The following is a 45,912-nucleotide window of genomic DNA, read 5'->3' as shown; positions in this document are numbered from 1 at the left end:
GGGGCATCAAAACGCGAGAACCACAGACGGACCCGCTTTTAGGAGGCGGCACGGGGCATCAAAACGCGAGAACCACAGACGGACCCGCTTTTAGGAGGCGGCACGGGGCATCAAAACGCGAGAACCACAGACGGACCCGCTTTTAGGGGCGCGGGGAACTGCGCGACCAGCCCCCACCGACCCGCAGCCTCAACACAACCCTCCCCCGCGAACCACTCAACCGACGGGCCCGACCCTCAGGGACCGCACGGGGCGCCAACAACGCCAGAGCCACAGCCGCGCCCGGCTTTCAGGGGCGCGGGGAACTGCGCGACCAACCCCCACCGGCCCGCAGCCTCAACACAACCCTCCCCCGCGGAGCACTCAACCGACGTACACCCGCAACTCCCCGCCCCCCACGCTCTCAACCCGCACCCCACTCAGATCCGCCACCACCACATCAGGCCGGTGAAAGTGGGCCCGAGGCCCAACCCCCACCACCCGCATCCCCGCGGAGCGCCCCGCCGAGATCCCGGCCCCAGAGTCCTCGAACACCAAACAATCCGCAGGGTCGACCCCCAACTCGGCCGCCCCCTTCAAAAACCCCTCAGGATCCGGCTTGCTCGCACCGACGGACTCGGCGGTCACCCGGACATCCGGCAGCGCCAACCCCGCCGCAGCCATCCGCGCGGTCGACAGCGCCACGTCGGCAGAGGTCACCAGAGCATGCGGAAGCCCCCGCAGAGACTCCAGCAACGCACCAGCGCCCGGTATCGCCACGACACCGTCCAGATCCGCGGTCTCCTCCGCGAGCATGCGCGCGTTGTCCGCGTAGTTCTGCTCCATGGGCCGATCGGGCAGCAGCACGGCCATCGAGGCGTACCCCTGCCGCCCGTGCACCACCTTCATGACCTCGTCGCCGTCCAGCCCGTGCCGATCGGCCCAGCGCCGCCAGATGCGTTCGACGACGGCGTCCGAGTTGACGAGGGTGCCGTCCATGTCGAGGAGAAGGGCACGGGCGGTGAGCACGGCGGGGACCGTCATCGGCAGACTCCAAGGCACGGCACAGGACAGCACAGATACGGGACCAAGGCGGCCCCGCCCGCCGGTCAGGGAAAACGGGCGGGAGCCACTTTGTTCCCACACGGTACAAAAGAAAGGGTGCCGCCCGCTACCGCCTTCGGCAACAGTTCACCAACAGGCCACCTACGAAGCGCCCCCACCCACAACCCGCAACCCCTCCCTACCCAGCCACCGCCTCCCAAAGACTCCACACCCCGAGCGCCAGCATCAGCACGGCCGCGATCTTGGTGATCAGCTCCAGCGGCACCCGCTTCATCAGGGCCCGCCCACCCACGATCCCGAGCCCGGCCACCGCCCACAGCGCGAGCACCGCACCGAGCCCCACGGAGAGCGGGTCGTCGTAGCGGGCGGCGAGGTTGGCCGTCATGATCTGCGTGAGATCGCCGAACTCGGCGACGAGGATGAGCATGAAGCCGGCCCCGGACACCTTCCAGAAGGACTGGTCCTCGGGCCGCCGCACCTCCGCCTCGTCCTCCCCCTTCTTCATGAGCAGCACGGCCGCCCCGCCCAGGAAGAGCACGCCGGTCAGCGCGTGGACGAGCTGCTGCGGAAGCAGGGTGAGCACGCTGCCCGCCGCGACTGCGAGCACGACATGCAGCGCGAACGCGGCGGCGACGCCGGCGAAGACGTACGAGGCGCGATAACGGGTGCCGAGGACGAGCCCGGCGAGGGCGGTCTTGTCCGGCAGTTCGGCGAGGAAGACGACGCCGAAGACAAGCGCCGTCACGGTGAAGCTGATCAAGGTTCCTCAATCGGTCGGGGCCGCCCCACCGAGAGTGTTACCGCTGAACGACACCTCGGCACGGCAGCACACAGTCAGTGCACTACTGGCCGAAGGTCTCGCTGGCGGGCCACACATGGCCTGCCTCCGGGCGCCGGCTCAGACGAGCTGAGCAGTATGTCGACGGTCCGGCGAAGAGCTACTCCCCTTCTGCGCCGTCCATCGTACGCGACGGGTCAGGGCAGCGAGTAGTCGTCACCGTCAGGGGAGCAGCCGGCGATCATGATGTCCTCTTCCGGGCTGAAGGCAACCGGCGACGCGGCGTCCTGGAGAGGGCTGGTGGTCGGTCGCTTCGGACGGGCAGGGGCGGAGAGGTCCCACAGGTGCACGGCCAGTGACGACTTCCCGGCGCCCAAGGGCGCGACCACGGCCACCGGACCGCCGGTGCGCAGCCGTTCGTCCAGCCGGAGGAGGAGTTCGGCGGTGGCCGTGTCACGACCGAAGAACCATGCGGACTGCTCGGGGCCGAAGGCGGAGAGCCCCGGGTACGGACAGTCGTCGAGGCGTGCGCCCGCGGTGGCCCGGCGGGCCGCCCGCACCCTGTCCGTGTAGTGGACGTGCAGATCCCGCTGGGCGGCGTAGAGGTCCCGCGCCGCCTGGAACACCCGTGCGCTGCCAGACACTTGGGCCTGGAACTCGACGCACGGCTCCTGCTCCTGCTCCTGCTCCCGCCCCTGCTGTCGCGGCGTCTGGAACCACACGCGCGGATCGTCCCCCGGCGACGATGCCGGCCGGCCCTCCGACCCGTTCACCGCTCCGTGATGTGCTGGTCCCGGCCCGCCTGGTACACCCGCCCGGAACCGGACGCCTGGGCCTTCATCACCACCGTGCCGCCCCGGGTGCCGTCCTCCTCGGGCAGCAGCGGGGTCAGTTCGGCGTCCAGGACGCGCCGCAACTCCCCGGCGAGGTCCGGGTGTTCACGCAGCAGCAGATGCAGCCGGAACTGCCAGTCCGTCTCCAGCGCGGACACCACGGGCGAGGGAGCGCCTTGGACGGCCCCGCCCTCCAGCGCCGCCAGCAACCGCGTACGCGCCTGCCCGAACTCCGCGCCCACCGTGTCGGCTTCCGCCTCCGGCCGCACCCGGCGCCACAGTGCGACGAGCGCCCGTTTCGCCTGCTGCCAGGAGTCGGTGGCCATCGCCCCGACAAGTGCCGTTCCCACCGCTACCGCCAGCGGATCCATCGCAGCCCCCAGCGGATCCCGCGCGCCCCCGTGACCGCGGGTCCTGGATTTCACGGTAGCCCTCACGGCCGGGCCGGGTGTCCGAAACGGCGCTACTTTCCGCATCATCCAGGCCTGTTACGGAATCAGTGGAATCAGCGGAACCAACCGCACCATTCGTCCCGGCCGGCCGGCGCCCGAGAAAATCAGCAGCCCAAAACCTTGCCTTGACATGTGCACGTCACTAACTTCTTACCCAACGCTCATTCCCCGGCAACACTGCGACGCGACCATTCACTCGCTCGCGTTCAACACCCCCATCCCCCGAGGGAGTTCGCATGCCGAAGTTCTACGCGCGTCGACGGCTCAGCATACTCGCCGCTCTTACCGGACTCATAGCCTCGGTCGGACTTTTCAACGGTCCGACCGCCTCCGCCGCTCTCCCCACCCCGGTCAGCGCCGCCACCGCCCGCACCTACCTCGCCTCGCTCACCGTGGCGACCGAGGACCGCACCGGCTACGACCGCGACCTGTTCAACCACTGGATCACCATCTCCGGCACCTGCAACACCCGTGAGACGGTCCTGAAGCGGGACGGTACGAACGTCGTCACCAGCTCCGCCTGTGCCGCCACCAGCGGCTCCTGGTACTCCGTGTACGACGGCGCCACCTGGACCGCCGCCTCCGACCTCGACATCGACCACCTGGTCCCGCTGGCCGAGGCCTGGGACTCCGGCGCCGACTCCTGGAGCAGCGCCACCCGCCAGGCGTTCGCCAACGACCTGACCCGTCCGCAGCTCATCGCCGTCACGGACAACGTGAACCAGTCGAAGAGCGACCAGGACCCGGCCGAGTGGATGCCCTCCCGCACCGCGTACACCTGCACGTACGTCCGCGCCTGGGTCCAGGTGAAGTACTACTACGACCTCTCGGTCGACTCGGCCGAGAAGAGCGCCCTCACGAGCTACCTCGCCAGCTGCTGATCAACTCCTGAGCGGCGGGCGGCCGTTCGGCCACTGAACAGGCCACCGACCGACCCGCCAACCAAATGCACCATGCACGGAACCTCCCCGCCCTCCCCCGTCGTCCGTACCGTACGGTGCGACGGAGGAGGGTGATCACGTGGCGACACTTCGCCTGGGACCGCTGCTGAGGTATGCCGACGACTCGGCTGCGACCATCTGGGTCGAGGCAAGCCGCCCGTGCGTCGCCGAGGCGCGCTGTACAGAGGGCGCCGGCGGCGGCACCGCCCGCACCTTCCAGGTCGCGGGCCACCACTACGCGCTGATCCCGGTGACCGGCCTCGCGCCGGGCACGACGACACCGTACGAGGTGTTCCTGGACGGCGTCCGCGTGTGGCCGCTGCCCGACTCGCCCTTCCCGCCCTCCGTCATCCGCACCGCCGAGGACGGAGCGGGCGAGGGGGAGGGCGACGGGTTCCGGGTCGCCTTCGGCTCCTGCCGCTGGGCCGCGCCGCCCGTCGACGACAAGGACCCGGTCGGCGCGGACGCCCTGGACACCCTGGCCGCGCGCATGGCCGCCGACCCCATGGGCGAGCGCCCGGACGTACTCCTCCTGCTGGGCGACCAGGTGTACGCCGACGAGGTGTCCGACGCCACCCGCCGCTGGCTGGCCGCCCGCCGCGACCTGTCGGAACCGCCGGGCGCGCAGGTCGCGGACTACGAGGAGTACACCCACCTCTACTACGAGTCCTGGCTCGACCCCGAGGTCCGCTGGCTGCTGTCCACCGTCCCCACCTGCATGATCTTCGACGATCACGACGTCATCGACGACTGGAACACCAGCGCGGCCTGGCTGGCCGACATGCGGGAGACCCCGTGGTGGCGCGAGCGGCTGCTGAGCGGCCTGATGTCGTACTGGGTGCACCAGCACCTGGGCAACCTCACCCCGGCCGAACTCGCCACCGACCCGCTGTACGCGGCCGTACGCGAGAGCCCCGACGGTACGGACGTCCTGCGCGCCTTCGCCGCCAAGGCGGACGCCGACGCCGCCTCGGTCCGCTGGAGCTACCGGCGCGACCTCGGCCGCGTACGCCTGCTGATGGTGGACAGCAGGGCGGCCCGGGTGCTCGACGAGAACAGCCGCGCGATGCTGGACCCGGGCGAGGCGGAATGGGTGCGGGAGCAGGCGCTGGACGCCCCCGGCTCGTACGACCATCTCCTCATCGGCACCTCGCTGCCCTGGCTGCTCCCCCACCTCGTGCACGACGCCGAGGCCTGGGACGAGGCCCTGTGCCGGGGCGAACGGGGCGAACGCTGGGCCCGGTTCGGGGAGAAGCTGCGCCGCGCGGCCGACCTCGAACACTGGGCGGCGTTCACCACCTCGTTCGCCGACCTGGCCGCTCTGATCGCGGAGGCCGGCTCGGGCCCCGAGGCCCCGGCGACGGTGCTGGTCCTGTCGGGAGACGTCCACCACGCGTACGCGGCCGAGCCCACCTGGCCCGAGGCCGACCGCCCGGACGCCCGCGTCCTGCAGCTGACCTGCTCCCCCGTCCACAACGCCATCCCTCTCCACATAAGGGTCGGCTTCCGCCTGGGCTGGAGCGGTCTGGGCCGCGCCCTGGGCCGCCGTTTCGCCCGGCACGGCCGGGTCCCGCACCCACCGGTCAAGTGGCGCCGGACGGGCGGCCCCTGGTTCGGCAACATGCTGATGACCCTGACCCTGCACGGCCGTTCGGCCCGACTGCGGCTGGACCGGGTCCGCGAGCAGAAGGGCGGCCGCCCACAGTTGGAGACGGTCACGGAGTCACAGCTGAGCGGGTGAGACTTCCGCAGTGAGGCATCCCACACCGGCGGCGATCCCCGTCCCCGGTGCTCGGCTCTCTCAGCTCCCGGCGGCATGATGAGGCGGACCGTCCGCTTCCAGTGGACGGTCTGCTGCCATCGCGCCCCACACGCCCGGGAGTACCCCCCTTGTCTCCAGCGCCCGTCGAGCCGCCGTCCAGGACCGCCCCGGAGGCCACGCCCCGGCCCCCCTCCGTGTCCGTCGCCCTGGTCGGTGCCGGGCCGCGCGGCACCAGCGTGCTGGAGCGTCTCTGCGCCTCCGCGCCGGAACTCCTGGCGCCCGGGGCCCGGTTGACCGTCCATGTCGTCGACCCGGCACCGCCGGGCGCGGGCCAGGTCTGGCGCACCTCGCAGTCGCCCCGGCTGCTGATGAACACGGTGGCCTGCCAGGTGACCCTCTTCACCGACGACAGCGTGGACTGCTCGGGCCCGGTCCGCCCGGGCCCCAGCCTGTACGAGTGGGCACGCGACGAACAGGGCGTGGACGCGGGCGAGTTGGGGCCGGACGACTACCCGACCCGCGCCCACTACGGGCGTTACCTGGAGTGGGTGTTCGCGAAGACCGTGCGCGAGGCGCCGCCCGCCGTACACGTCGAGACCCACACGAGCCGCGCGATCCGCCTCGACGACGCCCCCGACGGCAGCCAGACCCTCACCCTCGCCAACGGCCGTACCCTGTCCGCCCTTTCGGCCGTCGTCCTCGCCCAGGGCCACCTCCCCCTCCTCCCGGACGAGGAACAGCAGCGCCTCACCTCGTACGCCACCGGGCACGGCCTCTGCCACGTCCCGCCCGCCAACCCGGCCGACGTCGACCTCTCCCCGCTCGCCCCCGGCGAACCGGTCCTGCTGCGCGGCCTGGGCCTCAACTTCTTCGACCACCTCACCCTCCTGACGACGGGCCGAGGCGGCCGTTTCACGCACAGCCCCGAGGGCGGACTGCGCTACGTTCCCTCCGGACGCGAACCACGCCTCTACGCCGGTTCGCGGCGCGGCATCCCGTACCAGGCGCGCGGCGACAACGCGAAGGGCCCGTACGGCAGGCACACCCCGCTCGTCCTCACCGACGAGGCGACAGCCGGCTTCCGCAAACGCGCCGTCTCCGGCGAGGCACCCGACTTCCGCACCGAGATATGGCCCCTGGTGGCGAAGGAGGTCGAGACGGTCTACTACGAAACCCTGCTGCGCACACGGGAGTCGACCGCCCAGTCGCTCGGATCGCCCGACTTGCTCGACGACTTCCAAGGCCGCTTCCTCGCCGCCCCGCACGGCACCTCCCAAGAGGCGGCCGTACTCGACGAGTTCGGCGTTCCGGAGGCCGACCGCTGGTCCTGGGAGCGGATTTCGCGGCCGTACGCCGGACAGGTCTTCCCCGATGCCACCGCCTGGCGGAGCTGGCTGCTGACCCATCTGCGCGAGGACGCCGCCCAGGCCGCGCTGGGCAACGTCGACGGGCCTGTGAAGGCCGCCCAGGACGTACTGCGCGACCTGCGCAACGAGTTGCGGCTGATCGTCGACCACGGCGGACTGCCGGGCGACTCGCGCCGGGACGACCTGGACCGCTGGTACACCCCGCTCAACGCCTTCCTGTCCATCGGACCGCCCCGGCGACGCGTCGAGGAGCTGACGGCCCTGGTGGCGGCGGGCGTGGTGGAGATACTCGGACCCCGCCTCGACGTGCGGGCCGAGGACGGGGCCTGGGTGGCGCACTCCCCCGACGTGCCGGGCTCGGCCGTACGCGTGACCTCGCTCATAGAGGCACGGCTGCCGGAGCCCGACCTGCGCCGCACGGCCGACCCCCTCCTCGCCCAACTCCTGGGGACGGGCAGAGCGAGGCCCCATGTCATAGACGGCTACGAGACCGGCGGACTGGACGTGACCCTGCGTCCATACCTCCTGATGGACCGTCAAGGTCGGCCCCAGGCACGGAGGTTGGCGTTCGGGGTGCCCACAGAGGGCGTGCACTGGGTGACCGCGGCCGGGGCCCGCCCAGGCGTGGATTCGGTCACACTCTCGGACGCGGACGCGGTGGCACGGGCAGTGCTGCGCATGACCTCACAGGCATTCCCACCTGCGAAAATCGGCACACCGGAGGGGGAGTCGGAGGCCCGTCCGAAGGCAAAGCGGTGGCCAAATGTTGAACTTGCAAGCATTGATTAGGCCCCCCTACGGTGGACTACCCGCTCGGTTCATCCCCCAGGAACGCCCCGTCCCCCGGACGGAGCGATTCAGACCGAAGGAGACATCCCCCACATGTCCGCTCGCCTCAACAACGCTCAGCCCTACGCCATCGGCCTCTTCCGGATCGTGGTCGGCCTGCTCTTCGCCTGCCACGGCGCCCGTTCGCTCTTCGGCGTCCTCGGCGGCGAGGAGACCGTCGCGGCCGGCACCTGGCCCGGCTGGTACGCGGCCGTGATCGAACTGGTCGGCGGCAGCCTGGTCCTGCTGGGCCTCGGCACCCGCGTCGCCGCGTTCATCGCCTCGGGCGCGATGGCGTACGCGTACTTCGACGTCCACCAGCCCAACGCCCTCATGCCGATCCAGAACCAGGGCGAACTGGCCGCCGCCTTCTGCTGGGCGTTCTTCCTGCTGGTCTTCACCGGCTCCGGCGCCTTCGGCGTGGACCGGCTGTTCGCGAAGCGCTCCTCGTCCGCGACGAAGACGTCCCGGGACAAGACGCCGGTAGCGGCCTGACACAACCCGATCCACACTCCGGTGCCCATCCCCGCATCCAGGGGGTGGGCACCGCGTGCGTCGGAGTGAACATGGTGTGGCGAACACATGAGCCCCCGGTGGATCTCCTGTCCGCCCCCAGGCGTACGCTGTATGGCTGTCACACGCCGCCCGCCGCTCCCCCGCGAGGTAGCGGCACGAGATCGGGCGAACGGGGGAGTCACGGGGAGTCTGCGGTGCTTGAGAGTGTGGGGTCACTGACCGGGACCCCTTGGATCTACGCCCTGGTGGGCGCGTCCGTCCTGTTCGACGTCCTCGTACCGGTACTGCCGAGCGGCGTCCTGGTCATCACGGCCGCCACGGCTGCCGCCGCCGGTTCGGGCGCGGCCACCGGACAGGTACCGCAGGAGGTCCCCGACATCCTGGCGCTCACCCTGTGCGCGGCCACGGCATCGGTCCTCGGCGACCTGGTGGCGTACCGGCTGGCCTGGCACGGCGGGGCCCGACTGGACCGCGCGATCGCCCGCTCCCGACGCCTGACCAGCGCGCAGGAACGTCTCGGCCAGGCCCTCGCCCACAGCGGCGGCATCCTGGTGGTCGTCGCCCGCTTCGCCCCGGCAGGCCGCTCGGTGGTCTCCCTCGGCGCCGGCGCCGCCCACCGCCGGGTAGGCGAGTTCCTCCCCTGGTCCATCGTGGCCGGCCTCGCCTGGGCCGCCTACAGCGTCGCCCTCGGCTACTTCGGCGGCCAATGGCTGGGCGCAACCTGGCTGGCAACAGGCGTCTCGGTGGCAGCCTTGTTCGGCGCGGGCGCGGGAGCAGCATTCCTGATGCGCCGCCCACGAGTATCGGGCGGGCAAGGGGCTCCTGTTTAACGGGCGTTGAGGAGACGCGCCCTTCAGGGGCGCGGGGAACTGCGCGACAAGCCACATCGGACCCGCACCCGCCTCACAACAGAACCCCCCACCCCTTTAGGCACCCCAAGCCCCGCCCGAATTCCCCCGGTTGGGAAAACCCCTTCTGTCACAACCGTTGACTTCACCCTCCCCTCGCTCTAATTTCAGCGCGCCCCCCTCGTTCGGTTCGCCGATCGCAGTTCGAAATACCGACCAAACCCCTCGGGAGCCGCATGTACCCCCCGCCGCGCTCATCCCTCTTCAGACGCACAGCGATCCGCGCCCTGGCCCTGGCAACAGCGGCAGCCGCAGCCCTCGTCTTCGCCCAGCCGCAGGCCGGAGAAGCCCCCACCCTCGACAACACCACCCCCGTCGCCGCCTCCACCCGCCAGATCCCGGTCCCCACCGCCCCCATGGGCTGGGCCTCCTGGAACAGCTTCGCGGCGGTCATCGACTACAACGTGATCAAGGGCCAGGTCGACGCGTTCGTCGCGGCAGGCCTCCCCGCGGCCGGCTACAACTACATCAACATCGACGAGGGCTGGTGGCAGGGCACTCGGGACAGTGCCGGCAACATCACCATCGACGAGTCCGAGTGGCCCGGCGGTATGAGCGCCATCGCCGACTACATCCACAGCAAGGGCCTCAAGGCCGGCATCTACACGGACGCCGGCAAGGACGGCTGCGGCTACTACTACCCGACGGGCCGCCCCGCCGCCCCGGGCAGCGGCAGCGAGGGCCACTACGAGCAGGACATGCTCCAGTTCTCCAAGTGGGGCTTCGACTACGTCAAGGTCGACTGGTGCGGCGGTGACGCCGAAGGACTCGACGCGGCGACCACGTACAAGGCGATCAGCGACGCGGTGGCCACCGCGTCCGCCACCACCGGACGCCCGCTCACCCTCTCCATCTGCAACTGGGGCTACCAGAACACCTGGAACTGGGCCCCGGGCCTCGCCCCCCTGTACCGGACCAGCACCGACATCATCTTCTGGGGCAACAGCCCCTCGATGTCGAACATGCTGTCCAACTACGACCAGGGCCTGCACCCCACCGCCCAGCACACCGGCTACTACAACGACCCGGACATGCTGATGGTCGGCATGACGGGCCTCACCGCCGCCCAGAACCGCACCCACATGGCGCTGTGGGCCATCTCCGGCGCCCCGCTGCTGGCCGGCAACAACCTCTCGACGATGACCGCCGAGTCCGCCGCGATCCTCAAGAACCCCGAGGTCATCGCCGTCGACCAGGACGCGCGCGGCCTCCAGGGCGTCAAGGTCGCCGAGGACGTCACAGGCGCACAGGTGTACGGGAAGACGCTGTCCGGCACCGGCAAGCGTGCCGCCGTGCTCCTCAACCGCACCTCCTCCACCCAGAACATCACCGTCCGCTGGGCCGACCTGGGCCTGACGAGCGCGTCCGCGACCGTCCGTGACCTGTGGAGCCGGACGAACATCGGCTCGTACGCCACCGGCTACACCGCCAGTGTCCCGGCCGGCGGCTCGGTCATGCTCTCGATCACCGGCGGCACGGAGGCGGCGACCAGCGCGTACGAGCCCAACTCCGCCGGCAGTTACACCGCCGTGAACGCGGCGAACACCGGTCTCGCGGTCGCCGACTTCACGTACACGAACAACACGAGCACGGCCCGTACGGCGACCCTCAAGGTCAACGGCCAGACCTCGACCACGGTGTCCTTCCCGCCGACCGGCTCGACCCCGGGCACGATCTCCGTCCAGGTCTCCCTCTCGAAGGGCGCCGCCAACACGCTCGCCGTCACGAACGGCCCGACCCTGGGCACGCTGACCGTCCAGCCGGTGCCCGGTACGAACGGCAACCTGGTCGTCGGCACCCAGTCGAGCCGCTGCCTGGACATCTACAACAACACGATCACCAACGGCACCCAGGCCGAGCTGTGGGACTGCAACGGCGGCCGCAACCAGGCCTGGACGTACACCTCACGCAAGGAACTCGTGGTGTACGGCAACAAGTGCCTGGACGCCTACGACAACGGCACGACCAACGGCACCAAGGTCGTCATCTGGGACTGCCACGGCGGCAACAACCAGAAGTGGAACGTCAACAGCAACGGCACGATCACCAACGTCAACGCGGGCCTGTGCCTGGACGCGTACGGTGCGGGCACGGCCAACGGTACGCAGATGGTGCTGTGGGCCTGTGGCACTGGGGACAACCAGAAGTGGACGGTGAGTTAGCGCTCCCCCGATTGTGCGGTCGTGCGGTCGTTCTTTGACCACCGGCCGGTGGGGGCTGGTCGCGCAGTTCCCCGCGCCCCTTAAAAGCGGCAGCTCGGCGCGCGTCCTAGGACACGCGCCGAGCTGCTGTCGCACCACCCCCACCACGGACCTCGATCCCCGCAAGGAGTTCGGCCGTGGCCGCCGCGATCGCATCGACGGCGTGTTCGAAGACCTCGCGGTTGTGGGCGGCCGGGGTGCGGAAGCCGGAGACCTTGCGGACGTACTGGAGGGCGGCGGCCCTGATCTCGTCCTCGGTGGCCTCTTCGGGGATGACGGGCGGGCGAAGGGTCTTGATACTGCGGCACATGCCTCCAGTCTCGCCCACCCGAGTCCACATGCTGGAGCGGCACTGGAATACGGCAGATCACCGCCCCGATTGTGGGGGACATGACCTCCAGCGACCACACACCGAACCAGCCCCTCGCCGTCGCCGTCCTGGGCCCCGGAGGCGTCGGCGGCCTCCTCGCCGCCCTGCTCTCCCGGGCCGGCCACCGCGTGCTCTGCCTGTCCGGCGAGGACACCGCGCGCACGCTCCGCGAGGACGGAATCCGCGTCCGCAGCGGCCGGTTCGGCGAGTTCACGGCGAAGGTGGACGCGGCGACCGGGCTGACGGAGGCGTCCGGCCCCGTCGACGCCGTCCTCGTCACGGTCAAGCACACCCACCTCGACGCCGCCCTGGAACGCGTCCCGGCGAAGGCACTGGGCGACGCCCTGGTCGTACCGTTCCTCAACGGCATCGAACACCCGGCCGACCTGCGCGCCCGCTACGGCGCCGACCGTGTCGCCCCGGCCGTGATCCGCGTCGAGTCGACCCGTACGGCACCCGGCGTGATCGAACACGCGAGCCCCTTCGTCGAGATCGACCTGGCCGGCGACCCGGTACCGCGCGAGCGCCTCGACACGCTGGCCGCCGCCTTCACGGCCGCCGGACCGGTCACCCGCGTCCTGCCCGACGAGACGGCGGCACTGTGGGCGAAGATGTCGTTCCTCGCTCCCTTCGCCCTGCTGACCACCCGGTACGGGCTCCCCCTGGGCGACGTCCGCACCCGCCACCGCGACGAACTGACCGCACTGGTCGAGGAGACGGCGGCAGTGAGCCTGGCCTCCGGCGGCCCCTCGGACCCCGCCCAGGCCCTGGCCCGCTACGACAATTTCGCCCCGGCCACCAGGTCGTCGATGCAGCGCGACGCCGAGGCGGGCCGCCCGCTGGAACTGGACGCGATCGGCGGAGCCCTGCTGCGCGCGGCCGAACGGCACGGCGTGGACGTACCGGTGGCGACGCGGGTGGTGCGGGAGCTGACGGCCGGGACCCGCTGACCGACCGCCGTTCGCGGGAAACCGAACCCGTCCGAGTGAAGGAGAGGAGGAAGTCCCCGAAGGAACTCGCATCCCAAAATCGAACAGGCGTACCATTGCCGCGTGGCGACGACCTATGACTTCCCGAGTGACCTCCTGGCGGGCCAGGAGGAGCTGCATCAGGTCCGGGCCGAGCTGTCGACCCTGCTGAAGCGGCTCCCCTGGTCGGTCGAGCCGCTGGACGGTTTCAGTGACACCGGCGGCTGGCGCAAGGTGGAGCGCCCCGCGTCACCGGGCTGGACGGCCGACGAACAGGCCGAGGTGGAGAAACTCCGGCGCCGGGAACACGAGCTGGCGGTGTTCGTGAGCGGCCACCGCTTCTGGGCCGAGGTCACGGGACCGGACCGGGTGGACGCCCGCACGCGGCTCAAGCACGCGCACGAAGAGAGGGAGGACCGCGAAGAGCGCGGTGAGTGACCCTCAGGAGGTGAGTGCTCCTCAGGAGGTGGTGCGGAAACCTTCCCGCACCCGGTCGAAGACCGGCCGGTAGGTGTCCCACTGCTTCTCGGGCGCGGAGACGTAGATGTCGTACTCCCGGCCGCCCTCCTGCCCGAAGCCGAGGTTGATGGCGTGGAAGACGCGCTCCCGGCCCCGGAAGGTGAACTCCCAGATGGCGCCCTTCTGGCCCCGGTACGTCGTGCGCTGCATGTAGAGCTTGCGGTACTTGCCCCCGGGATAGTTGATCTTCGTGTTCGCCTCGATGTCCTTGAAGTGCGCCAGGGCGTCGCCCGCGGGGTCGACTATGCCGATGGTGAGGCCGACCAGCCGGGTCTCGTCGATGTAGACGACGTCGCCGGACGTCCGCTTGCTCAGCGTCCAGCCGTCCGGCACCGGGAAGGCGACGCCGAGCGCCTTCTCCGTGACCAGGTGATAGCCGTCGGGGACGGGCGAGGGCGCGTACGTCGGGGTGGGGCTCGTCGCCGAACCCGCGCTCCGCGTGCCGTCGTCGCCGGGTGAGTTCAGGTAGTGGAGGCCGCCCGCCGTGGCCCCGGCGACCAGGATCACGGCGACCGCGCTCCAGAGGACGGTGCGGCGACCGCGCCCCTTGCGGGGCGGTACGGGGGCCGCCTTTCCGGTGCCGGTCCGCCTCCGGGTGCCGCCGGTACGGTCGGGATCCGGGCCCCCTCCCGGTATCGACATCGGACCGGATGCCGTCCACGCGCGCGGCTCCGTGTCCTCGGTGACCGCCCGCAGCGCCAGTTCCGTCTCCTCCGCCGAGGGCCGCTCGGCCGGGTCCTTGGCCAGCAGGGCCGTGATCAGCGGCTCCAGCGGTCCGGCCTGCTTCATCGGCTCCACGGGGGCGGTGACGATGGAGTACGCCGTCTCGACCGGCGTCAGCCTGCGGAACGGCGGCTGTCCCTCCACCGCCTGGTAGAGGGTCGCGCCGAGCGCCCAGAGATCGGAGGCGGGACCGGGGGTGTCGCCCTGGATGCGCTCCGGTGCCATGTAGTCGATGGAGCCGACGATCTCGCCGGTCCGGGTGAGGGTGCTGGTCCCGGTCGCGGTGGCGATGCCGAAGTCGGTGAGGACGACCCGGCCGCCCTCGGTGAGCAGGACGTTGCCCGGCTTGACGTCACGGTGCAGTACGCCTGCCTCGTGAGCGGCCCGCAGCGCGCCGACCATGCCCCGGCCGACCCTGGCGGCCTCCTCGGGCGAAACGGTTCCGCCGCTCTTGAGCAGGGCGCCCAGGGTGGTGGAAGGGACGTACTCCATCACGATGCAGGGCAGCCCGTCGTCCTCGACGACGTCATGGACGACGACCACGTTCGGGTGCGCGATCCGGGCCGCGCTCTGCGCCTCTCGGCGGGTGCGCTCGTACATCAGGGCCAGCTCGTCGTCGGCGAACCGCGAGTCCTCGTGCAGCCGCTTGAGCGCGACCCGGCGGTTGAGCATCTCGTCGGCGGCCAGCCAGACCGTGCCCATGCCGCCACGGCCGATCTGCTCGGTCAGCCGGTACCGCCCGGCGATGAGCCGTCCCTCGTCCGACACGTGCGACACGGCAACCCCTCTGATCCCACCGGCACTGCCGCTCACGATAACCGGCGGGTGCGAGGGGCCGATCCGAAGGTCGCGTTCACCACACCCGCCACACCCGCCACACGAAGAGGCCCCCCGGCGGAACCGCCGGGGGGCCTCTCACTTTGATCCTGGTGGGCGCGGACGGTTTCGAACCGCCGACATCCGCCTTGTAAGGGCGGCGCTCTACCACTGAGCTACGCGCCCAGGACGAGTCGTCAGCCTACATTGCCCGGGGCACTGCCTCGCAAACCCGTAACCGACCCTGAGATCCCGGGGCTCGGATTCGGGGGTTTTCCCCCGCATGGATCGGGGAGCGTCCCGGATGCCCCGGTGGGCGCCCGCTCCGTACGGTCGAAGGGTGTCGTAGGGCCGGCTCCACCGATCGCCGATCACCGGCCCCGCGTCCGTCTCAGGGGGAGAAGGACCATGGCCCGATCAGCAGTTCAGCGCACCCGTGCCATCGCCGTCACCGGCGTCGTCGCCGCGCTCGTCGTCACCGCTTCGGCCTGTGCCTCCGCGGGAGACGACAAGGATCCGGAGCAGCGTTCCTTCGCCCTGCAGGGGCGCACGCTCACCGTCGACTCGAACGACTCCGCGCTCGACATCGTCACCGCCGACGCGAACAAGTCGGGCCGGATAGAGGTCACCCGTTGGTTCCAGGGCTCCGTGGCCCTCGGCAAGGATCCCAAGGTGTCCTGGTCCATGAAGGACGACCGGCTGAAGCTGCGGGTGAAGTGCTCGGGCGTGGTCGCCGACTGCTCCGCCAAGCACCGGATCGAGGTCCCGCGCGGGGTCTCCGTGGTCGTGCGGAACGGGGACGGGAAGGTCACCGCGCGCGGCTTCGACCAGGCCCTGGACATCCGCTCCGAGGACGGCTCCGTCACCGTCGAGGACTCCACCGGGCCGCTGAAGCTGTACACCGACGACGGTTCGATCCGCGCCCTCGATGTGCGCTCCCGGCAGGTGCGGGCGCACTCGGAGGACGGCTCGGTGCGACTCGAACTGGCCTCCGTACCGGACCTGGTCGAGTCGAGCAGCGACGACGGCTCGCTCACGATCGAGCTGCCCCGGGAGACGTACCGCGTGACGGCGGACTCCGACGACGGCTCCGTGAAGGTGTCCGTACCACGCGACGAGCGCAGTACGCATGTGGTGTCCGCGAAGACGCAGGACGGGAGCATACGGGTGCGGGCCGCAGGCGAGTAGGCCTCGCGGTGGCCCGGTGCGCACCCCGGTGTACGACCGGGTACGCGCAGCGCGAACCGACCGGGCCGTGTGTTCGTCCTCAACCGGTGGGAGAATGAACCGGGCAGGGCAGATCACAGCACGGGAGAGGGATGTGACGGCGACCACTTCTGAGCCGTACACGCCGATTGCGCCGCTTGCGTCACGCGCGCACCAGTCGCCCCACCCGCCCCACCCGCCGGAGAACGCCGCACCGCACCGCTCGCCCGAGGCCCGCCGCTCCGGCGTGCGCGCCGCCGCCCGGGACGCGCTGACGCTCGTACTGCTGCCGTTGCCGCTGCTGCTCGCCGTGCCCGCCGCCTTCGCCGGGGGTGGTACTCGGCGGTGGTTCGGCGGGCGGGCCGAGAGCCAGCGGGCCGAGGCGCAGGCCGCGAAGGACGCCGCTGCCGCTGCCTTCTACGAACTGGACACCGCCCAGCGGGATCTGCGGATCTCGATAGAGACCATCAAGGCCGTCGACGCCACCCCCGCCGCCCGGCGTGCCGTCGCCGACTTCGAGGGGCTCGGGCGGCGGATCGACGAGGCCAGCGGGCAGTACATCACCGCCATCGACGCACACGATCTCGACCGCGACGACCTGGAGGCCTCGGCCGCCACCCACGCCCGTGCCGAGCTGACCCGGGCCAAGGAGGAGCTGGGGCGGGTCAAGCAGGACCTGGACCGCTTCGCGGACGGGCTCGGGCCGCTGCTCGGCAAGGCCGAGACCCAGCTGGCCCGGCTCGCGCCCTCCGTGGAGCGCGCCCGCCAGTCCCTGCTGGCCGCGTCGAACGCCCTGGACGCGGTACGGGGATCGGGGCTGCGGGCGGACGATCTGGCCGCCCGGCTCGCCGCCCTCGGGCCCGAGCTGACGCGGCTGAACCAGGGCGCGGGGCAGCACGGCGTACCGGACACGCTGGAGCGGGCCGACCGGGTCGCGCGTGAGGCGGAGGCGGTGCGGGCGGAGGCGGAGCGGCTGCCGGAGCGGGCGGCCGAGATCGATCACCGGCTGGTGTCGCTGCGTACCCGGGCCGAGGCGCTGACCACCCGGTCGGGGCAGGTGCAGCCGGTGCTCAGTGAGCTGCGGCGGCGGTTCTCGGCGGCGTGCTGGCAGGACCTCCAGCTCGTGCCGGAGCAGGCCACGGACCATGTGCGGCAGGCCGAGGCGAAGCTGAAGGAGGCGCAGGCGGCGCGGGACGCCCAGCGCTGGCCGGACGCGACGGCGCTGCTGTCGACGGTGCGGGCGCTGCTGAACACCACCGACGAGGCGGTGTCGGCGGCCGGGGAGCGGCTGCGGCGGCTGAACGCCGTACAGAAGGACCCGCAGGGCGAGATCGACCGTACGCGCTTCGCGATCCGGGACGCCCAGCGGCTGGCCATGTCGGGGCGCAACACGCCGGATCCCCGGGACGCCCGCCCGCTGGACGAGTCGGTGGCCCGGCTGGAGCGGGCGATCGCCTCGCTGGAGGGGCGGCATCCCGACTACTGGCACTTCCTGACGGAGACGGAGGCCGTGCGGCAGGCGGTGGCCGGTGTGGTGACCCGGATCCGGGAGGAACGCGGGACCACCGCCCACTGAGTGCGTATGCAAAGGCAGGGAGGCCCGCCGCCCCGGACCGGTGAAGGGCCGGAGCGGCGGGACCGGGTCTGTCAGGTGCGGTAGGCGTAGTACCAGGCGTTCGGTTCCGAGGCGATGATGCTCGTCAGCGACCTGCGGTAGGTGTTGGCCGAGTGGTAGGTCAGGTACGGCACGCCCTGGGCGTCGCGGTACGTGACGATCATCGTGTGGTCCTTGGAGCCGTCCCGCTCGAAGTCCATCTGGAGGACGTCACCGACGTCCATCTGGAAGACGTTCGCAAGGCTCGTGGTCCGCTTGGAGTTCTGGGCGAACCAGGACCACTCGTTGACGCCGACGAACGAGTCCGACTGGATCTCGGCGTTGCCGAACCACTTGGTGTAGTCGTAGACGTAGCCGGGGGCGTGCTTCCAGCCGCCTGCCTTCAGGGACTGGCTGACGAAGTTGGTGCAGTCGCCGCCGGCGCCGTGCCCGTTGAAGTTCGGGTAGTCGGGGTTGTAGGTGCTCCAGTACTTCTCGGCGTAGGTGGCCATCGCCTTGTAGTCGAAGGTGCCACCGGTGAGGGTCTTGGGCTTGGCCGGGGCCGGGCGGGTGGTGGCCGCGCGGGGGGCGTTGGGCATGGTGTCGTCGGCGGCGGCCACCGTGGCGACGGTGGCGGCGACCGACGGCTGGTTCACTGCCGCACCGGCGGCCACATCCGTGCCCCGGATGCCCGTGAGCTGCCAGTCGCCGCGCGTGTCGGCGGTGAACGTCAGCCGGTGGTGTGCCTGGAAGCCGGTGGTCGCCGGTTCGTCGCCGCGGACCTTCTCGTAGGTCAGGGTCGTGGTCTCGGTGACCTCGACCTCGGCCTTGCCGCCCTGGAGGCGGGTGCTGTCCAGGGTGACGGCGATGTCGGCCTTGCTGTACCTCTCGCCGAGTGCGGCGAGACGGTCCTTGCGCACCTCCAGCGAGGACAGTGCGGCACCCTCGCTGCGGGCCAGTGCGGCGGACAGCCGGACGTCACCGGAGAAGCCGTTGGTCAGCGGCTCCTTTCGGTCACCCTGCGCGCCGTCGACCAGCGCGTCCGTACGGTCGGTGAGGACCGCGTCGGCCAGACGCTGGAAGGTGGCCCTGGTCTGCTGGTCCACCTGCTGGTCCGCCGCGCTCGCGCTTCCGGCCGGCAGCAGTGCCGCTCCCACGGCGGCCGAGGCAGCCGCCGCGACGACTATCGCGGCGCGACCGCGCGTACGGCCCATGTTCCTTGACTTCACGAATGTTTCCCCTCTTGCCCGGCAATGGGGGATGCCGGGTCGTGGAATTTTTGCATGCCCTGTGAAGGTCCCGTGAACGGGGATACCCTTTACCCGTAAGGGAATTGACGGACCGTCACTTGACAACCGTCGACCAGTCCGGCGACTGCGCCGGGTCCAGGCCGCGCAGCCGCTCCAGGGTCGCCGGGGTCTGTACGTCGAGCCAGTCGGCGAGTTCCTTGAAGGAGACGCACTTGACGTCCGCCTTCGTGCACATGGTCGCCATGACCTCGTCGACGGCCTTCATGTAGATCCCGCCGTTCCACTCCTCGAAGTGGTTGCCGATGAAAAGCGGGGCGCGGCTGCCGTAGTACACGCGGTCGAAGCCGGCCATGTAGGCGTCGACGGTCTCCTGCTGCCACTGCGGATAGTTGGCCGGGGCGCCGTCGGTCTCGCCGTCGGACTGGTTGTAGAGGAAGTTGAAGTCCATGGACAGGCCCTGGTAGTTGCCTCCCTCGTACGGGAGCATCTGCAGCGGGAAGTCCCAGATGCCGTTCTTCTTCGCCGGCCAGATCTGGAAGTCACCGGCGGAACTGGCGTCGTAGCGCCAGCCGTAGCTCTCGGCGGCCTTCAGCAGGTTCGCCTGGCCCTCCAGACAGGGCGCGCGCCCGCCGGTGACCTCCTCCTTGACGTCGAACGGCAGCGGGTCGAGGTCGGTGTAGCCGGTGTTGGTCTTCCAGTTCTCCACGAAGGAGAAGAACTGGTCGATCTCGCTCTTCCACTCGGTGACGCTCCAGTCGCCGCCGCCCTTCTCACCGCAGAAGTGGCCGTTGAAGTGGGTGCCGATCTCGTTGCCCGCCTGCCACGCCCTGCCGAGCTTGTCGAGGGTGGTGCGGATGTGGTCGTCGGTGGGGAAGCTGATCGCCGCCGAGCCCTCGGGGTGCTGCGGGGGCCGGTAGAGGTCGGCCTTGCTCTTGGGCAGCAGGTAGATGCCCGTGAGGAAGTACGTCATATGGGCGTCGTACTTCTCGGACAACTCCAGGTAGTGGGCGAAGAGTTCGTCGTCGCCCGCCAGCGCGCCGTCCCAGGAGAAGACGACGAACTGGGGTGGTTTCTCACCGGGCTTGAGCGGTACCGGCTTCAACCGGCCCTGCTGCGGCCCGGTGTACGAGGTGGAACCGTCCCCCAGGACCTTGGTCCTGCCGTCCCACTTCGGTTCTTCGGTCGCCTTCGCGGAGGCTTTCACGGTTCCCCCGTGCCCCACGGTGGCGGTCGGTGCGGTGCGGTCGGTGCGGCCCAGCGTCAGATACGCGGCGGTCAGTGACGCGAGCGTCAGGGACGCGACGGTCAGGAACGCCGCGATCCGCGGGCGGCTGGTGGTGGGGGTGGGGGGAGGCGTTGCCGGGGCCTTGCGACGGCGGCCCGACGGTTGTCTCATGTGCTGCTCATTTCGAGGGGGGTGGGGGCCCCGCCGGTGGTCAGCCGAGCGGGCCCATGGCACCTGACCAGATGTCGTACGGAACGCTGTCGTCGGCGGTGCCTGCGAGGCCCTTCAACGGCAGCGGTTCGAGGCTCTTGGCCAGGTCGATGCGGTAGACGACGACGGCCGTGGACACGAACTTGTGCGTGCCGACGTACCAGGAGGCGGTGTCGTCCGGTGTGGTGCCCGCCTTCCCGGCCACCTTCGCGTCGGTGGACGCGGCGGCGGTGGGGTGGGCGGTGCGGAAGGCGTCGGTGAGCGCCGAGGTGACCTCCGCGGCCACGTCGGCGCCGATCGCGCGGGTCGGGGTGGGGGTGTCCAGGGGGACGCCGATGCCGTTTCGGGTGACCTTGCGGACCGAGTAAGGCTCGGTGCGCAAGCCTCCGGCGACGAAGGTCGTGTAGCCGCCGGCCATCCGGATCGCGCTGGGCGTGGAGGTGCCCATCGACAGCGCGGGCACCTGCGCCCCGATGCTGGAGGGCAACAGACCGGCAGCTTCGGCGGTCACGCGGACGTTGTCCAGGCCGGTGTCCATGCCGAGCTGCATGAACGGCGTGTTCACGGACAGCTCCAGCGCCCTGTGCAGGGAGATCTGGCCGTAGGACAGGTCACCGTCGTTGCTGGCGGCCACCTTCTTGCCGCTGCGGTCCCAGTAGGGGCCCTCGGGGGTGGTCACCGGCACGTCGTCGTTCCCGTCGTACAGGGACTCCCCGGTGACACGTGTCGCTTCGTCGTCCCGGCTCTTGGTGACACCGTGCTCCAGGCCGGCGGCGTACACGAACGGCAGGAAGGCCGAACCGGCGGGCACGGTGGTCGAGTTGGACTCGTTGTAGCCCTGCGTACGGTGGTCGGGGCCGCCGTAGACCGCGAGGATCCGCCCGTCGGCGGTGACCGAGGCGGCCCCGTAGTGCGCGGTCTGCGCGGCGTCCGGGTCGTCCTTGACGGCCTGCGCGCGGGCCTTGGTCACGGCGTCGGCGAGCTTGCGCTCCCGGGTGCGGTCGAAGGTCGTGTAGACCTGAAAGCCTCCGAGGTCGAAGTCCTTGTCGGAGATCCCCCCGGCCTTCTTGGCGTACTGCGAGGCCACTTCCACCAGGTAGTCGGTCTGCTCACCGGTGTCGTACAGCGGGTTGCTCTTCAGCGGCTCCGGGAACTTCGTGTACGTGGCCCGCTCGGCCTTCGTCAGCCTGCCGATGTCGACCATCCGGTCGAGGGTCCAGGACCAGCGCTCGACTGCTCGGGCCCGGTTGGCGCTGCTCAGGGTCGGGTCGTAGAGTCCGGCGCCCTTGAGCAGGGAGGCGAGGAACGCGCCCTCGCCGGCGTCGAGTTCGCTGACGTCCTTGCCGTAGTAGGCCTGGGCGGCGCGCTGGATGCCGTAGCAACCACGGCCGAACCAGCTGGTGTTGAGGTAGCCCTCCAGGATGTCGTCCTTGCTCATCCGGTTGTCGAGCTTGAGGGCGATCATCGCCTCGGTGAACTTCCGGCTGACCGTCTGGTCCTGGCTGAGGTAGACGTTCTTGACGTACTGCTGGGTGATCGTGGATCCGCCCTGGGTGTCACCCTGGCCGACGGTACGGAAAAGGGCACGACTGATGCCCTTGACGGAAATGCCGGAATCACTGTAAAAACTCGCGTTCTCGGCAGCGAGCACCGCCCAGCGGACGTCCTCGGGTATTTCGTTCAACGGCATCGCCTGCCGCTGCACGAAGCCGGTACGGGCCATAGGAGTCCCGTCGGCCCAGAAGTACACATTGTCCTGCTGGGTGGCGTACGAGTTGAGGTTGTCGGGAATGTCAGTGGCCGCGTAGGCGATACCCAGGAGCAGCACGCTCAGCCCCACGGACGCGACCGCGCCGCCCAGCCACTGCCGCCAGGACGGAATCCAGCGCCGCCAGCCGGTACGGCCGGGCCGCGGATAGTTCGGCGAAGGAAGAGAAAACCTGCGGACCGCTTTACGAGCCAATCGGGCTTTACGTCTGCTTCCCGGGACGGATATCCGCAATTGCAGAGTGGCGTCCGATTCACCCGATTCCTGAGTCACCGCACACCTCTCGACACTCCCCGAAAACCCCGAATTCCCCGGCCTCACGGCTCATCGCGGCGCACACAAATTATCAGCGATCTTCGCAGGTTCTCCACATGGGGAATGAACAAAAAGGATCACGATCGGGACCACCGGGCTCCGCACGGCGAGCAATTGGGGACTAACCTGTCCGCATGCCTCGCTACGAGTACCGCTGCCGCACCTGCGGCGACACCTTCGAACTCAGCCGCCCGATGGCCGAGTCGGCCGCCCCCGCGGACTGCCCCTCCGGCCACGACGACACGGTGAAGCTCCTGTCGACGGTGGCAGTCGGCGGCTCGGCCTCCGCACCGGCACCGCGCGCGAGCGGCGGAGGCGGCGGCGGTTGCTGCGGCGGAGGCTGCTGCAGCTGAAACCCGGCCCCCTAGGGAGCCAGCCCTCCAGGGACCTTCAGGGTCCCTTCAGGTCGGGTTCCCTAGCGTGGCCGCATGACGACAGCCACGCCGGGCGCACCCCAATGGGTCGCCGATCTGATGGACACGCTGGGCGCCCCCGGCGCGGGCCTCGCCATCGCGCTGGAGAACCTCTTCCCGCCGCTGCCCAGCGAGGTCATCCTGCCGCTGGCCGGTTTCGCGGCGAGCACGGGACAGATGAGCCTGCTCGCCGCGCTGCTCTGGACCACGGCCGGCTCGGTCGTCGGCGCGCTCGCGCTCTACGGGGTCGGCGCGCTGCTCGGCCGCGACCGCACCGTCGCCCTCGCCGCCCGGCTGCCGCTGGTCAAGGTGACGGACATCGAGAAGACCGAGGCGTGGTTCCTGCGACACGGCACGAAGGCGGTGTTCTTCGGCCGGATGATCCCGGTCTTCCGCAGCCTGATCTCCGTACCGGCCGGCGTGGAACGCATGCCCCTGCCCACCTTCCTCACGCTCACCACCCTGGGCAGCGCTCTGTGGAACACCGCCTTCGTCTGCGCGGGCTACCTACTGGGCGACAACTGGACAGAGGTGACGGTGCTCGTCTCGGCATACTCGAAGGCGGTGCTGGCAGGGGCGGCGGTGGCGCTGGCCACCTTCATGGCCGTACGAATAAAACGCCGTGCACAGGGGCGCCCCCTAGGGGCGCGGGGAACTGCGCGACCAGCCACGACGGCGCCGCACCAACCCAACAACCCCTCGCGGCACCCCCGGCGGAGCGCTACCGCACCTCGCGCAGAAACTCCCGAAGAATCCGCTCCCCCGCAGCAACCCCTCGCTCGGGAAGCGCGATGACCGTATCGGCGTTCCACTCGGTCTCCGCCAACTCACCATGCCCCGGCCGCCAGCCCTGATCGGCAGCAAGGAGCAAGTCGGCGTCAAGGAGAGAGTCCCCGGCAGCAAGGGAACGCAGCGCCCCAGAACGACGCGCGACCTCGCGCATAGCCGCGCTCTTCGTGAGCGGCTTCGGCACGGCGTAAATCTTGCGGCCCTGCAAGGAGACCGTCCAGCCACGCACCTCCGCCCACACCGCCAGCTCCTTCACCCACTCCTCGGGCAGCAGCTCACGCTCGACGACAAGGTAGGCGAAGAAGTCCTCCGCGACGCGGTGCTTACGCACCCAGAGCGGATCGGCGGTGGCGGCGAGATGGTCCCGGACCTCGTCCAGGGACGCGCACTCGTCCGCGAGCCGTGCCTGCACCTGGGCATGCCACTCCTCGTCGGCGACACCGTCGACAAGGATGTGCCCGCCGTTGGCACAGATCGCGTACTTCGGTGCCGGGCCCGGCAGGTTGATCCGCTGGTACTGCTTACGGGTCCGCGTGGTCGTCGGCACGAAGACGGCCGCGTCGCCGAGTTCGGTGAGCAGTGCGGCGGCCGTCTCCGTCATGTACGACAGCGGCCGGGCCTCGTGCACCTCGACGCAGAGCAGCCGGGGCGCGCGAGCGTCCGGCATGGTCAGCGCGAGGGCCGCGGCGGAGTAGATGAGCGTACGGTCGAGATCGCTGGCGACCAGGACGGGACTCATACCGACACCGCCCTGCCGTTGGCACCGGTCGCGCCGCGCGTGTACTTGGGGTGGATCAACCCCACGCAGGTGTACGGGAGTTCGGCCACCTCCTCGACCGGTACGCCCCGCTGCTCGGCGAGCAGGCGCACATGGTCGAGGTCGGCGCCCGCCCCGGCCCGGGCCAGGATCTTCCAGGGGACGCGGCGCAGCAGCACCCGGGTGGTCTCGCCGACTCCGGGCTTGACGAGGTTCACGTCGTGGATCTCGTACTCCTCGCTGATCCGCTCAACTGCCGCCCAGCCCTCCCAGGTTGGGGTGCGGTCCGAGTCGAGGAGTTTCTTCGTTAGGGCGAGGACCTCCAGGGCGGCCACGGGGAAGCGGGCCTCGATGGCGTCCAGGAAGTCCACCGACACGTCGGCACCGGCGAGTTCGCGGTAGAACTTGGCGCCGTGGAAGTCGTTCGGGCCGACCAGGTCCGCGCGCAGCACGGTCCGTGAAATCAGGCCCGACACCGTCGAGTTGAGGCACGCGGAGGGGATGAGGAAGTCCTCCCGGGTGCCGTACGTCCGTACGCAGGAGCCCGGGTCGGCGAGCACGGCGATCTCCGGGTCGAAGCCGGTCGCGCCGCCGTTCGCCTCGAACTCCTTGATGGCGTCGGCGAGTTCGCGGGTGATGGCGCCCTTGCCGGTCCAGCCGTCGACGAACACGACGTCGGCCGGGTCGTGGTGGGCGGCGAGCCAGCGCAGCGCGTTGGCGTCGATGCCCCGGCCCCGGACGATGGAGACGGCGTAGTGGGGCAGTTCGAGCCCGTGCCGGTACTTGGCCCAGCGGCGCATGAGCACGCCGACCGGGGTGCCCGCGCGAGCCAGTGAGACGAGCACCGGGCGCGGCGAGCGCTCGGCGAGCACCAGCTCGGTCACGACGCCGACGGCCTGCGCGATACGGGCGGCGGAGGTGTCGAGGGCGGCGCGGAACAGCTCCTGGTACTGGTCGCTGGGCTGGTACTCGACCGGCAGCGACTCGGCGTAGTGGGCGCCGCCCGCCTGGATGGCCTCCTCGCGCTCCTCGACGGGCGCCTCCAGGGTGACGTCCGAGAGATCCTGCAGCAGCCAGCCGACCTCGTCCGGTGGGTACGAGGAGAACGCGGGTCCGCGGAGGGGCTCGGGCAGCATGGCGGGCCTTTCGGAAACGTGCGGGCGTGCGGGTGCGTACGAGGGGACGACGGCGAGCACGACGTTCGGCGTGTGCGCGGCGAGCGTGGCCAACAGGCCGTCGGGGGCGTGGAGTTCGGGCGTGTCGGCGGTGGAGTCGACCACCGCGACGACGGCGTCGAAGCCGGCGCCGGCCACGTTGTAGGCGTAGCGCTCGCCGGGGCCGTCGGCCGGGTCGTCGTGGGCGGGGAAGACGAGGCGGCTGCGGATGGCGTAGCCCGGGTCGTCCACGGCGAGGACGGGTGAGCGGGTGGTTGTCGAGTAGCGGACCTCGACGCCCTCCGCGACCTGTTCCAGCTCGCGGGCGAGGCGCAGGGGGGCGTACATCAGCTCCTCGAAGCCGAGCACCAAGACGCGGTGGGCGTTTTTCGGGAGGGTTTCGGCGAGCCTTGCGGCCATCGCGGGGAGGGCGTTGTCCAGGCGTATTCGGTGGCCGGGCGTGAAGCCGTGGCGGGCGCCGTCCGGGATGCCTCGGGGCCAGCGCAGATCGACTCGGGTGGGCTGGTTGAGGGGCGGCTGCGGGCCGGTGGGGGCCGTTCGCGCAGTTCCCCGCGCCCCTAGGGGGTCTTCGTACCGCTCGACTAGTTCTTGGCCCTTTTCCAGCACGCCCTCCGGCAGGCGAACCGTTCCGTTGGCGGCGCTGACCAGGTCGACTTGAGCGCCGATCTCGTCGGCGAACTCGTCCAGGCGACCGGCGTCGGCGGCCGAGCGCATATCGACGAGGGCGACTATGACGTACCGCTCGCGTGGGTAGCGCTCGTGGAGGGCTCGGATGGTGTTGAGGACCGTGTTGCCGGTGGAGAACTCGTCGTCGACTAGGACCAGGGGGCCGGGGCCGGCCAGCAGGGTGGGGTTCTCCGGGAGGAGGAGGTGGGACGTGGCGTGCGAGTGGGACTCCTCGAAGCCGCCCGCCTGGGCGACGCCGTCGACGGGGCGCCGGGTGGAGTGGAGGTAGGGCGCGAGGCCCACACCGTCGGCGACGCAGTGGCCGAGCCCGGTGGCCGTCTCGGCGTACCCGAGGACGACCGCGCGCCGGGACTCGTCGGCGCCGAGCAGCTCGCGGACGCGCCTGCCGAGGGCGAAGCCGTGGCCGTAGACGACGGCCGGGGACTGCGGGACGTGCTTGCCGAGCACGTTCGACACCAGCAGGTGCGCCCGCTTGGGGTTGCGCCGCAGGGCGAGGCCGAGCAGCTCGCGCAGCTCGGCGTCGCCGACCAGCTCGACCCCGAGCCGCTCGGCGACCCAGGTGCCGGACCAGACCCCGTTGTGCACTGCGTTGTTCATGAGTCCCTAGTGGATGGTGGTGGGGGGAAGACGGACGGGTCAGTCGGGGATGCCGGCGGCGAGCAGTTCCACGAAGCCGATGTCCTCGTTGGCGACGCCGAAGACCTCGGCGCGCAGCAGCGTCCGCTCGGCCCAGGCGCGGTGCGGCTTCACCTCGTTCATCTTGTTCGTGTACGCCGACCGCAGCACACCTCCGCCGCAGCGCTCGGGCCGCAGGATGTCCTGGGCGTCGCTGAACTCCTCGTGGCTGACCACGGACAGGGCGTGCACGGGCAGTACGTGCGAGGGGTGGATGCAGGTCTTGCCGAGCAGACCGTTGGCCTGGTCGAGGGTGATCTCGCGGAGCAGTCCGTCCATGGCGTGCTCGATGAGCTTCTCGCGGAGTTCCTCGGCCTGGCCGTCCAGGAAGGGGCTGCGGCGCAGCTGCGGCTTGAACATGCGTTCCTGGACCCGGAAGTACTCCCAGACGGGCCCGGTGACAGTGAACCCGGTGCCGTCGGCGCGCCCCAGCATGTTGACGACGTCGGCGATGACGGAGGCGACGACCTGGACGTCGTACGCCGTCATGTCGGGGGCTCTGCGCAGCCCGTACGAGGAGCAGAAGTCGGTGACGCCGAGGCGCAGGGCGAGGACGCGGTCGCGGTACTTGTCGACGGCGCGGGAGATGCCCTCCAGGGTTTCTACGCGCGTCTCCCGGTACAGCAGCTCGGGGGATTCCAGCACGGGCATGCCGAACAGCCGGTGGCCGCTGGCGGCCTCGGCGTCGGCGAGGGCCTCCAGGAACGGCATCCCGCGTTCCTCGGTGAACTTCGGCATCACGAACCCGGACAGCAGCCGGGCGGCGGGGCCGAGGCGCTGGACGAGGTCGGGGATCTGTTCGGGCGTACGGACCCTGACGAACAGCAGCGGCAGCCCGGTGGCGGCGTCGGGGCGCTCGGCGAGCAGGCCCAGCTCCCGCACGAGGTTCTCCTCGGCGTCCACGACCTCCGAGTCGTCGATCGAGTCCTCCAGGCACAGCACCATCGAGACGACACCGCGGGCGACCTGTTTGACGACGGCCTCGGCGAGGCGCGGGCGGGTGGCCGGGCTGTACAGGGTGGCCCCGAGGGCCGTGGCGAGCAGCCGGGCCGGGGAGTCGGCGGTGAACTCGCACGGCTCCTGGTGGAACAGACGCTGTCGTACCTCAGGGGCGATGTGCCCGAAATGACGCATGGAACTCCCCCGTGGCGGCTGGACTGCCGGTCGAGTGTGGATCGGGTGTTGATGGGTGGCCGGTAATAGTACGTAGGGATCCATGTCAGGGGTTCCCACTGAGAATGAAGTTCAGGTAACGCGGACAAGCACGTGCGGGCACAGCCGGGCGGCGAACACTCGCGACCCGACTCGCGGAACCGGTGCCCCCGCGTTGTCGTGACCAGGACCGAGAGGGCAGGATGACCGCATGACGCACGCGATGCTGAAGGGGTCGAACGTCCCGCTCGAAGCCACGACGGTGCGCGCCGTGCTGCGCTGGACGCCCGGGCAGGGGGTTCCGGATGTCGACGCTTCGGCGCTGCTCCTCGGCCCCGACGGTCGTGTGCGCTCCGACGAGGACTTCGTCTTCTACAACCAGCCCCGCCACCCCTCGGGCAAGGTCTGGCGCCTCGGCAAGAAAAGGGTGGCCGAGGGCCTGACCGACACGATCCAGACGGATCTGACCGGTGTCGAGTCCGGAGTCGGACAGATTCTGCTGGTCGCCTCCGCGGACGGCGTCGCCTTCGACCGCGTACGCTCCCTGCGCATCCTGCTGTACGACGGTACGGTCGCGGACGGCGAACCGCTGGCGTACTTCGACGTCAAGCCGGAGACGGGCGAGGAGACGGCCCTGATCTGCGGCGAACTGTACCGCCGCGGCGAGGGCTGGAAGTTCCGCGCCCTGGGTGAGGGCTACTCGAACGGCCTGGAGGGCCTGGCGACGGACTTCGGTATCTCGGTGGAGGACCCGCCGGCGACCGAGGAACCGTTCCCCGAGGCGACCCCGACAACGGACCCCGCGGCGGCCACGACGATCCAGCACCCTCCCACGCTCCCGCCTCAGTCGGCCTACGGCTACCCCCAGCCCACCAGCACGAACGCCAACACCAACCAACCGGCGTACGGCTACCCCCACCCGGTAGGAGCCTCCCCGTCCCCGGACTTCCACCTACCGCCCCAAGGCCCACAATTCATCGGACGGTGAGGGCAGGCTTTTAGGGGCGCGGGGAACTGCGCGACCAGCCACAGCGGACCCGCACCCGAAGTTCACCGCTCAGCCTTGGTCTTGTATCCCCGCCCCCACTGCAACCCCCACCCGTACAACCGATCAAGCTCAGCCTGGAACCCGTAGACGAACTTCACTTCCCGCCGAACGATCAACTCGTTCTTCACGTTCTCGATCATCACCACCGCACACGACCGAGCCTGCGAGTGCCGCTCGTCGAGACCTATCTCGATCCGCGGCCCGTTGCTCGGGTACAGCGTGACGATCGCGTGCGTCCGATCGAACGCGGGCGTCTGGTCATAGATGTAGACGAAGACCAGCAACCTCTTGATCTCGTCCCGGTGATCGAGATTGACGTACGCCGTCTCCCCCGACGCCGACCCGAACCGGTCGTCCCCGCTCAGCTTCACGTACGGCGGCGCGTTGGTGTCACCGAGGAAGCCCCCCAGGGGCTGTACGACCCCCTTGGTGCCGTCGGCCAGCTCGTACAGGATCCCCAGGTCCAGGTCGACGTTCACCATGCTCTGGGTGTGCCCCTGGACCTCCTCCGGCTTCAGGGCCTGGAAGGGGTGCCGCCACAGGCTCTGCCGCTTGGGGCCGCCGATGTCCGACGTACGCATCCGCCAGGACAGGTTGATGCGCAGATGTCCGGTCGCGGCGCCCTGCCTGGTGAGCGAGACCCGCTGGTGTCGCTTGGTCAGCTCGATGGAGTTGCTCGCCGCACTGCCCGCGTCGAACTCCATCGACCGGCCGCGCCACAGGTCGTCCCAGAAACTCATCCCGCCCCCACCCGTCCAGCCCCCGCAAGTCCGTCGGTACCACCGCACCGCTGCCCGTCAATGCCACGGGGCGGCCGACGAGGACGATTCCTCGTAGCCGCCCCGCTCAGAGCGTTCCCTCACACCGGAGGTTGTCACACCCCGGACGAGACCTCAGTCTTGTCGTCCGAGCCCGCCGCTTTTCCCTCGGCCGCTGCCAACGCCTTGTTGCGGCGCACGGAGGACCAGAAGGACGCGCCGATCAGGACGACGCCGACGAGGCCGGTGATGACCTCGTTGATCTGGTACTGGATGGTGACCAGCAGAATCGCGGCGAGGGCGCCGATCGCGTAGTGCGCGCCGTGCTCCAGGTAGACGTAGTCGTCGAGGGTCCCCTGGCGGACCAGGTAGACGGTCAGCGACCGGACGTACATGGCGCCGATACCGAGGCCCAGGGCCATGAGCACGATGTCGTTGGTGATGGCGAAGGCGCCGATGACCCCGTCGAAGGAGAAAGACGCGTCCAGCACTTCGAGGTAGAGGAACATGAAGAACGCGGCCTGGCCGACCATGACGACGGCTGGCTTCTTCTTGCCGGTCCGCTCGGCCTCTTCCTCCTCCTCGTGCTCGCGCTCCTCCGCTTCTTCGAGCCTGTTCTCGAAGAAGCCGGAGAGACCGCCGACGATCATGTAGGTGATCAGACCGCCGATGCCGGAGAGGAGGACCGTCTCCGCCTTGTCGACGTGTGCGCCGCCGTGCTGGTGGGCGTTGGTCGCGAAGGTCAGCGCGGAGACGAGGAGCACGGCCAAGGCGATGCAGACCGACAGCATGTCGACCTTGCCGAGCTTGGCGAGCGGCCGCTCCAGCCAGCCCAGCCACTTGATGTCACGGTCCTCGAAGATGAAGTCGAGGAAGATCATCAGCAGGAACATGCCACCGAAGGCGGCGATTGCCGGGTGGGCGTCCGTGACCAGCTGCTCGTACTGGTCCTTGTTGTTGAACGCGAGGTCGATGGCCTCGATGGGCCCCATGCTGGCGCTGATGGCCACGATCACGACGGGGAAGACGAGTCGCATACCGAAGACGGCGATGAGGACACCGATGGTGAGGAAGATCTTCTGCCAGAAGGCACTCATCTTCTTCAGGATGCCGGCGTTGACCACCGCGTTGTCGAAGGACAGCGAGATTTCGAGGATGGAGAGGATCGCCACGATGCCGAAGCCGGTCCACCCCCCGTAGAAGACCGCCGCGACCAGGCCGAGCGCGGTGACCGCGAACGACCAGCCGAAGGTTTTCAGAATCACTGGCTACCCAATCGTGTGTTTACGGGTCTCCCCCGCTGCCGTACTCGGCTTTACGAAACGTTGACTCCGAAGTCTAGAGCGATGCCCCGGAGACCCGACGCGTACCCCTGTCCTACGGCACGGAACTTCCACTCGCCCTGGTAGCGGTACAGCTCCCCGAAGATCATGGCGGTCTCCGTCGACGCGTCCTCGCTCAGGTCGTAGCGCGCCAGTTCCTGGCCGTCGGCCTGGTTGACGACCCGGATGAAGGCGTTGCTGACCTGGCCGAAGGTCTGGCCGCGATTGTCGGCGTCATGGATCGAGACCGGGAAGATGATCTTGTCGCAGGCGGCCGGCACCTTGGGGAGGTCGACGATCAGCGACTCGTCGTCGCCCTCGCCCTCACCGGTGAGGTTGTCGCCGGTGTGCTCGACCGAGCCGTCGGGGCTGGTGAGCTGGTTGTAGAAGATGAACCACTCGTCGCCGAGAACCCGACCGTTCCCGCACAGCAGCGCGCTGGCGTCGAGGTCGAACGGCGCGCCGGTGGTCGAACGCGCGTCCCAGCCGAGCCCGACCAACACCTGGGTGAGGTTCGGTGCGGCTTTGGAGAGGGAGACATTGCCCCCCTTGGCAAGCGTGACGCCCATGCTGCTGGTCCTCCCCGAGGTGAAGCCTTGCGATCTGCGTGGATCGCGGAACTGAGCACGTCCGGCGCCGCACCGAGAGATGCGACGCCGGACGACGGAGCCGGAGAGAGTCCGGCTCAGACGTTCACGCCGAAGTCCTGCGCGATACCGCGCAGACCGGACGCGTACCCCTGGCCGATGGCGCGGAACTTCCACTCCGCGCCGTGCCGGTACAGCTCGCCGAAGACCATGGCGGTCTCCGTCGAGGCGTCCTCGGAGAGGTCGTAGCGCGCCAGCTCGGCCTCGCCGGCCTGGTTCACGACGCGGATGAAGGCGTTGCGGACCTGGCCGAAGGACTGCTGCCGGTTCTCGGCGTCGTAGATCGAGACCGGGAACACGATCTTGTCGATGTCGGCCGGGACCGCCGCGAGGTTGACCTTGATCTGCTCGTCGTCGCCCTCGCCCTCACCGGTGGTGTTGTCACCGGTGTGCTCGACCGAGCCGTCCGGGCTCTTGAGGTTGTTGAAGAACACGAAGTTGGCATCGGAACTGACCTTGCCGTCCGCGCCCGTCAGGATCGCGCTGGCGTCGAGGTCGAAGTCGGTGCCGGTGGTGGTACGGATGTCCCACCCCAGACCGACGATGACCGCGGTGAGACCCGGGGCCTCCTTCGTCAGCGATACGTTGCCGCCCTTGCTGAGGCTGACTCCCACGAGTCCTCCATTGGTGTCTCGTCTGCCGCCGGGGGCGGTGTGCCCCGTCGTGCGCCGTTATCGGATCAACGTGCAGATCCTAGTGACGGGTTCCCGCCCCACGCAGGGCTTGGACCCGAAGAATCACAGGGTGTCGAGGGCCTTCACGTACTCGTTCAGGTCACGCGCGTCGGGCAGGGCGTTGACGACGGTCCACCGCACGACACCCTCCTTGTCGATGATGAAGGTCCCGCGCACCGCGCAACCCTTGTCCTCGTCGAAGACGCCGTACGCGCGCGAAATGTTGCCGTGCGGCCAGAAGTCGGACAGCAGGGGGTATTCGAAGCCCTCCTGCTCGCCGAAGACGCGCAGGGTGTGGATGGAGTCGTTGGAGACGGCGAGCACCTGGGTGTCGCGGTCGGAGAACCTCGGCAGGTTGTCCCGCAGGTCGCACAGTTCGCCGGTGCAGACGCCGGTGAAGGCGAAGGGATAGAAGAGCAGCACCACGTTCTTCGCGCCACGGAAGTCGGAGAGCCGCACAGTGGCGCCGTGGTTGTCCTTGAGCTCGAAGTCCGGGGCCTTGTCGCCGACCTCGATCGCCATGATCCTGCATCCCTTCGGTGGGCTGTTCGGGTGAGAACACCCTAGTGACCACCCACTGAAGCCATTGGACGGGCCGGAGTTATCCAGCCCGTCCGGCGATTGAGGATTACTTCTTGGACTTCGCTGCCTTGGGTGTCGCCAGACGACTCCCACTCCAGTCCTTGCCCACACTGACGCTCTTCGTCGCCGACAGACCCGCCGTCGTCGCGGCTTCAGAGATGTCGCTCGGCTCCACGTAGCCGTCACGGCCCGTCTTGGGCGTGAGGAGCAGGATCGCGCCGCCTTCTTCGATGTACGTGGTGGCGTCCACCAGCGCATCGGTCAGGTCGCCGTCCTCGTCGCGGAACCACAGCACCACGGCATCTGCGACGTCGTCGTACTCCTCGTCCACGAGATCGCTGCCGATGACTTCCTCAATGGCCTCGCGGAGCTCCTGGTCGACGTCGTCGTCGTAGCCGATCTCCTGGACCACCTGCTCGGGCTGGAACCCCAGCCTTGCGGCAGGGTTAGTCCGCTCCTCCGCGTGGTCCGCGGTCGCGCTCACGGGTTGCCTCCTGATCATGTTCGAGAAATGTCCAGCCACGCGCGTGCGCGAAGCATTGGCCGTAGTCCACACGGGCGGGGCGGATCGCGCAAGTACCCGGCCGTTCAGACCGCCGAAACGGTGACGATCCTGGCGGTGTCGCCGCAACTTCACACAGCGGTTCCTGGGAACAAGTGACGCACAACACACCATTCTGCCCGCTTTGCGGTTTTGCTGCTCCCGAGTGACTCCCGAACCTCTCACACATACGTGCTAGATCCGAATCGCTTTACGGAACACGTCACGGACTGGGCGTATCGTTGCGATTTGGCTGCGACCACCCCGGCCCACACCCGGCCCAGACACCTCCTCCGGGGCTACCTCTGAGTAGAGGTGACGTACCCGGCCTCGGGGTACACGATGGGGACCAGTGCATTCGCAGCCCCAGGGCAGGCCCACAGCGTGCCCCGGAACAAGTCTCCCGAGAGCGAAGGAACAGCGTGGCTTCCGGATCAGATCGCAACCCGATCATCATTGGCGGCCTTCCGAGTCAGGTTCCTGACTTCGATCCCGAAGAAACCCAGGAGTGGCTCGACTCCCTCGACGCCGCGGTTGACGAACGCGGCCGGGAGCGGGCCCGCTATCTGATGCTGCGGCTGATCGAGCGGGCCCGCGAGAAGCGCGTGGCCGTGCCCGAGATGCGGAGCACGGACTACGTCAACACGATCGCGACGAAGGACGAGCCCTTCTTCCCCGGCAACGAGGAGATCGAGCGCCGCATCCTCAACGCGACCCGCTGGAACGCGGCCGTGATGGTCTCGCGCGCCCAGCGGCCCGGTATCGGCGTCGGCGGCCACATCGCGACCTTCGCCTCCTCCGCCTCCCTCTACGACGTGGGCTTCAACCACTTCTTCCGGGGCAAGGACGAGGGCGACGGCGGCGACCAGATCTTCTTCCAGGGGCACGCCTCCCCCGGTATCTACGCCCGCGCGTTCCTCCTCGACCGGCTCAGCGAGCAGCAGCTCGACGCGTTCCGCCAGGAGAAGTCGAAGGCGCCGTACGGCCTGTCCTCGTACCCGCACCCGCGGCTGATGCCGGACTTCTGGGAGTTCCCGACCGTCTCGATGGGCCTCGGCCCGCTCGGCGCGATCTTCCAGGCGCGGATGAACCGCTACATGGAGGCGCGCGGGATCGCGGACACCTCCAAGTCGCATGTGTGGGCGTTCCTCGGCGACGGCGAGATGGACGAGCCGGAGTCGCTCGGCCAGCTGTCGATCGCCGCCCGCGAGGGCCTCGACAACCTGACCTTCGTCGTCAACTGCAACCTCCAGCGGCTCGACGGCCCGGTGCGCGGCAACGGCAAGATCATCCAGGAGCTGGAGTCGCAGTTCCGGGGCGCCGGCTGGAACGTCGTCAAGCTGGTCTGGGACCGCAGCTGGGACCCGCTGCTCGCGCAGGACCGGGACGGCGTGCTCGTCAACAAGATGAACACCACCCCCGACGGACAGTTCCAGACGTACGCCACCGAGACGGGCGCGTACATCCGCGACCACTTCTTCGGCGACGACACCCGGCTGCGCGCGATGGTCGAGGGCATGACCGACGACCAGGTGCTGCACCTGGGGCGCGGTGGCCACGACCACCGGAAGATCTTCGCGGCGTTCGCGGCGGCCAAGGCGCACAAGGGCCAGCCGACCGTCATCCTCGCCAAGACCGTCAAGGGCTGGACACTCGGTCCCAACTTCGAGGGCCGCAACGCCACGCACCAGATGAAGAAGCTGACGGCGGCCGACCTCAAGGGCTTCCGCGACCGGCTGCACCTGCCGATCTCCGACAAGGAGCTGGAGGGCGGCGCGCCGCCGTACTTCCACCCGGGCCGGAACTCGGAAGAGATCCAGTACATGCACGACCGCCGCAAGTCGCTCGGCGGCTACGTCCCGACCCGCGTCGTCCGCGCCAAGCCACTGACGCTGCCCGAGGAAAAGACGTACGCGAGTGTGAAGAAAGGTTCGGGCCAGCAGTCGATCGCCACGACCATGGCGTTCGTCCGGCTGCTCAAGGACCTCATGCGGGACAAGGAGATCGGCAAGCGTTTCGTGCTGATCGCGCCGGACGAGTACCGCACGTTCGGCATGGACTCGTTCTTCCCGAGCGCGAAGATCTACAACCCGCTCGGCCAGCAGTACGAGGCCGTGGACCGCGAGCTGCTCCTCGCGTACAAGGAGTCGCCGACCGGTCAGATGCTGCACGACGGCATCTCGGAGGCCGGCTGCACGGCCTCGCTGATCGCGGCCGGCTCAGCCTACGCGACGCACGGCGAGCCGCTCATCCCGGTGTACGTCTTCTACTCGATGTTCGGTTTCCAGCGCACCGGCGACCAGTTCTGGCAGATGGCCGACCAGTTGGCGCGCGGTTTCGTCCTGGGCGCGACCGCAGGGCGTACGACTCTGACCGGCGAGGGTCTGCAGCACGCCGACGGCCACTCGCAGCTGCTCGCCTCGACGAACCCGGGCTGTGTGGCGTACGACCCGGCGTACTCGTACGAGATCGCGTACATCGTGCAGGACGGTCTGCGCCGGATGTACGGCCCGGACAGTGAGGACGTCTTCTACTACCTCACCGTCTACAACGAGCCGATCCAGCACCCGGCCGAGCCCGAGGACGTCGATGTCGACGGCATCCTCAAGGGCATCCACCGCGTGGGCCAGGGGACCTCGGGCACCATCCCGGCGCAGGTCATCGCGTCCGGTGTCGCGGTGCCGTGGGCGCTGGAGGCGCAGCGGATCCTCGCGGAGGACTGGAACGTACGGGCGGACGTCTGGTCGGCGACCTCCTGGAACGAGCTGCGGCGCGAGGCGGTCGCGGTGGAGCAGCACAATCTGCTGCACCCGGAGGAGGAGCAGCGGGTCCCCTATGTGACGCGGAAGTTGAGTGGCGCCGAGGGTCCGTTCGTGGCCGTTTCCGACTGGATGCGGTCTGTTCCTGACCAGATCTCTCGGTGGGTGCCGGGGACCTATCAGTCGCTCGGTGCGGATGGGTTCGGCTTCGCCGACACTCGTGGGGCGGCTCGGCGGTTCTTCCACATTGACGCGCAGTCGATCGTGGTGGGGGTGCTTACGGAGTTGGCTCGGGAGGGGAAGGTTGATCGGTCGGTGCTGAAGCAGGCGATCGATCGGTATCAGTTGCTGGATGTGGCGGCTGCTGACCCTGGTGCCGCGGGCGGCGACGCGTAGCGGTACTTCGGCTGCCGGTTCGTTGTGGCTGGTCGCGCAGTTCCCCGCGCCCCTGGAGGGGTGCCCCTTCGGGGCTTCCTCCAGGGGCGCTTCTGTACCGCTTTCGGGCCCTTAATATGCGCAGCATGAAGGAAGAGTCTGCGCAGGCTCGTTGGGAGGGGCGGACTCAGCGGCCTCTGATGGTGCTTGCTGTTGTGTTCGCCGTTGCCTATGCGGTGCCGATCGTGCACAGTCCCGCCGGGCGGACCGTGTCGGTCGCCTGCACGGTTGTGGAGTGGGGGGTGTGGGGTGCCTTCGCGGTCGACTACCTCGTGCGGGTCGCTCTTGCCGAGCGGCGGCGGGAGTACGTACGTCGGCACTGGCTGGACCTGTTCGCCGTGCTGCTGCCGCTGCTTCAGCCGCTGAGGCTGCTGCGGGTCGTATCCACGCTGCTGCTGGTGGGCCGGCGGGCCCAGATGGCGTCCCAGGTGCGGCTGACGACGTATGTCGGCGGGGCCGTGGTGGGGCTGCTGATGTTCGGTTCGCTGGCCGTGCTGTCGGTGGAGCGCGAGTCGCCGGACGGGAACATCCGAACGCTGGGCGACGCCCTGTGGTGGTCGTTCACGACGATGACGACCGTGGGGTACGGGGACCACGCGCCGACGACCGGAGTGGGCCGGGTGCTCGCGGTCGGGCTGATGCTGTCCGGGATCGCGCTGCTCGGTCTGGTCACCGCGAACATCGCCGCGTGGTTCATCTCCCGGTTCGAGATGGACGACGTGGAGGAACGGCGCCAGACGGCCGCGATCGCGGCGCTGACGGAGGAAGTACGGGCGCTGCGGGCCGAGGTGTCCGCCCTGTCCGACGGGCCCGTCGGCGCGCTGTCCCCCTCCGGCAGCGCGCCGCGGCCCGGCGGTCCTCCGTGTCGTACATGTCTTACGGACCATGCCGTGCGGAGGACTTGACTAACTGTGACCTGCCCCGAGTACCGAAGGGGAGGAATCTTTAGGGGAGTCACTCGGATAGGGGAATTCCCCGGCACAGGTCATAGATATATGCGCGAAATATGCGCCTCAGATGTGCGCCGCGCCCGCGCCCGCCTCCGCGTTCTCGCCGCGCTTCGTCAGAAGGGCGACCAGTACCGCCACCACTCCCACGCCGGCCGCGACCAGACAGGCCAGGCTCATGCCGGAGATGAAGGTGTCGTGGGCGACCTTCGTGATCTGGGCGGCGACCGTCTCCGGAGTGCCCGGTGCCACCGGGGGCACGCCGACCTGGACCGCTTCAGAGGCCTGCGCCTGCTGTTCGGGAGTGAGTTCCGGGAGGCCCGCGGCCGTCCAGTTGCCCGCGAGGTCGTTGTCGACCTTGGAGGCCATGACCGCGCCCAGGACCGCCGTACCGAGGCTGCCGCCGATCTGCATCGCCGCCTGCTGGAGGCCGCCGGCCACACCGGACAGCTCCATCGGGGCGTTGCCGACGATGACCTCCGTCGCGCCGACCATGACCGGGGCGAGGCCGAAGCCGAGCATGGCGAACCAGAGCGACATGATGCCGCTGCCGGTGTCCGTCTCCAGCGTGGACATGCCGAACATGGCGATCGCGACGCACGCCATACCGCCCGCGAGCGGGATGCGCGGGCCGGTCTTGCTGATCATCGCGCCGGCCAGCGGAGAGCCGACGATCATCATCCCGGTGAGCGGGAGCAGATGCAGGCCCGCGTCGATCGGGCTCATACCGTGCACGTTCTGCAGGTAGAAGGTGACGAAGAAGAGGCCGCCCATGAAGGCGATGGCCATGAGGACCATCAGCACCACACCCGCCGACAGCGGGACCGAACGGAACAGGTTGAGCGGGATCAGCGGCTCCTTGACCCTCTGCTCCCAGAAGGCGAAGAGCCCGAAGCCCGCCACCGAGGCGACCAGGAACAGCCAGGTCTTGCCGTCGCCCCAGCCCCACTCCGGAGCCTTGATGAGCGCCCACACCAGGCAGAACATCGCGCCGGAGAGCAGGGCGATACCGAGGACGTCGAAGGAGCGCGGGGCGTTCTCCGCGCGGTGGTCGACCAGGATCACCAGGCCGATGACGAGGGCCAGGATGCCCACCGGCACGTTGATGAAGAACACGGACTGCCAGCTGACGTGCTCGACGAGCAGTCCGCCGAGGATCGGGCCGCCCGCGGTGGAGGCACCGATGACCATGCCCCAGATGCCGATGGCCATGTTCAGCTTCTCGGCGGGGAAGGTGGCCCGCAGCAGACCGAGCGCGGCCGGCATCAGCAGCGCGCCGAACAGCCCCTGGAACACCCGGAAGACGACCACCAGGGCGATACTGCTGGACAGCCCGATGGCCGCCGACGAGGCGGCGAAGCCGACGATGCCGATGAGGAAGGTCTGCCGGTGCCCGAACCGGTCGCCGAGCTTGCCCGCGGTGATCAGCGTGACCGCGAGCGCGAGGAAGTAGCCGTTGGTGATCCACTGGACGTCCGCGAAACTCGCGCCCAGGTCCTTCTGGATGGCCGGGTTGGCGATCGCCACGATGGTGCCGTCGAGGGCCACCATCATGACCCCGACGGCCACGGATATCAGGGTCAGCCACGGATGGCCGCGCAGCCCCTTGGCAGGCGTGGGGTCCGAGGGAGAGACAGGTGCCTTGTCCCCCGGACCGGTCGTCTCGATGGTGGTCTGACTAGTCATGCGATCGAGGCTAATGACAGCCACTGACAATTGACAAACCAGTTCACAAGTCGGTAACTGACACGTCACTCCCCGAGTAGAACGAAGAGGCCTGATCGTCATGAGCGCTGCCGAGACCCAGCTGGGTCCGGGGTCCGGCCCCGGCCTGCGCGAGCGCAAGAAGCAGCGCACCAGGGACGCGCTGGTGCGCGCCGCCCTCGTCCTGTTCACCAGCAAGGGGTACGAGCACACGACCGTCGACGAGATCGCCGAGGCCGTCGAGGTCTCGCAGCGCACCTTCTTCCGCTACTTCGCCGGCAAGGAGGACGCCGCCTTCGCCGTGCACCGCATCGCGGAGGAGCAGTTCATCCGGGCGGTGCGCGAACGCCCGCCGCACGAGGCCCCGTTGGAGGCGTTGCGGCAGGCCGTGCTGGAGGGCTGGCACACCATCAACGAGGCCGTGGAGTCCGTCGTACCGGCGGAGTTGCAGATGCGCATGTACTACGTGATCGAGTCGACGCCGGTACTCCTCGCCGCGCACATGCGCCGCTCCACCGAGATGGAGGAGGCGGTGGCGCGGGTGGTCGCCGAGCGCGAGGGTGTCGACGTGGACGGCGATCTCCGGCCGCGGGTCGTCACGGCTCTGTTCAGCGGGCTGATGCGGCTGACCGAACGGCGGTGGGGCGCCGGCTCGGACATGAGCGTGGCGGCGATGCGCGAGCTGACCAGCACCTACCTCGACGCGATGGGGCCGGCACTGGCGGGGAACTGGCGTCCGGAAGGGTCGTGACGCCCCGTACGGAAGCGCGTACATAGCGCCATACCCGCCGAGGGTTATCGAAACGTGATCCCCGTCACTCGGTTAACGCGAGACCCTCTCGTTCTCCTAGTGTGTCCTTTCAGTGACTTCCTTCGACACCTCCCCGCAACTGAACGTCTGGCGCGCACTGCTCGCGCTGGCCGTGGTCTTCGTGATGCTCGCGACGACCGGCTGGACCGCGGTCCGCAGCCATCGGACGCCCTCGCCGCTCCAGGCGTCGCTCTCCGCGTGGGAGCACGGACGGATCGGCGGCCACGCGCTGCCCGACCCGGACGGGACACCCGGACGGCTGGCCCGGTTCTTCGCCTCGCTCACCGTCCACCAGCGCGACCGGCTCGTCCGCCGCTATCCGCTGGCGGTCGGCAACATGAACGGCGCGCCCGCCGAACTGCGCTACCGCGCCAACCGCATCGCGCTGCACACGGCCCGCGAGACGGAGCGCGTGCGCATGCACGACAACCGACTCTCGGCCGTCGGCCAGCACGAGGCGGGGCGCCGGATGAACCGCTACGACGACCTGCTGGCGAAGGGCCGCCAGATCCTGGCCTTCGACCCCGAGGGCAACGGCCGGGTCGCCGAGGTCTTCGGCGACCTCGACAAGGCACAGCGCGTCTCGGTCGTGGTCCCCGGTGTCGACACCGACCTCCTCACCTTCCAGCGCACCAACCGCGAGTACTCGGCGCCCGTCGGGATGGCGTCGGCGCTGTACCGCGCGGAGTGGGAGGCGAGCCCCACGACCCGTACGGCCGTGATCGCCTGGGCCGACTACACCGCGCCCAACGGGCTCGGCATGGACGCGGCGACGGCGATGCGCGCCAACTCCGGTGCGCTGCGGCTGAACGCGCTGGTGCGCGGACTGCCCGGCCGGGCGCCGGTCGCGCTGTACTGCCACAGCTACGGCTCGGTGGTCTGCGGGGTCGCCGCGCACGCGCTGCCGAGCCGGGTGACCGACATCGCGGTGGCCGGCAGCCCCGGTATGCGGGTCGAGAACGCGGCTCAGCTGCACACCTCGGCCCGGGTGTGGGCGATGCGGGACGCCGACGACTGGATCCAGGACGTGCCGTATCTGGAGGTCGGCGGCCTCGGGCACGGCGCCGACCCGGTGTCGTCGGGATTCGGCTCGCGGGTGCTGTCCGCGCGGGGCGCGAAGGGACACGGCGGCTATTTCGAGCCGGGTACGGAGAGTCTGCACAACTTCGCCGAGATCGGCGTCGGCGCGTTCGGCGCCGTGCGGTGCGCTCGGCGGGATCAGAACGATCAGCAGAACCGCAAGGATGACGTGTGTCTGAAGGGTTTGTCCGACGGGGCGACGGCCGGACGCGCGTAGAGGACGCAGAAATCACGGTGTGCCCGGGGAGGGGACTATGAAGCTCTTGCCGCATACGATGAGCCGCATGGGTGACGTACTGGCCGGATTTCATGCCGCCTGGGAGTTCGAGTCCGACTCCGTGCTCATCCGCTTCGAACGGGGAATCCGCACGCCGAAGCTGTTTCAGGCGCTCGGCGAACGCCGTATCCCGCTGGAAGCGATCGCGGGTGTCACGCTGACCCCGGGCAAGCGCGGAACGGTGGTTCTGCGCGCCGAGCCCCGGCCGGGCGCCGACCCGTTGATGGAGGCGGCCGACGGCCAGCTGAAGGAGGGCTGCGACCCGTACCGGCTGGTGCTGCCGGCCGAGCGGGAGACGCTCGCCGAGTACTACGCGGACGAACTGCGGGCCCGGGTGGGCGAGATCGGCGGTGCGGACAAGGAACCTGCTGAAAGGTTCCTGGTGGCCGCGCCCGAGGTGCCGCGGGCGTTCAAGGCGTACGACGCGAAGGCGTCCTTCGACGGGCGCGCGGTGTCGTTCCGGTGGTTCTGGACGGGCGCGTCGTCGGCGAAGTGGAAAGCCGGCGACCAGACGTTTCCGGTCGCCGACCTGATGGGCGTGGAGTGGCGGTCGCCCGAGGTGTTCGAGGGATATCTGCGACTGCTTCGACGTGACGGGTCGGCTGTCGCGCCGGCCGTCGATCAGGATCCCGCGTCGGTGGTGTTCGGGCTGGGGTACGGGCCTGTGCATGAGTCGTTGCCGTTTGCGGCGGCGGTGTTGGCGGGGGTTCGCTCCGCGGGTGGGGCGGGGGTGGTTCAGGTGAGTTCTGGGCGGCGGGATCCGGGGGATGTTGCTGAACGGATTCGGCACCTGGGGGAGTTGCACGAGGCTGGGTTGGTGACGGATGAGGAGTTTTCGTTGAAGAAGGCTGAGTTGTTGGCGGAGTTGTAGCCCTGTAGCCCGCCTATGGGGGTGGGGGTTCTGTGCGTTGGCGGGTGCCGGTTCGTTGTGGCTTGTCGCGCAGTTCCCCGCGCCCCTGGGTGGGGCAGGTCCACGGCCCTTGGAACGAACTGGTGTCTACTCCCTGCCTGCTGACGCGAAGCGCATGTCCGGGTAGCGGGTGCCTGCCACCTTGGCCGCGATCTGGTCCAGTAGGGCCATGTCCTGCTCCCCGAGCACAATCCGTGTCGCTGCCGCGTTCTCCTCGATCCTTGTCCTCCTGCGGGTGCCTGGGATGGGGATGACCGGGAGGTTGTGGACCGTGGACTGTTGTTGGACCCAGGCCAGGGCGATCTGGCCCACCGAGGCTTCGTGGGACTCGGCCACGGTTCGGATGGGGGTCAGGAGGGCCGCGTTCGTTGCGGCGTTGGGGCCCGTGAAGCGGGGCTGGGTGCGGCGGTAGTCGCCCTCTGTGAGTTCCTGGTCGGCGTTGGTGAAGGAGCCGGTCAGGAAGCCTCGGCCCAGTGGGGAGTACGGGACCAGGGTGACGCCCAGTTCGCGGGCCGCCGGGACGACCGATGCCTCGATGTCACGGCTGAACAGGGACCACTCCGACTGGACGGCGGCGATCGGGTGCACGGACTGGGCCGCGCGCAGTTCGGCGCCCGTGACCTCGCTCAGGCCCAGCTGCTTGACCTTGCCCTGGCGGACCAGTTCGGCCATCACGCCGACGGTCTCCTCGATGGGGATGTTCACATCGCGCCGGTGCATGTAGTAGAGGTCGATGACGTCGAGGTCGAGGTTCTTGAGGCTGGCCTCGACCGCCTGGCGGATGTAGGCCGGGTCGTTGCGGATGATCCGTGGGCCCGTGACGCCGGCCGGCATCGCCAGGGCGAACTTCGTCGCTACGACGACCTCGTCGCGGTGGGCGTTGAAGAACGGGGAGAGGAAGCGTTCGTTCTCGCCGTCGCCGTAGGCGTCCGCGGTGTCGTAGAGGGTCACGCCCAGTTCGAGGGCGCGTTCGAGCGTGGCGCGGGCCTCGTCGGCGTCCGTGGGGCCGTACGCGATGCTCATGCCCATGCAGCCGAGGCCCTGTACGCCGACCTCGGGGCCGCCGGCGCCGAGCGGGGCGGTGGTGAGCTTGTTGGTGTCGTCGTTCGTCATCGGGCACTCTCCACCTGTCGGGCGAGACCCGCGTCGAGGTCCGCCTCCGCGTAGAAGCTGATCTTCCGGTCCAGTACCGCGAGCGTGTCCTGGAGTTCGGCGATGCGGTCCAGGACCGCCCGGCGGGTCGATTCGAGCAGCTCGAACCGCTCGCCGTACGTCTGGTCGCCCTCGCGCACCAGTTCGGCGTACCGCACCATGTCGGCGACCGGCATCCCGGTCAGCCGGAGCTTGCCGACCAGGTCGAGCCAGTCGAGGTCGCGGTTGCGGTAGCGGCGCTGGCCGGTGTGGGAACGGTCGATGTGCGGCATCAGCCCGATGCGTTCGTACCAGCGCAGGGTGTGCGCGGTCAGCCCGGTGAAGAGGACGACCTCGCTGATCGTGTAGAGGTCCTGTCCGTCCGGGCGCCGCTCGGGCGCCCTGTTCGTGGTGGGCTCTGTGGACTCCGTGGTCTCCAGCACCGTCATGGCCCCTACGCTAAAACCTTGGAGTGCACTCCAAGCAAGCGGATACCGCGATATTGCGGAGACTTGGCCGGACCCGGCTCATTACCGTACGGATCATGACTCTCGTACGCCGTGCCACACCCCATGATGCCGAAGAGCTGCTGCGGCTGCGCCAGGTGATGATCGACTCGATGCTCGGGGCGAACACCGACGCGGGCTGGCAGTCCGACTCCCTGGCCACCGTGAGCGCGAGACTCGCCGATCCGGACGGGGGCTTCGCAGCGTTCGTCGTCGACCGCCCGGAGCGGCCCGGGTCGCTGGCGGCGCTGGTCGTGGGGACCGTCGAGTACCGGATCGGGCGTGCGGGCAATCCGCACGGGCGGGTCGGGTACGTGTTCAGCGTCGCGACCGATCCGGACGCGCGGCGGCGGGGGTATGCGCGGGCGTGCATGGAGGCACTGGTGGAGTGGTTCCGGGAGGAGGGCGTCGGGCAGATCGATCTCACCGCGTCCGCCGATGCGGAGCCGCTGTATGCGTCGCTGGGATTCACCCGCCAACCGGACCCCTTCATGCGGCTGCGGTTGTGAGGCTCCTATTCTCGGCGGTATGTCGTCGGAATCGCTGGAATCGCTGAAGTCGCTCGCGTCGATCGAGAACTGGCCCGTGCCCACCGCCGCCGCGGCCGTCGTACGGGCGGACGGTGCCGTTCTGGGCTCCCACGGCCCCCTCGACCACCGGTTCCCGCTCGCCTCGGTCACCAAGCCGCTCGCCGCGTACGCCGTCCTTGTCGCGTACGAGGAGGGCGCCATCGAACTCGACGAGCCGGCCGGACCGCCCGGATCCACGGTCCGCCACCTCTTGGCGCACACGTCGGGGCTCGCCTTCGACGAGCACCGTGTGACGGCTCCGCCCGGGGAGCGGCGGCTGTACTCCAACGCCGGGTTCGAGGTGCTGGGGGATCATGTGGCGAAGGCTGCGGAGATGCCGTTCGCGGAGTATGTGCGGCAGGCGGTGCTGGAGCCGTTGGGGATGGGGGCGACGGGGGTGGAGGGGTCGCCGGCCAAGGACGGGGTCTCGACCGTCGGGGATCTGGTGCGGTTCGTGGCGGAGGTGCAGGCGCCTCGGTTGCTGGATGCGCGGACGGTGGCTGAGGCGATGTCCGTGCAGTACCCGGGGACGAAGGGGGTCCTTCCCGGGTACGGGCACCAGAACCCGAACGACTGGGGGCTGGGGTTCGAGATCCGGGGCGTGAAGTCGCCGCACTGGACGGGGAGTTCGTCGTCGGCGCGGACGTTCGGCCACTTCGGGCAGTCGGGGACGTTTCTGTGGATCGACCCGGAGGCTGGGGTGGGGTGCGTGGCGCTGACCGATCGGGCGTTCGGGGCGTGGGCGGTGGAGGTGTGGCCGGGGTTCACGGATCGGGTGCTGGCGGAGGTACGGGGCGGCTGAGGCAGGGTGTTTTTTCGCCCCCGCCGCCCCTACCCGTCCCATCCCTGGGGGCTGCGCCCCCAGACCCCCCTTTCGGCCTGAACGGCCTCGTCCTCAATCGCCGGACGGGCTGGAGGGTGGTGGCGGCCGTCGGGTGGGTGGGAAGGTCGCGCCGGACGGGCTGACAT

General features: G+C 69.5%; 41 protein-coding genes and 1 tRNA gene. 20 read left to right on the top strand and 22 right to left on the bottom strand.

What is annotated here, in order from left to right:
* Nucleotides 1-363: 363 nt before the first annotated feature.
* The 4 genes from ACWCRB_RS14090 to ACWCRB_RS14075 form a co-directional block, all read right to left on the bottom strand.
* Nucleotides 364-1,023 (bottom strand): HAD family hydrolase, encoded by a 660-nt coding sequence (locus ACWCRB_RS14090; protein ID WP_450996270.1) that lies wholly within the window; start codon nt 1,021-1,023, stop codon nt 364-366.
* 199 nt (nt 1,024-1,222) lie between these two features.
* Nucleotides 1,223-1,804 carry a TMEM165/GDT1 family protein gene (locus ACWCRB_RS14085; RefSeq protein ID WP_235479473.1) on the bottom strand — a complete coding sequence of 194 codons (582 nt, stop codon included), beginning with the start codon at nt 1,802-1,804 and terminating at the stop codon, nt 1,223-1,225.
* A 215-nt stretch (nt 1,805-2,019) separates the two neighbouring features.
* Nucleotides 2,020-2,544 carry an nSTAND1 domain-containing NTPase gene (locus ACWCRB_RS14080; RefSeq protein ID WP_450996269.1) on the bottom strand — a complete coding sequence of 175 codons (525 nt, stop codon included), beginning with the start codon at nt 2,542-2,544 and terminating at the stop codon, nt 2,020-2,022.
* A 47-nt stretch (nt 2,545-2,591) separates the two neighbouring features.
* Nucleotides 2,592-3,080: a hypothetical protein gene (locus ACWCRB_RS14075; RefSeq protein ID WP_450996268.1), complete on the bottom strand. Its 489-nt coding sequence runs from the start codon at nt 3,078-3,080 to the stop codon at nt 2,592-2,594.
* 263 nt (nt 3,081-3,343) lie between these two features.
* Between ACWCRB_RS14075 and ACWCRB_RS14070 the strand changes: the two genes are divergently transcribed.
* The 6 genes from ACWCRB_RS14070 (at nt 3,344) to ACWCRB_RS14045 (ending at nt 11,591) form a co-directional block, all read left to right on the top strand.
* Nucleotides 3,344-3,988: an HNH endonuclease family protein gene (locus tag ACWCRB_RS14070; protein WP_450996267.1), complete on the top strand. Its 645-nt coding sequence runs from the start codon at nt 3,344-3,346 to the stop codon at nt 3,986-3,988.
* 139 nt (nt 3,989-4,127) lie between these two features.
* Nucleotides 4,128-5,789 (top strand): alkaline phosphatase D family protein, encoded by a 1,662-nt coding sequence (locus ACWCRB_RS14065; RefSeq protein WP_450996266.1) that lies wholly within the window; start codon nt 4,128-4,130, stop codon nt 5,787-5,789.
* 215 nt (nt 5,790-6,004) lie between these two features.
* Nucleotides 6,005-7,966: an FAD/NAD(P)-binding protein gene (locus ACWCRB_RS14060; protein WP_450996299.1), complete on the top strand. Its 1,962-nt coding sequence runs from the start codon at nt 6,005-6,007 to the stop codon at nt 7,964-7,966.
* Nucleotides 7,967-8,059: 93 nt separating this feature from the next.
* The gene (locus ACWCRB_RS14055) at nt 8,060-8,500 is read left to right on the top strand and encodes a DoxX family protein (protein ID WP_405537915.1); all 441 of its coding nucleotides are present in this window, start codon (nt 8,060-8,062) and stop codon (nt 8,498-8,500) included.
* Between the two features lie 215 nt (nt 8,501-8,715).
* Entirely contained in the window at nt 8,716-9,351 is a 636-nt protein-coding gene (locus ACWCRB_RS14050) for a DedA family protein (RefSeq protein ID WP_450996265.1), read from the top strand.
* Between the two features lie 254 nt (nt 9,352-9,605).
* Nucleotides 9,606-11,591, top strand: coding sequence for an RICIN domain-containing protein (locus ACWCRB_RS14045; RefSeq protein WP_450996264.1), 1,986 nt, complete (start codon nt 9,606-9,608; stop codon nt 11,589-11,591).
* Between the two features lie 106 nt (nt 11,592-11,697).
* Here the strand turns inward: ACWCRB_RS14045 and ACWCRB_RS14040 are convergent, their stop codons facing one another.
* Nucleotides 11,698-11,940: a DUF2277 domain-containing protein gene (locus ACWCRB_RS14040; RefSeq protein WP_450996263.1), complete on the bottom strand. Its 243-nt coding sequence runs from the start codon at nt 11,938-11,940 to the stop codon at nt 11,698-11,700.
* A gap of 80 nt (nt 11,941-12,020) precedes the next feature.
* On the opposite strand from ACWCRB_RS14040, the gene ACWCRB_RS14035 reads away from it, so the two are divergent.
* Both ACWCRB_RS14035 and ACWCRB_RS14030 read left to right on the top strand, forming a co-directional pair.
* Entirely contained in the window at nt 12,021-12,950 is a 930-nt protein-coding gene (locus ACWCRB_RS14035; RefSeq protein WP_450996262.1) for a ketopantoate reductase family protein, read from the top strand.
* 102 nt (nt 12,951-13,052) lie between these two features.
* The gene (locus tag ACWCRB_RS14030; RefSeq protein ID WP_235479466.1) at nt 13,053-13,406 is read left to right on the top strand and encodes a hypothetical protein; all 354 of its coding nucleotides are present in this window, start codon (nt 13,053-13,055) and stop codon (nt 13,404-13,406) included.
* A 21-nt stretch (nt 13,407-13,427) separates the two neighbouring features.
* On the opposite strand, the gene ACWCRB_RS14025 is transcribed toward ACWCRB_RS14030, so the two are convergent.
* On the bottom strand, nt 13,428-14,978 hold the full coding sequence (locus ACWCRB_RS14025; RefSeq protein ID WP_450996298.1) for a serine/threonine-protein kinase: 1,551 nt from the start codon (nt 14,976-14,978) through the stop codon (nt 13,428-13,430).
* 159 nt (nt 14,979-15,137) lie between these two features.
* Nucleotides 15,138-15,212, bottom strand: a tRNA-Val gene (locus ACWCRB_RS14020).
* Nucleotides 15,213-15,434: 222 nt separating this feature from the next.
* On the opposite strand from ACWCRB_RS14020, the gene ACWCRB_RS14015 reads away from it, so the two are divergent.
* A complete protein-coding gene (locus ACWCRB_RS14015; RefSeq protein WP_450996261.1) occupies nt 15,435-16,214 on the top strand; it encodes a DUF4097 family beta strand repeat-containing protein in 780 nt (259 codons plus the stop codon).
* A gap of 133 nt (nt 16,215-16,347) precedes the next feature.
* Nucleotides 16,348-17,808, top strand: coding sequence for a hypothetical protein (locus ACWCRB_RS14010; protein WP_450996260.1), 1,461 nt, complete (start codon nt 16,348-16,350; stop codon nt 17,806-17,808).
* 71 nt (nt 17,809-17,879) lie between these two features.
* Here the strand turns inward: ACWCRB_RS14010 and ACWCRB_RS14005 are convergent, their stop codons facing one another.
* From ACWCRB_RS14005 to ACWCRB_RS13995, 3 genes are all read right to left on the bottom strand, one after another.
* Complete coding sequence (locus ACWCRB_RS14005) at nt 17,880-19,055, bottom strand: amidase domain-containing protein (protein WP_450996259.1); 1,176 nt, start codon at nt 19,053-19,055, stop codon at nt 17,880-17,882.
* 115 nt (nt 19,056-19,170) lie between these two features.
* A complete protein-coding gene (locus tag ACWCRB_RS14000) occupies nt 19,171-20,472 on the bottom strand; it encodes a hypothetical protein (protein WP_450996258.1) in 1,302 nt (433 codons plus the stop codon).
* A gap of 40 nt (nt 20,473-20,512) precedes the next feature.
* On the bottom strand, nt 20,513-22,474 hold the full coding sequence (locus ACWCRB_RS13995) for a transglycosylase domain-containing protein (protein ID WP_450996257.1): 1,962 nt from the start codon (nt 22,472-22,474) through the stop codon (nt 20,513-20,515).
* 254 nt (nt 22,475-22,728) lie between these two features.
* Between ACWCRB_RS13995 and ACWCRB_RS13990 the strand changes: the two genes are divergently transcribed.
* Entirely contained in the window at nt 22,729-22,947 is a 219-nt protein-coding gene (locus ACWCRB_RS13990) for an FmdB family zinc ribbon protein (protein WP_235479460.1), read from the top strand.
* Nucleotides 22,948-23,022: 75 nt separating this feature from the next.
* Nucleotides 23,023-23,802: a DedA family protein gene (locus ACWCRB_RS13985; protein ID WP_450996256.1), complete on the top strand. Its 780-nt coding sequence runs from the start codon at nt 23,023-23,025 to the stop codon at nt 23,800-23,802.
* On the opposite strand, the gene ACWCRB_RS13980 is transcribed toward ACWCRB_RS13985, so the two are convergent.
* Genes ACWCRB_RS13980 through ACWCRB_RS13970 form a run of 3 tightly spaced genes read right to left on the bottom strand, consistent with a single transcriptional unit; the run spans nt 23,729 to nt 28,224 of the window.
* On the bottom strand, nt 23,729-24,535 hold the full coding sequence (locus ACWCRB_RS13980; RefSeq protein WP_450996255.1) for an HAD family hydrolase: 807 nt from the start codon (nt 24,533-24,535) through the stop codon (nt 23,729-23,731). The genes ACWCRB_RS13985 and ACWCRB_RS13980 overlap by 74 nt on opposite strands.
* Entirely contained in the window at nt 24,532-27,012 is a 2,481-nt protein-coding gene (locus tag ACWCRB_RS13975) for a phosphoribosyltransferase (protein ID WP_450996254.1), read from the bottom strand. Before ACWCRB_RS13975 ends, ACWCRB_RS13980 begins: the two co-directional genes overlap by 4 nt.
* A 39-nt stretch (nt 27,013-27,051) precedes the next feature.
* The gene (locus ACWCRB_RS13970; protein WP_450996253.1) at nt 27,052-28,224 is read right to left on the bottom strand and encodes an HpcH/HpaI aldolase/citrate lyase family protein; all 1,173 of its coding nucleotides are present in this window, start codon (nt 28,222-28,224) and stop codon (nt 27,052-27,054) included.
* Nucleotides 28,225-28,453: 229 nt separating this feature from the next.
* On the opposite strand from ACWCRB_RS13970, the gene ACWCRB_RS13965 reads away from it, so the two are divergent.
* Nucleotides 28,454-29,230, top strand: coding sequence for a TerD family protein (locus tag ACWCRB_RS13965; protein WP_450996252.1), 777 nt, complete (start codon nt 28,454-28,456; stop codon nt 29,228-29,230).
* Nucleotides 29,231-29,292: 62 nt separating this feature from the next.
* Here ACWCRB_RS13965 and ACWCRB_RS13960 read toward each other — a convergent pair whose 3' ends face one another.
* From ACWCRB_RS13960 to ACWCRB_RS13935, 6 genes are all read right to left on the bottom strand, one after another.
* Complete coding sequence (locus tag ACWCRB_RS13960) at nt 29,293-30,030, bottom strand: TerD family protein (RefSeq protein ID WP_235479455.1); 738 nt, start codon at nt 30,028-30,030, stop codon at nt 29,293-29,295.
* 134 nt (nt 30,031-30,164) lie between these two features.
* Nucleotides 30,165-31,313: a DUF475 domain-containing protein gene (locus tag ACWCRB_RS13955; RefSeq protein WP_450996251.1), complete on the bottom strand. Its 1,149-nt coding sequence runs from the start codon at nt 31,311-31,313 to the stop codon at nt 30,165-30,167.
* Nucleotides 31,314-31,363: 50 nt separating this feature from the next.
* Nucleotides 31,364-31,939, bottom strand: coding sequence for a TerD family protein (locus ACWCRB_RS13950; RefSeq protein WP_235479453.1), 576 nt, complete (start codon nt 31,937-31,939; stop codon nt 31,364-31,366).
* Between the two features lie 116 nt (nt 31,940-32,055).
* Nucleotides 32,056-32,631: a TerD family protein gene (locus ACWCRB_RS13945; RefSeq protein ID WP_105971453.1), complete on the bottom strand. Its 576-nt coding sequence runs from the start codon at nt 32,629-32,631 to the stop codon at nt 32,056-32,058.
* Between the two features lie 123 nt (nt 32,632-32,754).
* A complete protein-coding gene (locus tag ACWCRB_RS13940) occupies nt 32,755-33,213 on the bottom strand; it encodes a peroxiredoxin (protein ID WP_450996250.1) in 459 nt (152 codons plus the stop codon).
* Nucleotides 33,214-33,319: 106 nt separating this feature from the next.
* The gene (locus ACWCRB_RS13935) at nt 33,320-33,757 is read right to left on the bottom strand and encodes a DUF3052 domain-containing protein (RefSeq protein ID WP_235479451.1); all 438 of its coding nucleotides are present in this window, start codon (nt 33,755-33,757) and stop codon (nt 33,320-33,322) included.
* Nucleotides 33,758-34,236: 479 nt separating this feature from the next.
* Between ACWCRB_RS13935 and aceE the strand changes: the two genes are divergently transcribed.
* Both aceE and ACWCRB_RS13925 read left to right on the top strand, forming a co-directional pair.
* Nucleotides 34,237-36,969, top strand: coding sequence for a pyruvate dehydrogenase (acetyl-transferring), homodimeric type (aceE, locus tag ACWCRB_RS13930; RefSeq protein WP_450996249.1), 2,733 nt, complete (start codon nt 34,237-34,239; stop codon nt 36,967-36,969).
* A 125-nt stretch (nt 36,970-37,094) separates the two neighbouring features.
* Nucleotides 37,095-37,913: a potassium channel family protein gene (locus ACWCRB_RS13925; protein WP_450996248.1), complete on the top strand. Its 819-nt coding sequence runs from the start codon at nt 37,095-37,097 to the stop codon at nt 37,911-37,913.
* 108 nt (nt 37,914-38,021) lie between these two features.
* Here ACWCRB_RS13925 and ACWCRB_RS13920 read toward each other — a convergent pair whose 3' ends face one another.
* Nucleotides 38,022-39,641 carry an MFS transporter gene (locus tag ACWCRB_RS13920; protein WP_450996247.1) on the bottom strand — a complete coding sequence of 540 codons (1,620 nt, stop codon included), beginning with the start codon at nt 39,639-39,641 and terminating at the stop codon, nt 38,022-38,024.
* Nucleotides 39,642-39,741: 100 nt separating this feature from the next.
* Here ACWCRB_RS13920 and ACWCRB_RS13915 point away from each other — a divergent pair, with 100 nt between their 5' ends.
* The 3 genes from ACWCRB_RS13915 to ACWCRB_RS13905 all read left to right on the top strand — a co-directional run bounded on the left by ACWCRB_RS13915 (nt 39,742) and on the right by ACWCRB_RS13905 (nt 42,698).
* Nucleotides 39,742-40,410, top strand: coding sequence for a TetR family transcriptional regulator (locus ACWCRB_RS13915; protein ID WP_450996246.1), 669 nt, complete (start codon nt 39,742-39,744; stop codon nt 40,408-40,410).
* A 112-nt stretch (nt 40,411-40,522) separates the two neighbouring features.
* Nucleotides 40,523-41,767, top strand: a complete 1,245-nt coding sequence (locus ACWCRB_RS13910; protein WP_450996245.1) for an alpha/beta hydrolase — start codon at nt 40,523-40,525, stop codon at nt 41,765-41,767.
* A gap of 67 nt (nt 41,768-41,834) precedes the next feature.
* A complete protein-coding gene (locus tag ACWCRB_RS13905; RefSeq protein WP_450996244.1) occupies nt 41,835-42,698 on the top strand; it encodes a DUF4429 domain-containing protein in 864 nt (287 codons plus the stop codon).
* A 126-nt stretch (nt 42,699-42,824) separates the two neighbouring features.
* Here ACWCRB_RS13905 and ACWCRB_RS13900 read toward each other — a convergent pair whose 3' ends face one another.
* Nucleotides 42,825-43,850: an aldo/keto reductase gene (locus tag ACWCRB_RS13900; RefSeq protein WP_450996243.1), complete on the bottom strand. Its 1,026-nt coding sequence runs from the start codon at nt 43,848-43,850 to the stop codon at nt 42,825-42,827.
* Entirely contained in the window at nt 43,847-44,317 is a 471-nt protein-coding gene (locus tag ACWCRB_RS13895; RefSeq protein WP_450996242.1) for a MerR family transcriptional regulator, read from the bottom strand. The genes ACWCRB_RS13900 and ACWCRB_RS13895 overlap by 4 nt, the downstream gene beginning before the upstream one ends.
* Before the next feature lie 95 nt (nt 44,318-44,412).
* Between ACWCRB_RS13895 and ACWCRB_RS13890 the strand changes: the two genes are divergently transcribed.
* Together ACWCRB_RS13890 and ACWCRB_RS13885 are read left to right on the top strand one after the other, a co-directional pair.
* Nucleotides 44,413-44,883 carry a GNAT family N-acetyltransferase gene (locus ACWCRB_RS13890; protein WP_450996241.1) on the top strand — a complete coding sequence of 157 codons (471 nt, stop codon included), beginning with the start codon at nt 44,413-44,415 and terminating at the stop codon, nt 44,881-44,883.
* A gap of 19 nt (nt 44,884-44,902) precedes the next feature.
* Nucleotides 44,903-45,745, top strand: coding sequence for a serine hydrolase domain-containing protein (locus ACWCRB_RS13885; RefSeq protein WP_450996240.1), 843 nt, complete (start codon nt 44,903-44,905; stop codon nt 45,743-45,745).
* Nucleotides 45,746-45,912: the final 167 nt, after the last annotated feature.

The organism is Streptomyces sp. NPDC002156 (genome assembly GCF_053593675.1).
Note: the sequence above shows the minus strand (reverse complement) of the source record. Positions and strands in the feature narration are given on the sequence as shown.

Excerpts from the sequence above, each read along its gene's own strand:
- ACWCRB_RS14000 (WP_450996258.1), bottom strand. The coding sequence starts at position 20,472 with ATGAGACAACCGTCGGGCCGCCGTCGCAAGGCCCCGGCAACGCCTCCC.
- ACWCRB_RS13970 (WP_450996253.1), bottom strand. The coding sequence starts at position 28,224 with ATGCGTCATTTCGGGCACATCGCCCCTGAGGTACGACAGCGTCTGTTC.
- ACWCRB_RS13915 (WP_450996246.1), top strand. The coding sequence starts at position 39,742 with ATGAGCGCTGCCGAGACCCAGCTGGGTCCGGGGTCCGGCCCCGGCCTG.
- ACWCRB_RS14090 (WP_450996270.1), bottom strand. The coding sequence starts at position 1,023 with ATGACGGTCCCCGCCGTGCTCACCGCCCGTGCCCTTCTCCTCGACATG.
- ACWCRB_RS13885 (WP_450996240.1), top strand. The coding sequence starts at position 44,903 with ATGTCGTCGGAATCGCTGGAATCGCTGAAGTCGCTCGCGTCGATCGAG.
- ACWCRB_RS13900 (WP_450996243.1), bottom strand. The coding sequence starts at position 43,850 with ATGACGAACGACGACACCAACAAGCTCACCACCGCCCCGCTCGGCGCC.
- ACWCRB_RS14045 (WP_450996264.1), top strand. The coding sequence starts at position 9,606 with ATGTACCCCCCGCCGCGCTCATCCCTCTTCAGACGCACAGCGATCCGC.
- ACWCRB_RS13890 (WP_450996241.1), top strand. The coding sequence starts at position 44,413 with ATGACTCTCGTACGCCGTGCCACACCCCATGATGCCGAAGAGCTGCTG.
- ACWCRB_RS13895 (WP_450996242.1), bottom strand. The coding sequence starts at position 44,317 with ATGACGGTGCTGGAGACCACGGAGTCCACAGAGCCCACCACGAACAGG.
- ACWCRB_RS13965 (WP_450996252.1), top strand. The coding sequence starts at position 28,454 with ATGACGCACGCGATGCTGAAGGGGTCGAACGTCCCGCTCGAAGCCACG.
- ACWCRB_RS14055 (WP_405537915.1), top strand. The coding sequence starts at position 8,060 with ATGTCCGCTCGCCTCAACAACGCTCAGCCCTACGCCATCGGCCTCTTC.
- ACWCRB_RS14015 (WP_450996261.1), top strand. The coding sequence starts at position 15,435 with ATGGCCCGATCAGCAGTTCAGCGCACCCGTGCCATCGCCGTCACCGGC.
- ACWCRB_RS14035 (WP_450996262.1), top strand. The coding sequence starts at position 12,021 with ATGACCTCCAGCGACCACACACCGAACCAGCCCCTCGCCGTCGCCGTC.
- ACWCRB_RS13960 (WP_235479455.1), bottom strand. The coding sequence starts at position 30,030 with ATGAGTTTCTGGGACGACCTGTGGCGCGGCCGGTCGATGGAGTTCGAC.
- ACWCRB_RS13920 (WP_450996247.1), bottom strand. The coding sequence starts at position 39,641 with ATGACTAGTCAGACCACCATCGAGACGACCGGTCCGGGGGACAAGGCA.
- ACWCRB_RS13950 (WP_235479453.1), bottom strand. The coding sequence starts at position 31,939 with ATGGGCGTCACGCTTGCCAAGGGGGGCAATGTCTCCCTCTCCAAAGCC.
- ACWCRB_RS13925 (WP_450996248.1), top strand. The coding sequence starts at position 37,095 with ATGAAGGAAGAGTCTGCGCAGGCTCGTTGGGAGGGGCGGACTCAGCGG.
- ACWCRB_RS13975 (WP_450996254.1), bottom strand. The coding sequence starts at position 27,012 with ATGAACAACGCAGTGCACAACGGGGTCTGGTCCGGCACCTGGGTCGCC.
- ACWCRB_RS14070 (WP_450996267.1), top strand. The coding sequence starts at position 3,344 with ATGCCGAAGTTCTACGCGCGTCGACGGCTCAGCATACTCGCCGCTCTT.
- ACWCRB_RS13985 (WP_450996256.1), top strand. The coding sequence starts at position 23,023 with ATGACGACAGCCACGCCGGGCGCACCCCAATGGGTCGCCGATCTGATG.
- ACWCRB_RS13905 (WP_450996244.1), top strand. The coding sequence starts at position 41,835 with ATGGGTGACGTACTGGCCGGATTTCATGCCGCCTGGGAGTTCGAGTCC.
- ACWCRB_RS13990 (WP_235479460.1), top strand. The coding sequence starts at position 22,729 with ATGCCTCGCTACGAGTACCGCTGCCGCACCTGCGGCGACACCTTCGAA.
- ACWCRB_RS14040 (WP_450996263.1), bottom strand. The coding sequence starts at position 11,940 with ATGTGCCGCAGTATCAAGACCCTTCGCCCGCCCGTCATCCCCGAAGAG.
- ACWCRB_RS13940 (WP_450996250.1), bottom strand. The coding sequence starts at position 33,213 with ATGGCGATCGAGGTCGGCGACAAGGCCCCGGACTTCGAGCTCAAGGAC.
- ACWCRB_RS13980 (WP_450996255.1), bottom strand. The coding sequence starts at position 24,535 with ATGAGTCCCGTCCTGGTCGCCAGCGATCTCGACCGTACGCTCATCTAC.